Here is a 57,671-nt window from a genome sequence, read left to right as displayed (position 1 = left end):
TGTCACGGGCCCGCGCACCGGTATGGCCTTCACGGCCGTAAACAGCGACTTTGGACAGGTCGCGCCCCAGGGCATCGGCAATCGCCTCGCCCATGCGCAGCGCAGTACCCGACGGCGCATCGATCTTGTGGCGATGATGGGTCTCGATGATCTCGATATCCGCCTCATCACCCAACACGCGCGCGGCCAGGTCCAGCAACTTGAGCGACAGGTTCACGCCGACGCTGAAGTTGGCAGCGAAGACGACCGGAATATCCTTGCCCGCCTCCATCAGCAACTGTTTCTGCTCGGCATTCAAACCTGTGGTGCCGATGACCATGGCCTTGCCCGCCTTGCGGCAGAACGCCAGGTTTTTCAGCATCACTTCCGGCAAGGTGAAGTCGATCAGCACATCAAACTCGTCAGCCACCTGCTCCAGGTTGCCCGACAACGAAACACCGATGCGACCCAACGAGGCCAGCTCACCGGCGTCCGCACCGATCAGCGTGCTGCCGGGGCGAACAATCGCCGCCGTCAGCCCGGAGGCCGGCGAGCGCTGCTGCACCGCCTCGACCAGCGTCTTGCCCATGCGCCCGGCAGCGCCCATTACGGCTATACGTCGCATATTCACGTCCTTACAAGTCGCCGAAGAAGCGCTTCACACCATCGAAGAAGCCGGTGGTTTTCGGCGAATGGGAGTCATCGCCTTCCAACGAGCTGCGGAACTCTTCAAGCAGTTCGCGTTGACGGCGACCCAGATTGACCGGCGTTTCCACCGCCACACGGCACATCAAGTCGCCAGCACCGCCACCGCGCACCGGCGCAACGCCTTTGCCACGAATGCGGAACTGCTTGCCGGTCTGGGTGCCTTCCGGGATCTTGAGCTTGACCCGACCATCCAGGGTCGGAATTTCCAGCTCGCCACCCAATGCCGCGTCGACAAAGCTGATCGGCACTTCACAGAACAGGTGCTTGCCATCACGCTGGAAGATCGAGTGCTCACGCACATTGATCACCACGTACAGGTCGCCCGTCGGGCCACCTTGAGCGCCCGCCTCGCCTTCGCCCGACAGGCGAATACGGTCACCGGTATCAACACCCGCCGGCACTTTCACCGAAAGGGTTTTGTACTCTTCGACACGGCCTTCGCCATGGCAGGAGTCGCACGGGTCGGAAATGATCTTGCCCTGGCCATGGCAGCGCGGGCAGGTCTGCTGCACCGAGAAGAAGCCCTGTTGCATGCGCACCTGACCAATACCGCCACAGGTTGGGCAGGTGATCGGCGAGGAACCTTTCTTGGCCCCCGAACCGTCGCACGGCTTGCAGTTGACCAGCGTCGGCACACGGATATTGACCGTGGTACCGCGCACAGCTTCTTCCAGGTTCAGCTCCAGCGTGTAGCGCAAGTCACTGCCGCGCTGGGCACCGCCGCGCTGACCGCCACGGCCGCCGCCAAAAAAGTCACTGAACACATCGCCGAAAATATCGGAGAAGTTCTGACCACCAAAACCGGCCCCGCCGCCGCCCATGCTCGGGTCGACACCGGCATGGCCATACTGATCGTAGGCCGCGCGCTTATTGGGATCACTCAGGCATTCGTAGGCCTCATTGGCCTCCTTGAACATCTCTTCGGATTCTTTGCTATCCGGATTACGGTCCGGGTGGTGCTTCATCGCCAGGCGACGGTATGCCTTTTTCAGGTCCGCCTCGCTGGAGCTGCGCTCCACACCCAACACTTCGTAATAGTCACGCTTTGCCATAAGTCTTTGCACTCTTAAGGACGTTCAGCCCGGCCCTCCTGAGCCTTGCCAAACTCGTTGAGCCCCAATACAGGCCCGGACCCAACTCACGTCAATTCAACGATCCTGGTCATAACTACTTTTTAGCCAGTGACCCGGCCAAAAATGCGGTATTTACTGCTCGGAAAGCAGGAGCATTCCCGATCACACCGCCAGCACCCGAACCTTGTCGCATGCTGTAAAAATTCACATACCCCAGACACGCCAACGCGGGAGCAAGCTCCCGCGCGGCGACATCCTACCAGTCACCGCTTGATAGCGGTCAACCGGGCAACCAACTTACTTCTGCTCTTTGACTTCTTCGAACTCGGCATCGACAACATCGTCGTGCTTGGCTTCAGGCTCTGCTTGTGCAGCGCCTTCTGCCGGCTGGCCTTGCTCGGCGTACATTTTCTGAGCAACCGGAGCGGAGACTTTCGACAGCTCCTCAACCTTGGCTTCGATGGCAGCCTTGTCGTCACCTTTAATGGCGGTTTCCAGGGCAACCACAGCGGCTTCGATTGCAGTCTTCTCTTCGGCGGTCACTTTGTCGCCTGCTTCGGAGACCATTTTACGCGTCGAGTGAACCAGGGCATCGCCTTGGTTACGCGCACCGGCCAGCTCAGCAAACTTGGCATCCGCATCAGCGTTGGCTTCAGCATCACGAATCATCTGTTGAATTTCTTCATCAGACAGACCGGAGTTGGCCTTGATGGTGATCTTCTGCTCTTTGCCGGTCGCCTTGTCTTTGGCGCCTACGTGCAGGATACCGTTGGCATCGATGTCGAAGGTCACTTCAATTTGTGGCACGCCACGTGGTGCTGGTGGAATCTCGGCCAGGTCGAACTTGCCCAGAGACTTGTTCTGAGCGGCTTGCTTACGCTCACCTTGCAGCACGTGAATGGTCACAGCGCCCTGGTTGTCGTCGGCCGTCGAGAACACTTGCGATTTCTTGGTAGGAATCGTGGTGTTTTTCTCGATCAGCGCGGTCATCACGCCACCCATGGTTTCGATACCCAGGGTCAGCGGGCTGACGTCCAGCAGCAGCACGTCTTTTACGTCGCCGGCCAGTACCGCACCCTGGATCGCAGCACCCATGGCAACCGCTTCGTCCGGGTTCACGTCTTTACGTGCTTCTTTACCGAAGAACTCGGTGACCAGCTTCTGAACCAGTGGCATACGGGTCTGACCGCCAACCAGGATCACGTCGTTGATCGAGCCAACGTCGATACCGGAGTCTTTCAGCGCGATGCGGCAAGGCTCGATGGTGCGTTGAACCAGGTCTTCAACCAGCGCTTCCAGCTTCGAACGGGAGATCTTCACGTTCAAGTGCTTAGGACCAGTGGCGTCTGCAGTGATGTACGGCAGGTTCACGTCGGTCGACTGAGCCGAAGACAGCTCGATCTTGGCTTTTTCAGCGGCTTCTTTCAGGCGCTGCATCGCCAGCGGATCACCCTTAAGGTTCATGCCGCTTTCTTTCTTGAATTCGTCAACGAGGTAGTCGATCAGACGAATGTCAAAGTCTTCACCACCCAGGAAGGTGTCGCCGTTGGTGGCCAACACTTCGAACTGGTGCTCGCCGTCAACTTCAGCGATCTCGATGACGGAGACGTCGAAAGTACCACCGCCCAGGTCATAAACGATCACGGTGTGGTCGCCCTTGGCCTTGTCCATACCGTAGGCCAGAGCGGCTGCGGTGGGTTCGTTGATGATACGTTTTACATCCAGGCCCGCGATGCGGCCGGCGTCTTTGGTCGCCTGACGCTGGCTGTCGTTGAAGTAGGCCGGAACGGTGATCACCGCTTCAGTCACGGCTTCACCGAGGTAGTCTTCGGCGGTTTTCTTCATCTTTTTCAAGATTTCAGCCGAGATTTGCGGCGGCGACATTTTCTGGCCGTTTACTTCAACCCAGGCGTCACCGTTGTCAGCCTTGGCGATTTTGTAAGGGACCATCTTGATGTCTTTCTGTACGACTTCTTCGTCGAACTTACGACCGATCAGACGCTTAACCGCGTACAGGGTGTTGTGCGGGTTGGTCACAGCCTGACGCTTGGCCGATTGGCCGACGAGGATTTCACCGTCGTTGGCGTAAGCAATGATCGACGGCGTGGTACGCGCGCCTTCGGCGTTTTCGATAACTTTAGCAACGCCGTTTTCCAGCACGGAGACGCAGGAGTTGGTAGTCCCCAGGTCGATACCGATAATTTTGCCCATGATTTACTCTCCCGAAACTTTAATTTGGTTGCCGCAGCAGTGGTGGCTAACTGCGGTAGCACTTAAACGCTTGACTTATAGATGGGGCCGTTACGACTGATTTCAAGCCTGCTCATCAATAGAAGGTGCAACGGGTGCAGGAGCCTTGCTCACCACCACCATCGCCGGGCGCAACAAACGACCGTTGAGCTGATAACCCTTCTGGAACACTTTCAATACGCTGTTGGGCTCCAGGTCATGGCTTTCCTGCATGGCCATGGCTTGGTGATGCTCAGCATTGAACGGCTCACCGCCTTGTGGATCGATGGCTTCCAACTGATAACGCTTCAGGGTGTCCTGGAACATTTTCAGGGTCAGCTCGATCCCTTCGCGCATCGGACGGATGTTTTCGTCGTCCGGGTTGGACAACTCAAGGCCACGCTCCAGGCTGTCGATAATCGGCAGCAGGTCATTGGCGAATTTTTCCAGCGCGAATTTGTGAGCCTTTTCGACATCCTGCTCGGCACGGCGGCGGACGTTCTGCAGATCGGCGGCAACACGCAAAGATTGATCCTGCGCAGCGGCCAATTGCTCTTCGAGCACTTGCACACGAGTCGCCAGTTCATCACCGGCAGCCGAATTGGCGTCTGGAGTTTGCGTATCCTGCGTCTGTTCGTCAGCCATAGATTTCTCCTTTCAAAATCATGCGCGAACTCAACTCGCGCTTCTGTTCCGGTATATGGGGCCACAATTTCCAGGTTCAAGGGCGCAGGCGTTACCAAAAGTCTTTCAGTTGCTCTGGATCAATTCCGGCAGCGTCATTGCGCTTTGCGCTAAAAAACACGTCCATTCAAGCAAATTGAGCTAAGCATCAGGATTGTCAGCCCCAAACAAAACACTGTATAAATAACCAGACCTAAAGCCTGGGAGCGGCCGTCATGCTGGTGCACCTGTCCGTACATAACTACGCCATCGTTGAACACCTGGACCTCGAACTGGATCGCGGGATGAGCGTAATCACAGGCGAAACCGGCGCCGGCAAATCGATCATGCTCGACGCCCTGGGCCTGACCCTGGGCGACCGCGCCGACAGTGGCGTGGTACGCCCAGGCGCAGACAAGGCCGATATCCTCGCCACTTTCGACCTCGCCGATATTCCCGAAGCCGAGGCCTGGCTGGCCGAGCGCGACCTTAATAATGAAGGCCCGTGCATCCTGCGCCGCGTCATCACGGCGGAAGGTCGTTCACGCGGCTACATCAATGGCACACCCTGCCCGCTCGGCGATTTAAAGGCACTGGGCGAGTTGCTGATCGATATCCACAGCCAGCACGAACACCAGTCGCTGCTCAAAACCGACACCCATCGTCGCCTGCTCGACGAATACGCCGGCGCCACCGACCTGGCCCGCCAGGTGCAACTTGCCGCCCAGCGCTGGAGGCAAACCCGCCAGGAGCTGGAGCGACTCTCCAACTCCGGCGACGAACAACGTGCTCGCCATCAACTGCTCAGCTATCAGCTTGAAGAGCTGGAAAGCCTGGGCCTTGGCGAAACCGAGCTGGAGCAACTGGAGCAGGAACACAAGAACCTGACCAACGCCGAAACCCTGCTGGGTATCTGCCGGCAAGTGGTGGAACAATGCAGCGAAAGTGATTCGGGCAATGTACTCAATGCACTCACCGCCAGCCTCAATCGCCTATCAAGCGTGAACAGCGGGTCGGGCTCCTTGAGCGAGGCCACAACCTTGCTCACCAGTGCGCAGATCCAGGTAGAAGAAGCCGTTGGCGAACTCAATCGCTTCCTCGATCACTTCGACGCCGACCCGGCGCGTCTGCAAGAAATCGAAGAGCGCCTGGACACTATCTATACCCTGGCGCGCAAACACCGTATCCAGCCGACCGAAGTGGCGACGATGCAGCAAAAGCTGCTGGATGAAATCGAAACCCTCAACGCCAACGACGAGTCGATTGAACGGCTGGGCGATGAACTCGCCTCCTTCGCCCGCCACTACCAGGAAAAGGCCCGCGAACTCAGCGACCTGCGCCAGCAAGCCGCTACCAGCCTGGCCAGCGCCGTGGAGCAGGAAATTCAACGTCTGGGCATGCCCGGCGGGCGCTTCACCATTGAACTGCACGCCAACACCAGCAACGAGTTGCAACCCCATGGCCTGGAACAGGTGGAGCTGCTGGTCAGCGCCAACCCTGGCCAGCCGCTTAAGGCACTGGCGAAAGTGGCCTCCGGTGGTGAGCTGTCGCGGATCAGCCTGGCGATTCAGGTGATTACCGCCCAGACCTCACGGGTACCCACGTTGGTATTCGACGAAGTGGACGTGGGGATCGGCGGGCCGACGGCGGAGATTGTCGGCCAACTGCTGCGCCGCCTTGGCGAACGTGGCCAGGTGCTCACCGTGACTCACTTGCCGCAAGTGGCCGCCCAAGGGCATCAGCATTTATTTGTACACAAAGTGCGCGGCAGCGATGCGACGCATACGGCCGTGTCCAAACTGAATAAATCGGAGCGGGTAGAAGAAGTGGCGCGGATGTTGGGCGGCATCGACCTGACGAAAGAATCCCTGGCCCACGCCAAGAAAATGGTGGTGGCTGCCAAGGCCTGAATCGAGCTTTTTTCGCTCTATTTTCTCTCCTATAGAAAGCACGAAGGCGACCCTGGGGTCGCCTTCTATCGTTTCACAGAGCAAATCTGTGTCGATTTTTACTTTTTCTTACGGATGTACAGGACCAGATTATGGTCCACCAAATCGAATCCATGCTGCTCAGCGATCTGGTGCTGGAGCTTCTCGATTTCCGGGCTGGTGAACTCGATAACCTCATTGGTATCCAGGTCAACCATGTGATCGTGATGACCACCGTCAGCCAATTCGAACACTGCATGACCGCCGTCGAAATTATGACGAACCACCAGCCCTGCGGCTTCAAACTGGGTCAGCACACGGTAAACCGTGGCCAGGCCAACGTCCTCGTTAGACTCCATCAGCGCCTTGTAAACATCCTCGGCACTCATGTGGCGCTGCTCAGCAGAATCGAGCATTTGTAGAATCTTGACTCGTGGCAGAGTCACTTTAAGACCGGCTTTGCGTAGTTCGCTATTTTCAACCATGGTTAGCTTTCTCGCGGATGCTGCTTCGCAGCTTCTCTTAATACGGGTATGATCGGCGTTTACGTTGTCCCAGCCAAGATAGTGGAAGTCGCCCACCGATGCAAAACACCAAGCTCTTGCTAACCAGTTTCACCCTTGTGGGACTGCTCGCACTCGCCGGTTGTTCATTCCCCGGGGTTTACAAAATCGACATCCAGCAGGGCAATGTCGTCACGCAGGACATGATAGACCAGTTACGCCCGGGAATGACCCGACGGCAAGTACGGTTTATTATGGGTAACCCCCTGCTGACCGACACTTTTCATGCCGATCGCTGGGATTATCTCTACAGCATCCAGCCAGGTGGCGGTGAGCGCCAGCAGGAACGCGTCAGTGTCATCTTCAATGGCAATGACCAGCTTGTGAGCCTGTCCGGTGACTTCATGCCCGGCGTAAGCCGTGATGAAGCCTTGCTCGGCAAGGACAACGGCACCAATGTGACTGCGCCAGCGCAGGAAGCAGAGAAGCCGAAGTCCGAAGTGCCGGCCAAGCCTGGCTCCTTGCTGGATCAGATCCAGAAGGACGTCGACGGCGTGCAGACCGTTCCTGTCCCGACGCCACAGCCTCTGGACACCAGCCCGCAGTAATTGTGCGGCGCTCGATAAAAAGCCCGGCATGCCGGGCTTTTTATTGCCTGCCGATTGGCAGCCTTATGGGTTCTGCTGCCGCGCCAAGGCCGCCTTGGCCGCACGCAGCCTGCGCACTTCCTTGGGGTCTGCCAGCAAGGGCCGGTAAATCTCGATTCGATCACCTGGCTGCGCCACACGCACGTGCGCATCAGCGATCACTTTGCCGAATATGCCCAGCGGGCAATCCGCCAATACCAACCCTGGAAACTGCTCAGCAATCCCCGACGCCAGCACCGCGGCCTTCAGGCTAGTATCCGCAGGCACCGTCACCGTCAGCAAGACCTGGCGATCCTCGGCGGCGTACACCACTTCAATCTCAACCATGCAGTTGTTTGGCCCGCTGGCAGAATGCATCCACCAGGGTATTAGCCGCCTGGTTGAACAAAGGCCCCAAGGTCGCCCGCACAATCGGGCCGGCGTAATCAAAAGACAGGTCCAGGCTGATCTTGCAGGCCTTGTCGGTCAGCGCCTTGAATACCCATACCCCATGCAACTGGGTGAACGGCCCTTCCTGCAGGTTCATCTCAATGGATTTGCCCGGCACCAACACATTGCGCGTTACAAAATGCTGGCTAAGCCCACCCTTGGCCACCCCGACACTGGCGACCATATGCTCATCGCTGCTTTCCAGCACGTCGGCGGTTGAGCACCAAGGCAGGAACTCCGGGTAACGCGCTACGTCATTGACCAGGTCATAGAGCGCCTGCGCCGGATAAGGCAATAAAGCCGAACGTTGAATATGCGTCGTCATGTGAGCGTTACTTCCACTGCTTGAGGCAAACATCGCGAAAGAACAGCCCAATCCGCGAGAGAAAAAAACCAGAGAACTGCCGGTATTGTCCGGGATTCGTCCAACACGCTCAAGCACGCAGGTTGACCGTAGCCGACACGCTCGCAACTCCCTATAATGCCGCCCCTATGGCTAAACAAAAGAAACACCCCACAGGGACCATCGCGCAAAATAAAAAGGCGCGACATGATTACTTCATCGAACATCGGTTCGAGGCTGGTCTGGTCCTGGCCGGCTGGGAAGTAAAAAGTCTGCGCGCCAGCAAGCTGCAACTGGTCGACAGCTACGTATTGCTCAAAGATGGCGAGGCATGGCTGCTGGGCAGTCATATCACCCCGCTGACCACCGCGAGCACCCACGTGATTGCCGACCCGGTGCGCACGCGCAAGCTGTTGCTCAACGCCCGCGAACTGGAAAAGCTCGCGGCCGCCGTACAGCAGAAAGGCTATGCCTGCATCTGTCTGTCCTGGTACTGGAGCAAGCACCTGGTCAAGTGCGAGATCGCGCTGGGCAAGGGCAAGAAGGAATACGACAAGCGCGATACCGAGCGTGAGCGTGACTCCAACCGTGAGTTGCATCGCGCCGTGCGCAACAAGGGCAAGGAAGAGTAATCCTTGTAACGGTGTAGCCCCGCGCGGGCTACATCCCTTTACGTCGCTCCGCCCGAGCCACGCGCTGGACCTCCTGACGCACCTCCTCCAACACTTCCTGCACATACAGCAGGTGACGCGTTGAGACTTCCCGCGCCTGCTCGGCGCGCCCTTCGATAATCGCCAAATACAAATCCCGATGCTGACTGATCAACATGTCACGGGTTTCTGTGCGCTGCTGGTACATGCCACCGATATTGGTCACCACGTTACGCTTGAGCAAATCGAACAGGCCACGAATGGTGTGCAGCAACACGGCGTTATGGCTGGCTTCAGCGATGGCCAGGTGAAACCGTGCATCCGCCGCACCCTCTTCCAACCGGCTGACTTCATCGGCGCGGGTGTAGCAATCCTGTAGCGCCTCAAACGCTGCAGTCAGCCGCTCGCGGTCGACCTGAGTGGCACGCAATGCGGCGTAGTAAGCGCAGGACGCTTCCAGGGTCTGACGAAACTCCAGCAAATCCCGCTGAGCCTCCGGGTTATTTTCCAGCAGGTGCAGCAACGGATCACTGAAGGTCGAACCCAGTGAGTCCGCCACATAGTTACCGCCGCCCTGACGACTGACCAACAACCCCTTGGCCGCGAGCTTCTGGATCGCCTCCCGCAACGAAGGGCGCGACACGCCAAACTGTTCAGCCAAAGCGCGCTCGGCTGGCAAGCGCTCGCCCGACTTGAGCGTGCCCTCGAGGATCATGCCCTCAAGCTGCTCGACAATATCGTCAGACAAACGGCGCTGACGCACCTGATCAAACCCCATAACTCACTCTCCACAAACCCGACCACTCGCCAGGCCCTCTATTCTCGCCTATCGCCGCGCTTGCGGCACCTATCAGAACGCCTTCGATTCACCCAACCAGAACACCCCACCCACACCGCTACGACCAAAGTTTCGTGAGCGGCAAATTGACACACCCCTGCCAAGGCTTTTACTCTAGCCGACAGCGACTGTAAATTGGTATTACCAATTATCCAAGCTGACCAAACAACAACAATCAGGGGCCACCCCATTATGCAAACCTGGCAACAGCTCTACAGCCCACTCGGCAGCCTCGGCCTGTCCGCACTGGCCGCCGTTATCCCGATCGTATTTTTTTTCCTGGCACTGGCGGTGTTCCGCCTCAAAGGCCACGTGGCAGGCAGCATCACCCTGGGGCTGTCGATCCTGGTGGCTATTTTTGCCTTCCAGATGCCGGTAGACATGGCCTTGGCCGCCGCCGGTTACGGGTTTGCCTACGGCTTGTGGCCCATTGCCTGGATCATCGTCGCCGCCGTATTCCTCTACAAACTGACGGTCAAGAGCGGGCAGTTTGAAATCATCCGCAGCTCGGTCTTGTCGATTACCGATGACCAGCGCTTGCAAGTACTGTTGATTGGCTTCTGCTTCGGCGCCTTCCTCGAAGGTGCGGCCGGTTTCGGTGCACCCGTGGCGATTACTGCCGCGCTGCTGGTAGGCCTGGGTTTCAACCCGCTGTACGCCGCCGGCCTGTGCCTGATCGCCAACACCGCGCCCGTAGCATTCGGTGCGCTGGGTATTCCGATCATCGTCGCCGGGCAAGTGACCGGTATCGACTCGTTCAAGATCGGCGCCATGGCCGGCCGCCAGTTGCCGCTGCTGTCGTTGTTCGTGCCGTTCTGGCTGGTGTTCATGATGGACGGCCTGCGCGGTGTTCGCGAAATCTGGCCAGCCGCACTGGTAGCGGGCCTGAGTTTTGCCGTCACCCAATACTTCACCTCCAACTTCATCGGCCCGGAGCTGCCGGACATCACCTCGGCCCTGGCCAGCCTGGTGGCGCTGACCCTGTTCCTGAAAGTCTGGCAGCCCAAACGCAGCGCCGGCGCACAAATTGCCGGTGCCACCTCCGCCGCAGCGGTCACCGCCAGCGCAGGCGGCTTCGGCCAGCCACGCCAAACCATCGCCTCGCCTTATAGCCTGGGGCAGATTTTCAAAGCCTGGTCGCCCTTCTTGATCCTCACCGTACTGGTCACTATCTGGACGCTCAAGCCGTTCAAGGCGATGTTCGCCGCCGGCGGCGCGATGTACAGCTGGGTGTTCAACTTCGCGATCCCGCACCTGGATCAACTGGTGATCAAGGTCGCTCCGATCGTCACCAACCCCACAGCGATTCCTGCCGTGTTCAAGCTGGACCCGATTTCAGCCACCGGTACCGCAATTTTCTTCTCGGCACTGATTTCGATGCTGGTGCTGAAAATCAACCTAAAGACTGGTATTACCACTTTAAAAGAGACCTTCTACGAACTGCGCTGGCCGATCCTGTCGATTGGCATGGTGTTGGCGTTCGCTTTCGTTACCAACTACTCCGGCATGTCCTCGACCATGGCCCTGGTATTGGCCGGCACCGGCGCGGCGTTCCCGTTCTTCTCGCCGTTCCTCGGCTGGCTGGGGGTTTTCCTGACCGGCTCCGATACCTCGTCCAACGCCCTGTTCAGCTCGCTGCAAGCCACCACGGCGCATCAGATCGGCGTTAACGACACCTTGCTGGTCGCAGCGAACACCAGCGGCGGCGTGACCGGCAAGATGATCTCGCCACAGTCGATCGCCGTGGCCTGCGCCGCCACCGGCCTGGTGGGCAAAGAGTCCGACCTGTTCCGCTTTACCCTCAAGCACAGCCTGTTTTTTGCCACCATCGTCGGGCTGATCACGCTGGCGCAGGCCTACTGGTTCACCGGTATGCTGGCGCACTAAAAGCCTGCACGTAAGTAGGGTAAGAATCGACGCCGGACAACGGTTCCGGCGTCAGCTATTTCTGGAGGACCGATGAGCCTGCCTGCTGCTTTCCTGAGCGACGTCGCACAACTGATCCCGAAAGATCGTCGCTTCGACGACCCTCTTTCCACCCTCGCCTTCGGCACTGACGCCAGCTTTTACCGACTGATCCCACAGCTGGTGGTTCGCGTGGAGTCGGAAGACGAAGTCGTGGCGCTGCTGCATCTGGCCCAGCGCGACCGCATCCCCGTGACCTTCCGCGCAGCCGGCACCAGCTTGTCCGGCCAGGCCATCAGCGACTCGGTGCTGATCGTGCTGGGTGACAATTGGAACGGCCGCGAAATTCGTGGCCAAGGCACACAGATTCGCCTGCAACCCGGCGTGATCGGCGCCCAGGCCAATGCGTGGCTGGCGCCGTTCGGGCGCAAGATCGGCCCGGACCCGGCCTCGATCAACGCCTGCAAGATCGGCGGCATCGTCGCCAACAATGCCAGCGGCATGTGCTGCGGCACCGCGCAAAACACCTATCACACCCTGGCCGGCATCCGCCTGGTGCTGGCTGATGGCAGCCGCCTGGATACCGAGGACGCGGCCAGTGTCAGTGCCTTTCGCCAACAGCATGGCGAACTGCTGGAGCGCCTGGCCACGCTGGGCCGGGAGACGCGGGCAAACGTCGAACTGGCTGCAAAAATCCGCCACAAATACCGTCTGAAAAACACCACCGGCCTGTCACTCAACGCCTTGGTGGATTTCGATGAACCCCTGGATATCCTCAGCCATTTGCTGGTGGGCTCCGAAGGCACCCTCGGTTTTATCAGCGCAGTCACCTACGACACCGTGATCGACCACCCGAACAAGGCCTCAGCGCTGATTGTGTTCCCGGATGTGGAAACCTGCTGCAATGCCGTAACGGTGCTCAAAACCCAACCTGTCTCCGCCGTTGAACTGCTGGACCGGCGCAGCATGCGCTCGGTGCAGGACAAACCGGGCATGCCGGCTTTCGTACAACAGTTATCGGAAAACGCCTGCGCGCTATTGATCGAATCGCGGGCCGCGTCGCCATCACTGCTGCAGGAACAACTGGCGCTGATCATGGCCTCCCTGGCCGCTTTCCCGGTGGAAGAACAGGTCGACTTCACCCAGGACCCGCTGGAAAACGCCCGCCTGTGGGCCATCCGCAAAGACACTTTCCCAGCCGTCGGCGCCGTGCGTAAAACCGGCACCACGGTGATCATCGAAGACGTGACCTTCCCGGTCGAGCAACTGGCTATCGGTGTAAACCGCTTGATCGAGCTGTTCGACAAACATCACTACGACGAAGCCATCCTTTTCGGACACGCCCTGGAAGGCAATCTGCACTTTGTGTTCACCCAAGGCTTCAACAGCGCGGAAGAAGTCGCACGCTACCAGGCGTTCATGGACGACGTCGCACAGCTTGTGGCGGTGGAATTCGGCGGTTCGCTGAAAGCCGAACACGGCACCGGCCGCAATATGGCGCCCTTCGTCGAGCTGGAATGGGGCAGCGATGCCTACCAGTTGATGTGGCAGCTCAAACGCCTGCTCGACCCCAACGGCATTCTTAACCCTGACGTGGTGCTGAGCGAAGACCCGCAAATCCACCTCAAGCACCTTAAGCCACTGCCCGCCGCCGACGAGCTTGTGGATAAGTGCATCGAGTGTGGTTTTTGTGAACCAGTGTGCCCTTCCAAAGGCCTGACACTCAGCCCGCGCCAGCGCATCGTGATCTGGCGCGATATCCAGGCGAAGAGACGCGCAGGCGTCGACACCACCGAACTGGAAGCCGCCTACCACTACCAAGGCATCGACACCTGCGCCGCCACCGGCTTGTGCGCGCAACGCTGCCCGGTGGGAATCAATACCGGCGACCTGGTGAAAAAACTGCGCACCCGCGATGCCGACCGTACGAAAACCGCCGACTGGCTGGCCAGCCATTTCGCCACGGCCATGCAAGGTGCGCGCTTTACCCTGCATGTGGCCAATGGCGCGCGCATGCTGCTGGGCGCGCCCCGCCTGGCGAAGCTCTCGGCCAAAATCACGCAGCTGTCCAAAGGGCAGATTCCGCAGTGGACCAACGCCATGCCGCAGCCGGAAAAAGCCATCCGCTTCAGCCCGGCAGTGAATGACGAGCGCCCGCGCGTGGTTTACCTGGCCGCCTGCGTCTCACGCGCGATGGGCCCATCAGCCGACGATAAAGAGCAAATGTCGCTGTACGACAAAACCCGCGGCCTGCTGGAAAAAGCCGGTTACCAAGTCGTGTTCCCCGACAACCAGGACAGCCTGTGCTGCGGCCAGCCATTCGCCTCCAAAGGCTACGCCGAACAAGCCGAACACAAGCGCCAGGAACTGATCGGCGCCCTGCTCCACGCCAGCCGTGGCGGCCTCGACCCGATCTACTGCGACACCAGCCCCTGCACCCTGCGGCTGGTGCAAGACCTCGGCGAAACCCGCCTGGACCTCTACGACCCGGTGCGCTTTATCCGCACCCACCTGATGGACCGCCTCGACTTCACCCCACAGCAAGCCCCGATCGCCGTGCACGTCACCTGCAGCACCCAGCACCTGGGCGAAAGCCAGGCCTTGATCGACCTTGCGCGGCGCTGCTCCACCACCGTGGTGATCCCGGAAGGCATTCACTGCTGTGGCTTCGCCGGCGACAAAGGCTTCACCACCCCGGAACTCAACGCCCACTCACTGCGCTCGCTCAAGGACGCGGTGCAACATTGCAGCGAAGGCATTTCCACGAGCCGCACCTGCGAGATCGGCCTGAGCCAGCATGGCGGCATTGATTACCACGGCCTGGTGTACCTCGTGGACCGCGTCACGCAGGCCCGCGCCCATGAAACCTGCAAATAAAACAGAACCCCTGCGTGCCGGCGCAGTCATTTGAATAGGCCTCGGCGCACGAGGCTCACCCGTGACCTCGCTGGCTGCCCCGCCTCGGCGCAGCATCGAGCCTTATTTGCTCAAGGAGATACCCCATGAAGCGTACTGCTCTTGCTGGCGTGTTCATAACCGCCGCGATGTTGGCCTCGCCTGTTTTTGCTGCCGGCGAGCCGGACCTGTGCAAAATCAACCTGGATAAAATCAACAACGGCCAAGCCCTGCTCGCCACCGACACCAGTGGCAAAAAAGGCGAAATCGACACCGCCGTGTCCCAGGCCAGAGCCGCGCACGCCGCTGGCGATGACAAGAAGTGCATCGAGATCACCTCCAAGGCCCTGCAAGATCTGCAGAACGGCGACAAAGGCGGCCAATAAGCGGCTCACTCGCTGAGGGCCAACCTTCGGGTTGGCCTTCCGTGACGGTTTGGCGTACACTGCACAGGCTTGTCACTCACTAAGAAACAACGAGTTACAAGCACGGGGCCGTTTAGGATTCGACGCCGGTCGCGAAACTTTAGGTGCATGCCGAGTTGGTAACAGAACTCGTAAATCCACTGTTGCAACTTCTTATAGTTGCCAATGACGAAAACTACGGCCAGGAATTCGCTCTCGCTGCGTAAGCAGCCTTAGCCCTGAGCTTCTGGTACCTTCGGGTCCAGCAATCACCAGGGGATGTCTGTAAACCCAAAGTGATTGTCATATAGAACAGAATCGCCGTGCAGTACGTTGTGGACGAAGCGGCTAAAACTTACACAACTCGCCCAAAGCACCCTGCCCTTCGGGTCGCTGAGGGTTAACTTAATAGAAACGGCTACGCATGTAGTACCGACAGCGGAGTACTGGCGGACGGGGGTTCAAATCCCCCCGGCTCCACCACTTCATCATCTAAAGACGTCCACGGACGTCTTTTTTTGTGCCTGAAATCCAGTGAATACGGGGGTTTCAGGGCTGCGGGAGGCTTTCTAGGTCTTTTGAGTTCCACGCGTTTTGGTATTCCCAGTGGTATTCCCGGCTACCCGGCGCTAATCTTGGGAATACCAAAAGGTGTCATGGAGTACTTCTCATGTGCGCTCAAACCACCCCGCCTCTCCGACCGCCAGCTCAAGGCGGTCAAACCGAAAGACAAGGATTACGTCCTCACCGATGGCGACGGGCTCCAGCTGAGAGTCAGGGTCAATCGCTCGATGCAGTGGAGTTTCAACTACCGGCATCCCGTCACCAAAAATCGAATCAACATGGCACTCGGCTCTTATCCCGAGGTTTCTCTTGCGCAAGCGAGGAAGAAAACCGTTGAGGCCAGAGAGCTGCTTGCACAGGGCGTCGACCCAAACGCTCAGCGCAATGAGCTACAGGAAGCCAAACGAGCGGAAACGGAACACACCTTCGAGAACGTGGCCACCGCCTGGTTCGAGCTGAAGAAGGATTCCGCCACGCCGGCGTATGCCGAAGACATTTGGCGCTCCCTCACACTGCATGTTTTTCCGAGCATGAAATCAACGCCTCTCTCGGAAGTCAGCGCCCCAATGGTCATCAAGCTCCTTCGTCCGATTGAGGCCAAAGGCAGCCTCGAGACAGTTAAGCGAGTGAGCCAGCGCCTTAACGAGATCATGACCTACGGGGTCAATTCCGGAATGATCTTTGCCAACCCTCTCAGCGGCATTCGAGCGGTGTTCAAGAAACCTAAGAAAGAGAACATGGCAGCGCTACCACCAGATGAGCTTCCGGAGCTCATGATGGAAATCGCGAACGCCAACCCGCTGCCTGATCGAATGGCAGCTACACACTATGACCCGCCCTGCCGAAGCGGCGACTACCCGATGGGCAGACATCGACTTCGACAAACGCATCTGGACCATCCCTCCGGAGCGAATGAAAAAGCGTCGTCCGCACACAATCCCGCTGACCGAACATGCACTCTCGTTATTGGAGACGCTTAAGCCACATAGCGGCCACAGGGAATATGTGTTCCCGTCAGATAGAAATCCGCGCACCCACGCGAATAGCCAGACAGCCAACATGGCATTGAAACGAATGGGCTTTCAGGACCGCTTAGTCAGCCACGGCATGCGCTCCATGGCCAGCACAATCCTGAATGAGCATGGATGGGATCCGGAGCTAATCGAAGTCGCGCTGGCGCATGTCGACAAGGACGAAGTTCGAAGCGCCTACCACCAAGCCATCATCGAACGCCGGCGTCCGATGATGGCTTGGTGGAGTGAACATCTCCAGAAGGCGGCCACCGGCAGCCTTTCGGCAACCGCGATCAATTACACCAGAGACTTCAACGTCGTACCGATACGCTGAGCATCCTAGAGCTGGTGGCACCGGCGAAAAACCGTGTAACCGTATGGTGCAGTATGGGGACAGGATTCACGACTATCGCAAAACCTCCCGCACGCCTGTGCTCCTTAGTCAAAGTCCCTGAGTATGGGAAGGCTCTGCATTCCCATACTCAGGGACTCACGCTTGAATGATCTATCAGCCAACAACGACTGCGATTTTCGCACGTGATCACCCCACCGCTGAAATAGCTTGTCGTTCACCATCAAGGGAGCCGCCGAGACGAGCTTTCCAGCGCCAACTGGCGTATTTAACCTCCGATAGTCTTATTTGGATCATATAAGGCTCTTCTATGGGAACGGGGAGCGGCTGTTAGCATCGTGAAACTTTTTTCATATTCATCTAGAAAACTACCTCCCCGCTCCACCAACGCTTTTCTGGCTTTTTTTCTTTCAGCTTTTTTCTCCTAGAAAAACAGAAGCTTAAGAAAATATCGGCGTTCGAAATTAGAACTTCATCCAACTATATTGAATAGCTCCCTATCATTTTTTCGAGGCCATTTATTCCAAAAAGGTCTTTTGTCGAAAAAACGGGGGCGTGCTTTATTGCTAACAGATGTAACGAGTTGTTTCGAATTTATTGCCGCTTTTCGGTACCGACAAGGGCTTTCTGTCGGCGAACAGGTGAGTTCCGTTCGTTCTGACGCAGTGGGTTAAGCCTGGGACATTGATGATTTTGCTTGTGTCTGTTTGGCGCAATGCAAACAAGGGATTTGTACAATTATCGAGGCTTGAACCCATGAATCATGTGATCAACTCCATACTGGAAAACACGTCAACTCGCCCCTCAATCGGCCATACCAACCCCGCGTTACTGCATGACGTTCTATGGCGAGCATTGGAGCACGCACTCAAGGCAAACATGGATGATGCTTCGCAAACCCCGCACACTCGCGCCTGCCTGAGGATCTACGCCGAAATCGATACGTTGTCGTATCTGGACAAGGCTGATTCGAAACTGGCGGCGGCTCTGGGCAAGGCGTTTTTCGAATCCCGCTCCAGCAAAGACGTCGAGGCTTTCTGGAAGCTGTTGCTGATCAAGCAACTGCTGTTCGAATTGTCGGTTAGGAGTGTGGCGACCCAGATCGCTTCGCAAGCCAGCCTGCCCCGTCAGTTGCTCACGCTCGACTCGCAGTTGATTGCAGCGCCGTCGGGGGTAAATATCAGCCTGGGGCTGCTGTGCAAAGAAACCGACCAGCTCAAGCATTCCGTCGTGCTGGTCTTGCAGAAACTGGCGCAACACGTCGAAGACCGTGGCATGAAAAAACCCCAGGCCACTGCGCAGCTCCTGCTGGAGTTGTACAACGCCGTGTGGTCGGGCAGTAATGGCACCGATATCGAGTCGCAGATTTTTTACGCCGACAGTGTGTATGACGCGTTACCCGACGTGCATCACGCCCTGGGCCTGGCGCCGCAGGAAAAATGGCTGACCTTGTTTACCTGGTTATACGGCGACAAAGATGGCCGCCCCTATGACACCAACCAGCACACCGAAACCCTGGTCGTGGCGCTGGAAACCGCGCTGCGCAATCGCTACATCACTGATATCGACAGCCTGATCAAGGACGGCGGTGCACGGCATCGCCTGGAAGAGATTCGCGCACGCCTGGACAAGGATCATCCCGAGCATTTCGAGCAGCCCGCCGAGCTGATCGAAGCGCTGGGTAGCATACGTTTCACTCAGCCGGCCGCCATTGACCGCTTATTGCTGCGGGTGCATGCGTTTGGCTTTCACTACCTGGATATCGAGTTTCGTGAAAACGCTGAGATGTTCAGCAGCGTGGTCGATGAGATTCTTTCCAGTCAGTGGCTGGAAACCATCGGCCTGGGCCAGAGCCGGCACTATCATGAGCTGGATGAGCGTGCGCGCCTGGCCGCGCTTGAGGTCGCGCTGGAAGGCGACGAGTCCCAGGCTCCCGCTGCCCTGTGGCAAGACTATCTGCAACGCACCGCGTTGATTTACACCAAGAAAGCCGAGCAATACGCCGGCCAGGATTACATCGCGCTGATGGAGCAGGACCCGAGCTACATCCGCATGCACGATGCGCGCAATGCGCTCGAGCGGTTTGAAATGATCGATCGGTATCGCGACCGCATGAAAATCCACGGGATCGCCGAATACACCTCGGCCCTCAGCACGCTGGAGGTGCTGTTCCTGATGAAGGCGGCCCAGGTGCGGGACGGAATCGACATCGCCCTGCAACCCGAAGACCTTGCGGGTGCCGAGCGCACGCTGGCGACGGTGCATGAGGTGTACGAAAACCCGTGGTACCGCCAGCACCTGGCAACGCGAGGCAACCGCCAATACATCACGTTTGGCCCAAGCGACACCGGCAAACAAGGCGGCAAGGCCATGCACAAACTGAACATGGCTATTGCCAACCAGCACAAGCGGATCGCGGCCCGCTACGGTGTCGAGGTGGTTGTCCACGTAATCATGGGCGGGGAACACGCACGGTGTAACGGAGTGATCGCCGAGACCTTGCAGGAGTTCGGTGCGCTGGAGGGTCCGGAAACCCGCTTCATGCTGGCCGGGTGCGCGGAGATGCGCGCTAATCCGCTTACCCGCAACCAGTCCGTCAACTTCCTCAGCCAGTTGTACCGCATGCACGCCGAGCCCCAGCCGCAACCGTCCGAGGAGGTCGTTACGGGCAGGATTCAACGCTGGGCTGAGGTGGTGCGCCGCTACCAGGCGACATTCTTCGAGCATCCAGCCCTGCCTTCCCTGCTGCGGGACCTGGCGCGATTCGATGTGGTCAGGGCCACCGCCAAGGGCACCAGGCCGCCTTCTCGCATCTTTAACATCAAGGTTTTCGAGTCCCGGCCAGATGCCATTCGTGCGATTCCCTGGACCCGTGCGCTGTTGGCCGGTGGGTTACACAGCGAACTGATCGGCGTCGGGCAGTTTTCGCGAGAGCCGGCAGCGCAATTGTCGACGGCGTTTAACGAGGATGAGAGTTTTCATACCTACGTCAAAGGTATGGCCTATGCCATCGCGCGAACCGACCTGAAATGCGCCTGGCTGACCTTGACCGGCAGCATCCCGGAGAAGACCAACATCCTGGCGCTGGCTGAAGCCTTGAAGACTGAAGCAGTCGGAACGGCAGAACAGCTGCTGGCCAGCCTGCACCTGGAAGTGATTGAAGGTAAGCGCTTCGTGTACAGAGCCATTACCGGCACCGAGTGGGTGGATCCATGGAAAATCAAGGAAAGCAGCTTGCTCAACCCGTGGCCTAGCCTCAAGGCAGAGGTCTACCGCAAAGAAAAGAACCTGAGAATCTATCGGTTGTTTCTTATCTACGCCAAAAGCAATCCCGAGTTCATCCAGTCTTCGTCGCTGAATGATTTCTACAGCGGGTTCCTCGCGGCCGCCAGTACCGATGCAGGTCTGGTCGATCCCACCAGCGCCCAACATTTCACTTGGTGATCAGTCCCGATACCCAGGGCAACCTGGGTATCGGCAGGCGCTACCCTCCAAGAGGATCAACTGTATGGCGTTTACTACCCTGATACTCGACGCCCCCGGGCCACCGTTGCTGTTTGAAGAAGTCGATCGCTTCCTTAACCTGGGCCTGGCCGTTACCCTCAATCTGCACTATTTCGCGGACAAGGACCGCATCCGGCAGCATTACACCACGCGCATTCAGTATGCCGAGATTAACTGCCACGACGAGCCTGACTTTATTGCTGCCGTGAATCAGGCCGGGGGTTATAGCGTATTCAAGACACGCCTGAATATCCCCTTCGGCGCTAGCCTGATTCGCGCAGCCACCTCACCCGCGCTGTCTACACCACTGCGCGCCATTGCCCAGGCAGGCACCGGGGTTAACCATATTGATCGACTAGAGTGCGAGCAGTGTGGCGTGGCGATACTCAACACGCCGGGTTCCAACGCGGCCGCTGTTGCCGAATACGTCGTGGCCCAGGTGCTGTTTCTGTCTCGCGATTTGGATTACTACAACGCCGAAACCCACAACGGCCATTGGGCAAAAGGCGCCTTGGCACCTACCTCCGAATACGCCGAACTCACGCTTGGGCTGGTGGGCACCGGCAGCATTGCCCGGCAGGTAGCACGCAAGGCTACGGTGTTGGGCATCAAGGTGATCGCCACCGGGTCGGAGCGTTTCACCGAACCGGTGGCGCGCAGCCTTGAGCTTGAACGACGAGCAAACCTGGCGCAGTTACTGGCCGAGGCGCACATCGTTTCGATCCACGTCCCGCTAACCACGCTGACCCGAGGCTTGTTCGGCACTGCCGAGTTCCGGCAGATGCGCCAAGGTTCAATCCTGATCAATACCGCACGCGGCGGGATCGTTGACGAACAGCAACTGGCAGCCTTCATGCGCCAGTTTCCCAAGCATATCAAGGCGGTCGCCATCGATACCTTTGCCCTGGAAAAGGACCGGTTCGACTCTCCACTGACCGGCATTTCCCGCGCGCAATTGACGCCGCATATTGCCGGCAATACCACCACGGCAATCAGGTCGGCATCGCGCCAGATCGTCGACAAGATCCATGCATTCAGTAACGCCGCCATCGTGCGTTAACCGACCGGACACAAGGAAGGCCATATCATGCAAACCTCTATTTTTACCCGTATCAACGCCCTGAGTTGCACCGACCTCAGCGACGCGATGGACCGCCTGAAAATCGTTTGCCAGTGCACCGACATCATGCCCCTGGATCGCACGTTCAATCTCACAGGCAAAGCATGGACCCTGCGCTACGGCCCTATTGGCCTGGACGGCGGCTCGGTGGGAGATTACATCGACGACCTTGAGGCCGGCCAAGTGGTGGTGATCGACAACCAAGCGCGGCTCGACACTACAGTGTGGGGCGACTTGTTGACCTCTACCGCCGCCCGTAAGCAGTTGGCCGGGACGGTGATTGACGGTATCTGCCGCGATGTCGACCGTGCGCTGGAACTCAACTACCCGATCTTTTCCCGAGGTAACTGGATGCGCACCGGCAAGGATCGTGTGCGTGTCGAAGCGATCCAGGCGCCCGTGACGCTGGGCGGCGTGCGGGTACAGCCCGATGATTGGTTGCGCGGCGACGGTGATGGCCTCGTAGTGATTCCAGCCGGTTCACTGATCGAAGTGCTGGCGGTAGCCGAAGAAGTCCACCAAGCCGAAGAGCATATCCGTGCGGCTATCGAGGCGGGAGTGCCTTTGCGCCAGGCGCGGGCCGACTATGGTTACCACGCACTACAAACCCCACGTAGCTGACGATAGCGTTGACTGATGGCGAGCGTGCCTGATGGTGGCGCCGCCAGTGCTACCCGATATCTATCAACTATACACCGGCACTTTGCGAGACATCGGTTAATGGCGACATCTTCTGCAAAGCAAACAGCTTCAAGCACATCACGGCCGCAGAACGTCTGTAACAGGAATTGAAAAAGTCCGTATCGCTCCCCTCAGGCAACGCCGGTTTGCAAAGTTACGGATGGCGATGTGAATGAACTAGAGGAAAGCCGAGTAGATCACCGCGCGAAGCAAGGTTGTCAGATCGATTAAAAGCAGGGAGGGGGTCAATGGAATGCCATTTTGTGAGGTATTCCAATCGGTATTCCAACCAAAATACAAAACGACTATTGATACTATTAATCAATAGCATAAAAGACCGACTCAGATTACCCCAGCCCACCACTTCATCATCTAAAGACGTCCACGGACGTCTTTTTTTGTGCCTGGAATCCAGCAAACACACGGCTTTCAGGGCCATATGCGCTCGCGTAGGGGTTGTTGTCGATTATGCGTACGGGCGCAGGATGTCGGCATGATGCCTGCTTTTTTTGGCCAATTGCTGACACTCACACGTCCTCACGCATGCCGCACCGAACCACAGGATAGACGACCAATTGCATTGATTCCTTTCTTTAAACCGATGCGCTCCCGCCCCGTCTGCGTGCCGGTATTGCATAGATGAATGCAAAGGAGCCCTATCTGAAGGAGCAAAGGGGGCGGATTTATCAGGGAACGACCATCTGCTTTTCATCAAGACAGCAAGCTTGGTCAAAAATCGTCGAAATACTCATCTTCAAGCAGCATGTCTTCAAAAAACGCGCCAAAGGTGTTTTCCTGGTTGCGGATATGAATTTCCAATACCCATAGCTGACTGCTTGGGGTGAACTCAATGTCGGACATTGCGCCGCCGTAGGCCGCAGAGTGAGGGAAATCTGAAAGCCTGTGGCCATTCAGGTCCAGGTTCAGCAGCCAGCCGCGACGTTCAGTGGCATCGACCGCAAACTGATAAAGCGCTTTGCCCGTGGCTCCGGTGTTGAGCCAATGGCTGCGTACTTCATGGAAAATCGCTTTCGAATCAGCCGCGCAGCGCGCCTTTTCCGAGTCGTCGCCTGTTACAAACGTCTGACCGCCGTCGCCCTCCCACTCTTGCCAAGTCGGGCCGATATCGATGAAGAAAATATCGTCCCCACCCAGCACCCTACCGGGCTGCGAAGGCGCGCCAAAGGTTTTGGTCGTATTTGCGCCAAACCTTACAAAAACACCATGCCACCCTTTAAGCATCTCACGCTCGGCCAGCACATCCTTGGCCAGTTCCAGCGCATCCTCTTCGACCATGCCTGGTCCGATTTGACGAGCGATGTCCAAGATTGCGTTCCGGGTCATCTGCCGCACTTTCATCATGGTGCTCACATTGTAGTGTTGGCCGACGGCCTCCAGAGCGTCACGATCAGCTAAGTTCAACATGGGTATTCTCCCGCTTTAAGAGTGAGTCGTGGACTTTCGGTGAGTAAAACCTGCAGACCTTCCAAGTCAGGGCTCAGGGCGATCTGACAGGCAAGACGGTCGTGGGGGCCTGCACCTGGTAAAGCCCGCAGAAGTCGGGCTTCGGAACGCGTGGCCTGGGGCAGCGCCTCAAACCACGTTTTAGGCAGCCTCAGCCGGCAGGTGCCACATGACTGTTGGCCATTGCAGACGCCCTCGACCAACTGGACGTCGCGCAATGCCCGCATCAGAGTTCCATCGGCGCGGACCTGCACAGGCTCCGAAAATCGGCTGTCTGGACGTGTCACGTTGACTGTCAGTGTGGGGATGTCAGCCGCTTTCGAGGCACCGGCGGCGGCATGCGGCAGCGTATTCGACGCGCTGAATGGGTCGGCGTAGAACTGCGATGCCGGCAGACCGTTGCGCTCGCCAAGCAGCTTCGCGGCGGCGCTAACCATTTCCGGTTTGCCGCAGGCAACTACCCAGGCATGGGCCAGAGAAGTGTGCTGCGCTGAAGCTATGTGCTGCACATAACGCTTGTCGCCGGGGATTTCGCGGCTAAGCACCGGAACAAAGTGAAACTGTGAATACCGCTGCTCGAGCGCGGCGAATTCGTCATGCAGATAAAGATCGTCGCGCGATGGAACCCCCCAATACACACGAATATCCTTGCCCTTACCGGCTATCAGGGCATCCGTGACCAATGCTCTGATGGGCGCTATACCCGTGCCGGTCGCCAGCAGGATTGCCTGCCCCGTCTGATCAAATGAACCTGGCCAGACGCACTGACCGAACGGGCCACGCACCTTCAACAGGCCCAACGCCTGGGCTCCTTGCTTAACACGCTGCGAAAACCGCCCCCCCGTGTGCAACTGCACATGCAGTTCCAACCGGCCATCAGCCTGCATGCCAGTGGCGGGAGAATATGCCCGGAGCGTCCCGTCGTTCAGTTCGACAGTGACGTACTGCCCGGCACGGTAGCGAAGTGCGGTCAGACCTGCGGGCTCCAAATGCAACACCGCCACGCGTGCGCCGGCCCGCGTTACAGCGACTGCACGGTATGAATGCACCCCTGGACCCTGTTCAAGCACATGCATGGGGCAACCTTTCATGCAGCAAACCCAGGCGGCTCATCGGCAATGCGCCCTGATGTGCCCTAACACTTCTTCATTGTCCTCAATAAAGCCGAACGAACCACTGCGTTCCAGGAATGCCAGTTCGACGCGTGCGCGCTGGAACCCGAGTTGAAGCGCCGGATATAAGGCACGGTCAAAACGTCCGGCCAATACCTTGGTCGGCGGCACCAAGTGGTCGAGCAACGGCCTGAAATCCGGGATCTGCAGCAATTGCCCGCCAATGGTGAAATCAACATCGGCACCGCAAAACAGCGGATAAAGCTCGGTATTGCGTGAGCCTGGCTCACTGAACAATTTGCCCGCGTTAGCCGGGTCATAGAACCTGACAAGGGTGGCCGCCTGGCCGAACAGCGCTTGCATGCGCGGCGAGGTGGACACTTCGCCTTCCGCGTGCAATTGGCTTATCTGCTCCCATACATGGGGCAACTGGGTGGCAATGACCTGATTGATATTTTCATGGTTCTGCTGCCACATCTGCGGGCTATGCAGAGAGTTGCAAAGCAGCACGGATCGCACCAGGTCGGGCTGGTCCAATGCCACCTGCAGGCTGATCAGGCCCCCATAAGAAAAGCCGAACAGGTGAGTACCCTCAGGGCAAAGTTGGCTGATCAATACCGTTATATCGAGTACATCCTGCGCGAAGCTGATAGCGTCCAGATCGTCCGGTTTATCGGAGCGCCCACGGCCATACAGGTCGACATAGATGACCCGAAAATCGGCATGCAGGGCGTCAAAGTGCGGATGAAACAGGGCGTGAGAGCCGGCCGGCCCCAGCCCGGAGAGCAACATCAACGGTTGCCCGTTCCCCGCCTGCTCGACCCAAAGGCGTTTACCGCGCACCTCATGGAACGCGCCGGGCGCGTGTTGTACCGATGAAGCCGTCATGCAACCCCCTGCATATCCTGTTGAAAAACCTCGGCTTCGGCCTGCCGTACAGCCTCCACATCCTTGGCAAGTTGCTGCGGGTCGTCATTAGCCAGTACCACAAAGCCCAGTGCCAGGGTTGCGAACAGATCGCGCGTGGCCGGCACAGCCTGACCTTCCTTGACCTGAATGCTCGCATCAACATAACTGCGCAGTGCGCCAAGGGCGTGCAGTTTTTCAAGATTGCGCGCGATGCAAGGCGCCAGTGCCCGGAAAAAAACCACGTTCATATGCTTAAGCAGGGTGAAGCGCTTGGGCGGTGTGACGCCTTGGGTAAAGTACCTCACTGCCCGATGAACCTGGCTGTCGCCGGTGGCGATGACGCACAGCGCCGGGTGACCGCCACCATGGGGCCTGGCGCCCAATTCGATCAACCGTGGGCCATCTGTCGTCTGCATGATTTCGATATGGGAGTTACCCCAGGCAATGCCCAGCGCATCGAGCACCCGCTCGGCATAGTCGGCCAGGGTTTGAATGATCGGGTCGTCGTGGCTGACCCATTCCATCCGGTCATAGATGGCCATGCCATTAGCGTTGGCCAACTTGGTGTATTTGCATACGCTGCACAGCGTGTGAACCCCTGCGTAACTGAAGGTATCGACGACGTACTCGGTGCCGGCAAGGTACTCCTGAACCAGCACCCTGTCGTTGATAATGCCCAGGCGGTTGGGCTTATCGAGCAGCCGCGTGAACGCCACCTGCAAGCTTTCATCGGGGCTGACCTTGCTGACGCCATCGGTGCTCGCGCTTTTGGGTGGCTTGACCACCAGGTGCCGATGAGCCAAGCCATTGTCCACGCGCCAACGTTCCACGCTCGCAAAGTCATTGGTGCATATCTGCTTCATCATGGGTACGCCCGCCGCGGACGCCGCAGCGGCCATAAGGCCCTTGTCGCGCCGTGCGAGGGCAAGCCCCGGCGCATTGGCAGCCTGGGGCAGCAGCATGGGTGCGAGGCGTTCAGCAAGCTCCACCCCGGACTCGCAACCTGTTAACACGCAAATCGGCGAGTAATCGCGTAGCTCGTCCGCCAACGCCTTCAAATCGGCGGCAGGCGCTACATACACCTTGAAAAAATCCTGAGGTCGATACGACGCGGCATACACCTCTGGCGGTTCGGCGCACGACAGTACCGCAACCAGCCTGACACCCTCACGCGCAAACTCTTTGGCGAACTGATTGCCGGATGAATACGGATCGACAATCACCGCGTAACGCTCGATGGCCCGCGTCATGATACGGCCCTCGTCATTTCGCTGATCTTGCTGCAGTAACGCGTCCATGCATCTTCCACCGTAGGGCTGAGGGAGCGGGCGCGGATGGCGGCGTGGACCATGCCGGGCTCGATGACCAATTCCACGTCGATGCCTTGGCGCTGCAGTGCTTGCGCGTAAAGCTGCGCATCAATCGCCAGTGAATCTTTCTCCGCGCCCATTACATAGGCCTTGGGCAAACCGCTGAAATCACCCGCAACCAGGGGCGAGACGTAAGGGTGCGCGGTGGTCGAAGGGTCCGGGGTATAACAGGCCGTATAAAACTCCATCTCGCCGCCGGTCAGCAGTGGCGCATCAGCACCGCCGTTGCGCCAGCGGGTGAAATCCAAGACCGGGCTTATCAGGGCCTGGCCGGCAACCGCGGGGCCATTGCGGTCACGCGCCATCATGGCAACCACCACCGCCATATTGGCGCCTGAACTGTCGCCTGCCAGGATGATCCGGTGTGGGTCGATACCCAGAGTATCCGCGTGTGCGTGGGCGTAGAGCAGTGCGGTGTAACAGTCTTCCAGCGCCACCGGGAATGGGTGTTCCGGTGCCAGCCGGAAGTCCACGGCCATGACGTTGATACGAGACTTCGAAGCGATTTCCGCCGCGACAGAATGATGAGTGTCGAGGGACCCCATGACAAACCCGCCGCCGCGAATATAAATAACCAGACCGTCGCTCCCCGCCCGCGACGGTTCGTAGAGCCTGAACCGAAGGTGCGCATCGCCATGGGTGACGTTATGTTCCGCCCAGCGCACATCCAGCGGCAGCTCATAGGGAAACTCGACCACAAGGCTCTGGTACAGACGGCGCTGCTCCTCCATCGCATAGGTGAAGAAATCAGCAGGCATTACCGCGTTACAACGATCAACGAATTCTTCGATACCCGGTGCGTAAGTCATCGCAATGGCTCCTGTCAGCTGTGGGAAGAGTCTGTACTAAAGGGAATATTGGGTTCACGCAGATCCGCCAGTATTCCGCGGCGAATAAGCGGTAACAGACATAGCGCGGTACCCACGCCGCCCACCCAGAGTGTCCACTCGAGCCCGACGTATTTAATGATCAATGAGGTCATCACGCTGCCCAGGGGAATTGCGCCCCAGATCATGAAGCGCTGCACTGAGTTGACGCGGCCGAGCAGGGACAACGGCGTGTCGGTCTGCCTCAGGGTCAGGGACGTGGGGCCGAACACCCCCTCCCCCAACCCGTGCAATACGCTGGCGGCGATCAGGCCGGCGATCGATCCGGAGGCACCAAAAACGGCAATCAGAAACAACCCGCTGACCGACGTAGCGGCGGCAATCACCAGGGTGCGCGCCATGCCCAATTGGCTGAGCAACCGCGCGGCAATCAGGTTGGCGATCGGAAAACCAATAGCTGCTGCACCAATGACCAGGCCAATCACGTTGGGCGCCAGCAGCAGGATGTCCTTGCAATACAGCACCAGGCTGGTCTCGATAACCGTCAAAAACAGCACATACACGGCACCGCATAAAAACACCGGTTCGAGCTTGGGGTGCGAAAACACGAACTTCAGGCCGGTTTTTATATCCGCCATGATGGAGGTGCGCACTGCGGGGACATGAGTCTGCGCGGGTGCCACGGCCGTATCGCGGATAACACCCAAGGTAAGGATCGACATCAGGAACGAGCAGCCGTTAAGAAGAATCGCCATTGGCGGGCCGAATACCGTGATCAACGGGCCAGCGCCTATTGGCCCCAAGGTGCGGGCAATCGACTCGGAGAAAAACAATTTGGCATTGCCTTTCTGCAAGTCGGATGCAGCGCAATAGATTTCCGGCAAGAACGAGTTGTACGCGACCTGAAAGAACACCGTTGCAATGCCGGCAATCAGGATCAGGCCCATCAGCATCGGGAATGTCAGCAGGCCACCCATGGCCATGAGCGCGACCGTCGCGTAGACCACCATTTGCACAAGGTCCGCCAGGATCATGGTTTTTCGCTTGGGCAGCCTATCGATCAAGGCGCCAACCGGCAGGCCAAGCGCCAGGAACGGCACAAACATTAAAAATGGCAAAAGCACGGCTTGCGCCGCCGATGCGCCGACGGTTTGCACCGCCAGGAACGGCAGAGCGATCACCAGGAATTGATTGCCCAGCAGGCTCAGCGACTGCCCCGACCAGAGCAAATTAAAGTTTTTGTGGTCGGTGCGCCGTAACGGATTTTTTTGTTCAGTGTCCATACACCCTCTCCTAACTCAATAAAACCAATGTCGCTTGACACCTGCGAAACGACGCGGCCTATCAACTGGCGATATTTTCAAACAGCCGGGTGGTAAGTTGTTTTCCAAACCGAACGCCGTCACAACTCAGGTTTAACGAGATCCGGTAATCATGGGATTTTCTAACGTAAATGGGGCAGTCAAATAATTGAACGGCCTGCATCCAGTGCGAACGAACATTATGTGGATCATTGGATAAACACGTGTCTTTTTTAAGATAGAGATCAAACCAAAACACAATGCCATGCGCCAGCGCACTGGCATCGGCGGTAAATGTCAGCTCTTGGTGGGCATCAAAAACAAATTCGTTCTTGAAGTCGGCACTGTAGAACTCCAAGGTGTTACTGACCAGTCGATGCGGCCACGTCTGCAAGCGCACTGGGAAATAACCAGCGGTTTGGAAACTGTTGAATGCACTGACGTCGAGACCAAAAATATCGTCATACACACAGTTGAGGTTGGCCACTTCCTGACTTGATAATAAGCAGGCGTTCAGTTTCACCGATTCAGGAATGATAATGGCGTCGGGGCTGAGCAATTCACGTTTTGCATGAACCAGCGCGTGACCAAAACCTTCGCCGAAAAAACCGCAATCCACGGTTTCGGAAATCATAATCTCGATATTGCGTGGAATATCTTCACCCGGAATCATATCCGTTGACAATTTATTGATAACGGTAATGCGATGCTCCAAACCATTTATTCGGATGATTTCCTCTGCCTTGGCAGCCACCACTGGGTTAAGTTCACACGTGTAAACATGCCGCGCGCCCTTTCGGGCAATCAGCATCGCCAACAGGCCGGAGCCGGTACCAATATCAAGTACGGTTTTATTGGTAAAGTCGGTTGCATCAATGGCGTCAAAAAAAGCCTGATTGCGTTGCTGGTCGTTCAACATAGAAAAATGCCAGCGGGGGATGGTAGCTATCAACGGGTCATTTACATTGATGGTGGTAGCTTTAAACACAGCCTCATTGTTATGACTCAACATGCTAAATCTCCAAAGTTTGGCGATGCGTCCAGTTCAGCGGGTTTGATCAGACGTTGTAAATAAGCCTTTCGAAATCGTTAAGCCCAACCCAGACCGTGTTCGCGTTTTCCACGAAGGCTATATCCAGGTAATCAATCTTGCACTTCTTAGTCTTTTTGCCATGCCAGGGACAGATCACCGACTCATTGTCTTCAGTGCCATGGGTCAGCGGGCCGCCTCGATGCCGGCAGGTCATGTCCTTGAACTTTATCTGCCCGTCGTCGTCGCGCTGCATTTGGATATATTTACTGACCGTCTTGATAACCGGCGGTGTCTGAGATCGATCAAAGGCTATAAGTTGCATATTGGCGATAATCCCCGATAGACAGAATTCGATATTTGCAAAAGTCAGACAAGACCAGCGCACCGTGCAGCCGGTTTTTTGCGATCACCACACAGTCGCCGGGCGACAGATCACTGAAACAATCCGGGCCGTGACAAAACCGCAGCAAGCCTTCATCGACAATACAAAACTCGTCACCATCATGAACGTGCGGAACAGACAGCTCGTTCTTGGGCTCATTGAGGTAGGCGACAGGGATGTTTTCGATGTTTTTCAACACCCTCTGTTTGATATCCATCGCCAGCTGGCGATAGAGGGGGCGCTTGTTCATCCAGGTGATCTGCGCGCACAAATCATCTTCCATGATCTGCTGGAGCATGCAGGACATTTCAATACCACGCACAAACTCGGGATACACCGTCGGCCCGTAGCGTTCCGCCAGCGGCAATAAAATTTCATTCAAGGTCATGGAACCATGGAAGTCGTCGATATGCACGTGTTCGGTGTAATAGCGCGCGTCCACATCAGGAAAGTGTTGCAACAGTAAGTTCCTGACTCTGCCGCAATAAGGCCCGAACGAGTTCTCTGCATAAGTGATTGCGCCGACGTATTCAAAAAAGCATTCCGGGCTTCGCGTCAATTTATGGAAGTAGTTATTGTTGAGCAGCGAAGACGTCAGGTAGAAATTCCAATAAGCATGGGAATTATCCAGCATGCCGATAGATTTCAGCGTCGACTTGAACAGCGTACTGTGCTTTGTCGCATGTTTGCCATAACCGAACTCATCGAGTAATACGCGGAATACTGCAGATTGCGCGTCGCCATAATCGCCTTTTGCAAACCTCGCCATGTGCGAAGACTCAGGAAGGAAATCCACGGCGTGTTGCATCAGTAACAACTTCAGCATCAATTGCGGGTCATCGGCACTCTGAATCAGGCTCAAAGTATCTAATACGGCGTCGCCATGAGGTTCCAGTTTTTCTGCAAGAAAGCACTTGAACAGCTCCTTGTTCCACCCCCCACCGACTTTTACCTGAGCCTGTAGATCACCCAAAACCTTTTCCTCAAGCGGGGCAATCAGCTCATTTGCCAGCGTTCTCAGCGGAGTGCTATAGGCAGTTTTGAGGTCTTCTATAATATTGTTGGACGTAGCAGGCAGGTAGAGAAAATCTTGTTCGTACAGCGCCGTAAGCGTTCGATTCATTGTCAGGGATGAATAATTGAACAGCGTACTTTGCGTAACGCTGTCAAATGTAGTGTAGGGAAAAGCTTGCGGTCGAAGGGGGCGTTTCCAGACAGATTCACATTCTACCCAGTCTTCGCCGTCATGATATAGCTCTGTTTCACCCAAACGGTTCATAAGACGTTCAAAGTCTTCAGTTGCCTGCACATCCATTGCGCCACCCCAAATGATTAGGTTTATCGATAGAACCAAAGCATTATCGTTCGGCATATCGCATGTCGGCGATGCAATAGCCTTGCACCTCGCGTCAGCACTACACTGATTACGAGGGGCAGGGTCAAAATATTGCAAAACATTTCATGGAAAACTCTGTTTCTTGCTTTTATATTTTTAATATCTAATTTTTCACACGCCACACAGAACGCATCCCGCTGCAGGATCCGCACTATGGTTTTTTTCGCGCACAAAATTTCACATGCACGCTGTTACTTAACCGTTCGGGCCTGCCAAGTTTCGTGCTTTATCAAGTTGATAACCGCGGATACAGCGATAGTCTAAGGTTCACATTGCTTTGTTATCACCTCCCCCTTTATGAGCCCTTCAGTTGTCAGCTTCCACTCACGGTAACTGGCGGGCATGCATCGAAAGCAGGGGCGATAGCCTGCCAATCGCGCAGTCTGTTCATCGATAAAAAACACACGATCCTTCACATATCCGCCTTTGCTCAATGCCCGCAGTGCAGCCGGGCAGTCCAGGAGCCCGTAGATCTTGCTTCCTTTATGCCCGCCAAACTGACCCGGCTTGGAACTGAGGGCGGGCTTGCCGTGGGAATCTATGACTTTCCAACGCCTCATTACGCGTCCTCCCCCCGTCAAGTCCCCATCCGGCGCAGTTCATCCAGCAACTTGTGTCGCGTGCATGCTCTTCTCGCGCTCGATCAATTTGCGCTTACGCTCCACTCCCCAACGGTAGCCAGACAAGGATCCATCACTGCGCACCACGCGATGGCATGGAATCGCCACCGCGAGCTTATTGGCCCCGCATGCGTTGGCCACTGCACGGGTGGCACTGGGCATACCTATCCGCGCGGCGACCTGGGCGTAAGTCTCGGTCGTTCCTGCGGGAATGTCCCTCAGCGCCTGCCAAACCCGCTCTTGGAATACGGTGCCGCGGATGTCCAACGGCAGCGCAAGGCCTGTGCCCGGCGATTCGACAAAGCCGACGACAGTGGCCACCAGCTCCTCGAACTCGGCGTCGCCACCAATCAGGTTGGCGTTGGGGAACTGGTCCTGAAAGCTCTCCACCAACGCATTAGGGTCATCGCCCAATAAAATCGCGCAAATGCCGCGCGCGCTTCTGGCCACCAGGATCGAGCCCAGCGCGCTTTCGCCCAATGCGAATTTGATATCCACATTGGCCCCCCCTGCACGGTACTCGGTGGGTTTCATGCCGAGGATATTTTGAGACGCTTCATAGAATCGACTGTTTGAGTTAAAGCCCGCCTCATAAAGAGCGTCGGTGATGGTGCCGCTGAGCGAAAGCTGGTCTCTGACGCGCGAACGCAACGAAGCGACGCTGTAGGCTTTAGGCGTGAGGCCCGTGAGTTTCTTGAAGACTCGGTGGAAGTGGAAGCTGCTCATGCCCACCTGTTCGGCCAGATCACCCAGGTTGGGAACCATGTCCGATACGTCGATAAGCCGGCAGGCTTCGGCAACAGCCACCGCATGCTTTTGGGCGACGACCGCCGGGTTGCTGCTGTCGCGCTTGGAGGGGCGAAACCCGGCCCTTTCGGCTTCGGCTGCGGTGTCGAAAAACACGATATTTTCCGGCCGAGGCAGCTTGGTCGGACTGAAGGGTTTGCAGTAAACCCCGGTTGTCAGCACGCCGTAGACGAAATCGAGGTTTGCATCAGCCTGGCGGTTGACGAGAATACTCCAGCGCGGATCGTCCTCGGCCTTCAGCACGGGCTGGATGGTTTGGTCTTTAACGCATTCCATGGCAACACCCCACTTTCGCAATTTGCACAAGCCTATCGCTATTGAAGCGCATTAAAACTCCGAGTCTTGCTTTCAAATTCGAACGCTTGGCCGTCCATCACTGCGCATCATGAAATATTACCCCAAGGGTAAACCGGTCCCCCGCTCTGACCTCGCTCACGCCGTGGCGTGTAAATACGGAGTAGAAGCCTCTGGCCCCCTTAACGGGCCTGCGGTTGACGGCAAAAATCACTGCATCGCCCTTGCGCAACGGCACCACGCTGACCCTGGACTGCATCCGTGGCCGCTGTTCGGTAAGCACGAATTCGCCGCCGCTAAAGTCGTCATTGGGCTCAGACAGGAGGATAGCCATCTGCACGGGAAACAGAATGTCTCCATACAGGTCGCGGTGCAGGCAATTGTAATCGCCTGCACCGTAGCGCAGCAGCAGCGGCGTGGGGCGCTCTTGCCGGGCATCATGGCACTGGCTTAGAAAGTCTTCGTGGCGTTCGGGATAGGGAGGTTCAAGGCCAAGTTTAGTGTTCCAATAGTTGGCCAGTGGAACCATCTGCGGGTAAACACAGGATCTCAATGTGGCGATAATAGGCGGCAGCGGGTATGCAAAATATTTATATTGCCCTAAACCGAAGCCGTGGCTGCCCATATTGATACACGACCTAAAAATGGCCGGTTCGCAGTAGCTATCGATAAGACCCTGGCAGACGTCTGGGTCGAGCAGGTTCTCAATGACGCTAAAGCCGCTGGCGTTTACGCGATGTAGATGCTCACTCCAGTTTTCGCAAGCGAGCCTTGTTTCCAATGCCGTGTCGATCATTGCCATTCCCGTGTGGATCGCATGATTGTCAACATACCGCAGGCAATCCGTGGGAGCCTCCGGTTTATTGCTATCAAATTAATCCAGTGAACCGCCCCGGATTTCCATTTCAGATTATCCCGGCCCACCAATTCAAAGCATCGACAAAACCCGCCCAGTGCAGGTTTCGTTGTTTCTGAGGTCTGAAAACCCCAGCCAGCATGCCTTCGGATTTTTCCTTCAAGACATCGCGCCGTTGGTGAACTGTTCCCACCCCATCTACACGGCTAACCTCCTCCCGTCGCTGCAAAATCAGCGACCGGGTTTAGCAGCTCGGTTAATATCAAGGCCTGCAACGCCACCATCCGTTCAGCATCTGCTGGACTGCGTTATGGCCGCTGTGCGTGGGGCACTTTCGGGTGCGCTGGGTTCCTTGATTCCTGGTCTGCTAACCCGCGTACAGTCGCCACCCACTTCGTTTAGCAGCGATGCCTGGCGACTCCACCAATCAAGGAGTTTGCGCCATGAAAAAAATCCCCCCCAATCCCCCAGCGAGCCTTTTCACGGTCGCTCAAAACATCGACCCCGAAACCCTCCTGATTCAAGCCAGCGAAACCCTTGCCTCGCTGAACGCTATCACCACTGACCTGGCTTTCGAACTCGAAGGTGAAAACCGTCAGAAGGTTTTGGGTAGCCAACAATTAATCGTGCTCGGTGAGTTATTGATCGAGCGGGTGTTGACCCTACTGCCGCCCACAAGCTCACCGTCCCCGCAATAGCCACAGCCCAAAAAGCCGAGTCGCCATGCAGCAACTCGGCTTTAAGAATCTTCAGTGCTCAGCGTCCCTTCGCTCACTCGAAATAAACCTGCTCAACCACGCCACCCGCTCAGCTGCTGCCGATCTTAAAATTAAGGTCATGTGGATAAACGCTTGATCCAACCCTGTAGCCTTTAGCGAACGATGTTTACCACCCGCTATACGAGGAAGCGCTCATGGGTCAGTCCAGCGAAAGTCGTGTTGAGCAGCCGCAGGAGAATATCGAAGTCTCACTGGCTGCCGAAAAAGTGGAACTTGAAGCATGGCTTGATTTATTCGAAGCGGCGCCTGTCCACGTGCGTGCTGCTTTCGACTTAGCCAGTACCAGGATCGGCGCGATGGGGTTGCAGACTAGCCGAGGCATTCCAATCACCGAGTTCAATCGTGTCATGGGTGTCAACACTGCAACGCTGTCAGAGGCTGATAGCGAGTTCGAATCGTCGCGTTGGTAAACCGAACGATCAGACCGATGCTGTAAAGGCATATTGCATGCCCAAGAGTCGCCCCCTCCCCCCAAGGCCTGGATTCAAAACAGGCCAGTACAGAGTCGGGTTATTAGGCTCTGCTAAATTGCTGGGGAGGGCGTCGGCTGTTTGCGTGTTGGCAGTGTGTCGTCGGCCGCAATCAGACCGACGTGGTCTCACATCACGCTGGGCACCAAATTCTCTCCACCCGAGACTTCAATCACAGTGCCGGTCATGTAGCGATTGGTCATTAAGAACAGCGCGGCATGGGCAATATCGGCCGCCGTACCCGCGTGTCTCGCTGGAAAGTTCTGGCGAACTTTCTCACGCAAGCCTTCGCGTTGATCTGCGGGCAACACGCTCCACATATCGGTGTCGACAAAACCCGGACGAATCGTATTCACCCGAATGGGCGCGAGCTCAAGCGCCAGTGAACCGGCCAGTGCTTCTACTGCGATAAAAGCAGACGTCGGTGCGGTGAAACCGAGTTTTGGCCGAACGGCCGAGCCCCCGGTAAGAAAGGTGATCGTGCCGCCAGCCCTCAGGTGTGGCACCGCATACCGGGCGCAGGCCCAACTGCCGAGGAACTTGCCTTCGATGTAACTACGCACCCCTTGCATATCGGCATCCATAAAAGCGCCCCAAGTCCCGAAATCGGGAGCGGCCGTGATCGCGAGATGGTCGAAGGCGCCAATGCGATTGAACGCCTCGCGCACATCGGCTTCGTTTCGAATGTCCAGGCTAATCTGTTCGAAATCAGCCAGATCCGGACGCTCCTGCAGGGATGTAATGCGGCGACTGGCGACCGTTACCGACGCGCCGGCCGCATGCGCCGCCTGAGCAATGCCGAGGCCCATCCCGGTTTTGCCGCCTACAACTACCACCCTTTTGCCTCGAAGGCTCAAGGAAGGGACGGCGTTTTGGTTCTGATCAATCACTTCGCTGCTCATGATTCTGTACCTGTTCATTAGTGGATGTGTGTATGCAGTAACCGTCGCCGTGTAGCCGCTAGCCGTTAATCCGGTTACCTGACCGCGCCAGCGACCGGCGATGAATCCATATTAATTAAGTGCCCCTAAGGTGATAATCATCAAAAAACACATATGGTTTATTCATATTTAGAATGAATTGACTCATGTGTTGGAATCGCGCAGATAGCCTGGGAAATTTCAATGGACCGATTTCGTGAACTGACGGCGTTTGTAACCGTTGCTGAAATGGGCGGCTTTTCTGCTGCTGCCCGTCGACTGGGCGATTCGCAATCGGCCATCAGCAAATCCATCAGTGCCCTGGAAAAACGCCTGGGGGTGATGCTGTTCAACAGGAGCACGCGCAGCGTGGCCCTCACCGATCAAGGCCGTCGATACTATGACCGGACCAAACCGCTGCTTGAGGAGATCGATGAAGCCGACGGTGAGCTGGCCAATAGTGTCGGGGACGTCAGCGGTTTAGTTCGAATAGCGGCGCCGGCTACGTTCGGCCGGCTGCATGTGGTTGCGCTCATCCCGCAACTGCTGGCACTTCACCCGAATATCAAACTGGATGTCTGCCTGTCGGACAGTGTCCGGGATTTGGTTGATGATGGTATCGACCTCGCGATCAGAGTCAGCCCCAAGCATGATCCTGATTCGGTGGTGAAGCCCGTCGCGGCTACAACGCTGGTATGTGTCGGTTCTCGCCACTACTTTGATCGCTATGGCACGCCAGCTGTGCCCGAGGATCTGGCGCAACATAACTGCCTGATCTACAACGACATGACGCAATGGCCATTCCAGGGGCCGGATGGACCGTTCACCGTTCCCGTGCAGGGCAATCTTTCTTCCAACAGTGTAGAAACCATTTTGGCCGCGGTGCTGGCGGGTGTCGGCGTTGGAATGTTCAATAGCGCCTCGTTGGTAGGGGATCTGCAGCATCCTGATATCGTGACGGTGTTAGGCGAGTTTATGAATTCATCGAGAGAGATAAGCCTGATATGGCCCCGGCGTCGGTTCGTTCCCGCAAGAGTCAGAGCAGTTACGGACTTCTTTGCCACACAGCTCGCGTTACGCCTGTGAGTCGCGGCACTCACCGAGCAATTGGAACGTTAAGCGTTGGCGTACCGCGTATCGCCAGGCAGGCGCGCGAGCTTTCACGATAGCGTTCACGCATCAAATGCCGGGTGGGCCACCGAAGTAGGCGCCGCCGGGCGCGGGTTTATTGCGCGCATCATGGCGTGTTCCAAGCATCACGGGCCGGGGTTTCTGCGCACCGTCAGCAGAGCGATGAAAAGCGCACCGGCGACCCCCACCGATATCATCAACCCATGCCCACCCACATAAGAAACCACCACCCCCGTCGCAATCGGCCCCACCACACTCCCCAACGTATAAAACATCGCAATCGCCGTCATCGCCGTAGACACCTGATGCTCCCCCACCCGATCTCCCGCTTCGATCACCGCCAGGGTGTTCATGCCGCCAATCGCCCCACCCCAGAGGAATACGATGAGCGTCGCCAACCAGGGAAGCGGCTGGCTGAATGGAATGGCGAATGTGCCCAGCAGCAAGACTAACCCGCAAACCAATTGGCCGATTGTGTAGGAGCTGCGGTCGGCCATCCAGCCGATGGGCAGTTGCAGGAGCGTGCCGCCGATGCCGAAGACCGAGATCAGCAGGGTCGCGGCGGTGAGCAGGTAACCGGCCGAGAGGCTGTAGCCGGCCAGGAATGAAACGGATGAGGTTTCGGCAAAGCCGGCGATAAACGCGCCGCAGAGTGCGGTGGGGATGACGCTGAATAATTTGCCGTGGCGTTTTTCTGCCGGGGTTTGTGGTTGGGTGTCGTAGGGTGTGAGGGTGAGTGCCAGTAGGCCGGAGAGCAGGACGATGACGGCGCAGGCGTAGTAAGGCGCGGCGCTGCCGACGCCGAAGACCACCAGCAGCAAGGGGCCAACGGCAATGCCCAGGCCCATGAGGGTTTCGTGTACGCCAATCGCGCGGCCGCGTTCGTCTTTGGAGGCGACGGCGACGATCCAGGTGTCGCAGGCGATCCAGCGCAGGATCAGGCCGATACCGAGGACAAAATTCAGCGCAAAAATCAGCCCCAGGTGGTGGGTCAAGGTCATGCCGATCAATGCGCCCACGGTGAGCACCGCACTGAGGATGTTGGTTGTGACCAGCCCCAGGTAGGCGAGCAGGCGCGGCACCCATTTGTACAGCAGCAGGATCGCCAGCCACGAGGCGCTGACGATCACGCCGATCTTGGCCGGCTCCACGCCTTGCTGTTCCAGCGACAGCGAAAGCAGTGGCGTGACGGTGCCGATCTGCACGATCTGCGAGAGTGCCGAGAGGGTGTTGATCTTGGTTAAGGCAAACCAGCGCTGTTTGTCGGTGTATTCGATGATCGGACTTTCCATGGGTGAAAGGCCTTGGTTAAGCAGCAGTAGAACGCCCGAACTGCCAAGGGGCAAAGTAGCGATTAGTACCCTGCCAACCTGCCAGGCACCCATATTCTTAATGACTAAGGATATAAAAACCGAGAGTTACCTTATCTAAAAAGAAGGTGTTTGAATCGCCCCAGGTTTCGTAGACACCTCATTCCCATTACCCTGACGACCTTTATCAGACAACCGGAAGTCAGATACCCGTGCTCAAGCCCCTCGCCGTCATCGCCCTCGCCTTCACGCCCTTGCTCGCCAACGCCGCCGACCTTGCGGGCGTATGGCAAGGCACGCTGGGTAAATCCGCCATCACCGCCTGCTTCAACGGCGTCGACGGCGAGCAGGGCAGTTACTACTACCAGCGCATTCTCACGCCGATCCAGCTGACCCAGGCCAGCGACAACGCGCCGTGGGTCGAAGCCGGCAATACCGGTTTGTGGACGCTGGGCAAACCCCAGGGCGATACGCTCGCGGGCACCTGGAGCAAAACCAAAGACGCCAACTCGTTGCCACTGGCCTTGAAACGCATCAGCACCGACGGCTGCGGCAGCGATGCCTACAACGCGCCCATGGAAGCCGCGCCGTTGCCGGTGAAGACCGAGAAGAAAAGCTTCGAAAACCACGCGTATCTGCTCAAGGCCCAAGGCGCGCAGGTCACGATCAAGCTTGCGGGCGACAGCCCGGCGATTCAGAAGATCAACCAGCAACTCGCTGCCATGGCTGTCAGCGATGAGGAGCAGGCGGACTACTTTCAGGAGCGCCGTGAGTACCTCGGGCGAAACGGCTCGGGCTATACCAGCGAAATCGACGTGGAGCCGACCTATTGGTCGTCGCACTTCATCACCGTGAAGTTTTATCGCTGGGCGGCGGGCACTGGCGCGCGAGGCATCAGTTGGGGCTTGCACTCCTGGAACCTGCAAACCGGCGAACGTGTCGACCCGTGGACCTGGCTCGGCGGCCAACAACAAGGGTATGACGTCTACTCCGGGCACGTGAAGTTGCCTGCCAGGTTCAGCGCCTGGCTGGCCAAACAAACCACCACCGACGAAGGTTGCCCGGCAATCACCGACTACGACAGCTTCGACCTGAGCTTCAACACCCAAGGCTTGCAACTCGCCACACGTGCCACGGGCGACGGTTGCGACAACGACCTGAGCTTCACCTGGGCGCAATTGGAGCCGGTACTCACCGAGCCTGGCAAAGCGGCATTGCCCAGCTTGAAACTGCCCTGAATACGGGGCTGAGCGGGCCTTACAAAAACCCCACATTCGTTCACGAAATGTTAAGAAACGGCTACCTATACTGACCGATTAACATGGCCGCTCCCCCGAGCGGTCCCCTGCTTCGGTAGCCAGAACCATGACGCGTCCCGCTCCTCTGCTGCTCTTTCTTCTCGCTGGTCTGTTGTTCTTCTTCGCCCTCGGCGACCATGAGCTGCAAGGCTCCACTGAAGCCCGCGTCGCCGGGATCGCCATGGCCATGCACCTGGACAATGACTGGGTGATCCCGCGCCTGTTCCGCGAGCCCTTTCTGGAAAAACCACCCCTGAGCCTGTGGCTGGATGCCGGCGCCATTCGCCTGTTTGGCGGCACCACCTGGGCCGTGCGCCTGGCGTCGGCGTTTGCCGGGTTGTTCAGTGTGATGCTGTTTTACGCGATGCTGCGCAAGTTCGGGCGGCCGCAAACCCTGGCGTTCTGCGCCGCGCTGATCCTGGCGACCATGGCCAGTTACTGGGGCAATGTGCGCGGCGTGGGCGAGGACTCGTTGCTCAGCCTCGGCGTGACCACCGCGCTGCTGGGGTTCTACCAGGCCGTGCGCACTGATCGCGAAGGCTCAAGCGGTTGGGCCTGGGCGCTGTTTACCGTCGGCATGGTCATCGCCACCTTGAGCAAAGGTGTGCTCGGCCTGGCGATGCCGGGCATTGTGATTTTTGTGTATTTGCTCAGCACCAGCCTGATGGACAAACGCCTGCGCCTTGGCGACTGGCTCAAGCCGGCGCTGTTCACCTTGCTGGCGCTGGTGCCGCTATTGATCTGGCTGGGCTTCCTGTTTCAGCGCGGCGGTATGCAGTCGGTGGCGGAAGTGCTGTGGACCAACAGCGTCGGGCGCTTCAGCGGCTCCTTCGTCGAAGCCGGGCATTACGAGCCGTTCTATTACTACATCGCCAAGCTGCCCGAGGCTTTCCTGCCGTGGAATATCCTGGTGTACCTGGGCTTGTGGCACTTTCGCAAAAGCCTGGTGCGTAACCGTTACCGTCTGTTTTTCAGCGTGTGGCTGGTGGCGCAGTTCACCCTGCTGACCCTGGCGTCGAGCAAGCGTGTGGTTTACCTGATGGCACTCACGCCCGCTGCCGCCGTACTGGCGGCCGAATATGCAGGGGTGTTGCTGGAGTGGCTTAAAGCCAATAAACCGTCGATTTATCGCTACCACCGCAGGGTGATCGGCGGGGTTTTCACCCTGGCGATTGCCTGCTACCTGGCGGCGGCCTTCTGGTTTGCCCCCAAAGCCGACGTGCGCCAGTCGTTTGTGCCGGTGATCAGCCAGGTACAGGCCTACCAGGCACAAGGCAAAGACGTGGTGCTGTTCCAGCCCAACGAACGCATCGCCGGGGCCAGTGTGTTCTACCTGCAGGCCTACTTGCCGATCCTGCAAACCGAAGCCGAGCTGCGCACTTACCTCACAGCCAAACCCGGCAACGTGGCGCTGCTGGACCGTACTGAGCAACTGAGCGAGAAAGTCACGGTGATCAAGGAAATGGCGATCAACCGCCAGCCTTACTACTTCGTCGAGCAGTAAGGCCGGCGCTGCACATCAGTGCTTGGTGAGTTTGTCCAGGTAACCCATGGCAAACGCCGAGACCACGAAGGTCATGTGGATGATCACATACCACATCAAATGCTGCGGATCGACGTTCTTGGCGTCCATGAAGATCCGCAGCAGGTGGATGGACGAAATCGCCACGATGGAGGCCGCCACTTTCATCTTCAGCGACGAAGAATCCATGGTGCCCAGCCAGTTGAGCTTTTCTTTGTTCTCATCGATATCCAGCTGCGAGACGAAGTTCTCGTAGCCGGAAATCATCACCATCACCAGCAAACCGCCGACCAGGGCCATGTCGATCAACGACAGCAGCAACAGGATCACTTCCGATTCCAGCATGGTGAAGATGTTGGGCAGGACGTGGATGATTTCCTGGAAGAACTTCAGCGCCAGGATCAGCAGGCCCAGGGAAAGCCCCAGGTAGATCGGGGCCAGCAGCCAGCGCGAGGCGTACATCGTATTTTCGATAAAGCGTTCCATCAGATCTCACACAGCCAGGCTAAAAATGGCCGCGAGTATACCAGCCGCCTCCAAACAGCTGGAACCACGAGAAAACTGATCTGTACGGCATCTGTAAGAGAATTTTTCTGCTAGTGTCGAGTCCTCTCACTCGGCTTGATGATGTCGGACAGGAAGATTCAGATGACGGATGTGCGATCCCCTTTGGCCACCCTTGGCCTGTGTGCGGTGTTGCTGATGGCTGGCGGCTGCTCCCCGAAAGAAGAGCAGAAGCAGGCCACCCTCGAAGAGAAAACCGCAAAGTTCGAACAATCGCTGGACAGCATTCAAGACCCCAAACTCAGAGACGCCATCGCCGACCTCGGCGGCTCCCTGCTGTTGCTGGAACGGGCGCGGGTCAAGCTCGCCAACAAGCCTGTCGAAGCCGAATACGGCGAAGACACCCTGGCCCTGCTCACGCACTACCCCACGCCCCAGGCCCTGGTCGACACCTACATCAATGGCCTGTTCGTGCTGCGCAAAGCCTCGCACTCCGACTACCTGACCGATCTGCAGCCAGTGTTCCCGTTCAGTTTCAACAGTCCCGACCAGTTCCCCTTCCCCCACAGCCTGGAATGGCAGTCGGTGACCTTGAGCAACAATAAGGTCATCCCCTTCCAGCCGGAATGGTCGGAAACCGACCCGGGCATCCAGTTGAGCCCCAGCAGCTCCAACCTGACCAACCCCGATGACCTGACCGTCACCTACCCGTTTATCGAAGGCATCGAGACCGACAACAAGAGCCAGCCGCAACCCGTCAGCCTCAAAGGCTCGGTTGAAGTGGTTGCGCCGGGCAAGGTGCTGACCTTCGACCTGTCGAAAAAAGACGTGGGCCACAAACGCACCGAGGGCACGGTCACCCTCAACCTGCTGTTGCTGGAGAAGAACTACGCCGAGATTGAACTGACCAACAGCGCACCGCTGGCGCCGGAAGTCGGTGACGAATCGCCCAACCCTTTGCTGGTGCAGGCACGCGACAGCACCGGGCAGTACCTGACCCGCTCGGGCTCGATCAACGAAAATGCCGCGCAAGTGGCGTTCTACGAGAAACAACTGGCCGAGATGCAAAAGCAAAAGGCCTGGTCGGATGACTTTGAGAAGCAACTTACCGACGAGCAAAAAGCCTTCGAGCACAAACAGAGCAGCCACTACGCCAAGGTGTATTTCAATGGCGTAATCGACACGTTGCAGGTCGATGTCCTGGACTTCTCCACCGCCACCCTCACCCGCAAAGACCTGGACCTGCCGGTGCAGCGTTTCGACAAGAACAGCCTGCAAAGCAGCGTACAAGCGCTGCCGATGCCGGTCACCGTGTACGACGACAGCGCCGCCAGTTGGCTTAAAGACGCCGCCATGACCGAGGACCAGCTGAAAAAAAGCGTGACCATCACCCAGTCGACCGAAGACGCCAGCGCGGCGAAAATCGTGTTTGACCACCCATTCACGTTCAATGACGACCTGGTCGGCGCTGATCGCAACAACAGCGACGCGCCCATCACCTTCTTCACGGCGGACGACAAAGGCGAGCGCGGCGAGCCGATTGAACTGCCCACCGAAGCTTTCGAGCTGAACGCCGGCAGCGGCACACTCACCTACGACCTCAACCTGTTCCCGGAAACCCCGGCCTTTGTGGTGGGCTCGGTGCCGCTGTTTTTGGCCACCATCGAGAAAAACACCCTGGATACGAGCAAGCTGCCTAAAGGCTTGTCGCTCAAGGACAACGCACTGATCGTCGACCAAAAGGAATTCCCCGCCGACAGCTGGCGTTTCTACGCCAAGGACGCCAGCGGCAATTACCTCAAGGAAATCCTCGGCGTAAGCCACCGCGCCGAGGAATACGGCACGGCGCTGTTTGACGTGCACTACTTCTACGGCCAGCCCACCCGCCTGGAAAGCTACCAGCGCACCGACCTGGATACCGTGCAATACGGTTTTGAGGTCAAGCTGGATAAGCCCGAGGGCAAGTAACCGCAACGATCGTTCCCACGCTCCGCGTGGGAATGCATCCCGTGACGCTCCGCGTCACCTGCCCACGGCTTGAACCTGCGCTGGCTGCGGGACGCGGAGCGTCCGGGGCGGCATTCCCACGCAGAGCGTGGGAACGATCATCACAGCGCCAATCGCTCTCGCCCACCGTTGAGTTGGCGCAGATGGGCCTGCAGGTGCAGACACCAGATCTGCGGGTCATCGGCCAGCGCATAGCCGTGCAGGGTCAGGCTTTGCACAATCGACTCCAGAATGGTTTCTGCCACAAAAGGCCCATGGAACGGGCCTTGGGATTTGACGGTGGACGGCTGCTCGCCGGTCATGCCGGCGGCAAACAACAAGGTCCACATCCCGTTTTCCCCGGCGAGCGGGCGAATGGAGCATTCGATACGGGTGACCAGGCCCAGGCATTGGCGGGTAAGGCAAAGGCTGCGCGGCATGGCGGCGACCCTCGGTAGATCGGTGTTCAGCCCCAATCACGCGGCGAGGCTGTCTCTGTCCTGCGACTCCTGTGGATATCCCTTGAAGTGAGAATAGAAGAAAACCGGTGCAAACCAAGGTTGTAGGGACCAACGGGCGTTGGTCTTTGAGGATGGAGTCAATTTAGTGGCGAATTTACCGATATTGTAGATACACACCGCTGATCCAATGTGGGAGCGGGCTTGCTCGCGAATGCGGTCGGTCAGACACATTGATACTGACTGATCCACCGCCTTCGCGAGCAAGTCCGCTCCCACATTGACTGCACTGCGACGAAAAATCAGGTTGGCTGGGTTTGCGCCAACGCCTGCTGCGCCAGCTCCTTCTCCGCCTCCTTCAAATCATCCTCGCTGATCATCTCGGCAATCGCACGCAACCGCTCAACCACGCGCGCATTCACCGTGCCTTCGGGGAATTGCCCTTCTTCGTCCGGGTCACCGGCAGGCTCGCCCACCAACAGGCTCAGCGCCTCGTCGGCCTGACGCACGGCGTAGATATGGAACTGCCCGTCGCGCACGGCTTGCAGCACCTTCTCATCGAGCATCAGCGTGGCCACGTTGGCCTGCGGGATGATCGCGCCCTGCTCGCCGGTCAAGCCGCGGGCTTCGCAGAGGCGGAAGAAGCCTTCGATCTTCTCGTTGACCCCGCCCACCGCCTGCACTTCACCGAACTGGTTGATTGAGCCGGTGATGGCAAAGCACTGCTTGAGCGGCGTTTTCGACAAGGCCGAAATCAAGGTGCACGCCTCGCCCAGAGACGCACTGTCGCCGTCCACGTAACCGTAGGACTGCTCCAGCGCGATACTCGCCGAGATCGCCAGCGGGAATTCCTGGGCATAACGACTGCCCAGGTAACCGGTGAGGATCATCACGCCCTTGGAGTGGATCGGCTGGCCGAGGTTAACTTCGCGCTCGATGTCGACAATGCCGCTGCCGCCGGGGTACACCGTGGCGGAAATCCGCGCCGGCACGCCGAACGCCGAATCACCGACTTCCAGCACCGTCAGCCCGTTGCACTTGCCCACTGCCGCACCGGCGGTGTCGATCAGGATGACCCCGGCGAGCATGTCGTCGAGAATCCGCGCCGATACCCGCCCGGTGCGCGTGGCCTTGGCCTTGAGCGCACGTTCGATATGGCCGGCATCGGTCATTTCGTCGCCCGCCAGGTGGCGGATAAAGTCCGCCTCGCTGACCAGTTGGAACAAGTCGCCAATGCGCGCCGACAAACGGCCCTGATGCTCTGCCAACCGAGCGCTGTAAGTGGCCAGCCGGGCCACTGCGTCCGAGGTCAGCGGCGCCATGCCTTCTTCCGAGGTGCGGGTTTTGAGCAACTGGGCGAACTGTTCCAGGCTTTCGTCGACCATCGGGATGTCTTCGTCGAAGTCCACCAGCACGCGGAACATCTCCTGGAAGTCCGGGTCGGCGTCCTGCAACGCGTAGTACAGCTGGCGCGAACCAATGATGATGACCTTGACCTGCAACGGGATCATCTGCGGGTTGAGGGTCACGGTGGCCAAGCGCCCCAGCTCACCCAGCGGTGACTCCATCTTCAGCTTGCGCGACTGCAAGGAACGCTTGAGCGCGTCCCACACAAACGGCTCGCTGAGCATTTTTTCGGCTTCCAGGATCAGGAAACCGCCATTGGCACGGTGCAACGCACCTGGACGCAACTGGCGATAGGTGGTGTAGAGCGCGCCCTGGTCGGTGCTGTACTCGATACGGCCGAACAGGTTGTCGTAGGTCGGGTGCGGCTCAAACACCACCGGCGCGCCGCCGTTGACCGAGTGGCCCACCACCAGGCTTGGGCAATATTGCTCTTCGAGCAGCTTGCGCGCCTGGGCGTCGGTCTTGGCGTCGTCGACCAATTGCTCGACCACGGTTTTCAGCAGGTAAACCTGCATGGCTTGCAGGTAACCGCAAACGCCTGCGTTTTCTGCGTATTTTTCCGACAAGGGCGCCAGCAAAGGTTGCAGGGCCAGGGTGATGGTTTCTTCGTTGAATTGGCGCAGTTGGTTGTTGGACTCACGTTTCCACTGCGGCAAGCTGGCCAGCTCTTCGTTGAGGCGTTCTTCCAGCTCGGAAATATCCGTGTGGAAACGCTCGCGATCGACTTCCGGCAGTTGCGAGAACTCCGCCTCATCCAGCGCCTTGCCGTCGAGCATCGGCGTGAAAGCGATGTTGGAGCTGTCGCGGTACAGCGCCACGTCTTTTTCCAGCGCCAGGCGCTCGATCACGTCCAAGGCCTTGTCGTAACGCTGGTTGAAGGCGCGGTCGATGGCGCTTTTGCGCTGTTGATAGGTCGGGTGTTCGAACACCGCCGGGAACGTGGCGACAAGGTTGTCGACCAAGGCGTTGATATCGGCGATGAACGCCGCCGCAGCGCCGCCCGGCAATTCCAAGGCACGCGGTTCGCGCGGCTCGTCAAAATTGTTGACGTAGACCCAGTCGGCCGGGGTCTGCAGGCGTTTGCCTTCGGCTTTCAGGTAGCGTTTGACGAACGAAAAGCGGCCGGTACCGGGCTCGCCCATGACAAACACGTTGTAACCGGGGCGTGGCATCGCCACACCGAACTGCAACGCTTCTACTGCGCGTTCCTGGCCAAGCACACCGCGAAAGGGCTCCAAATCATTGGTGGTCGAGAAGCTGAACTGTTCAGCGGAGAAAGGGCGAGTCAGCGCTTCGGGCGCTAGACGCAAGCTGGCAGCAACAGGATCAGGCATCGGGCTTCCTTACATCAGGCGGGGCAGATGTCGGCATTCTGGCTCTCGCTGACGCGCTCTGGCAAGGCGAGGCTGTGGGAAAGCATAGACAGGGCATGCGTCTTACAAAAAAATCGCTGCCACGCTCGACAACCACACCGATTGTTTTATAAAAAATCACGGAACCCTGGGATCGTGCCTAAACTCCAAACTGCGCGGGTTGGACTAATAACTGGCCCCTAGGGCGCTGCGACGCGCCTGAACCCTTGTCCATTGGTTTGCACACAAAGAGAACAAAGCTATGAAACGGATCCTTCTTGGTACTCTCTTCACCGTTGTCTCCCTCAATGCAATGGCTGAATCGCCAGGTGGCCCGAACTGCGGTTGGGGCAACATGCTGTTCGAAGGCCAGCGCGGTACGCCTGCTCACTTCCTCGCTTCCACCACCAACGGCACCTCGGGTAACGCCACCTTCGGCATGACCTCGGGCACCAACGGTTGCAGCACCAACAGCGCCCTGACCTACGGCGGCAAGTCCTGGATTGCCATGAATGGCATGATGAACGAGCTGTCCGAAGACATGGCCAAAGGCAACGGCGAAGCGCTGACCACCTACGCGGTGGTACTGGGCGTTGCACCGGAAGATCGCGAGCACTTCGCGGCCGTGACCCACGAGCACTTCCAGCAGATCTTCAGCAAAGCTGACGTGACCGCCGACGACGTGCACAACAACACCCTGGCTGTACTGAAAAGCGATACCCGCCTGGCCAAATACGCTACCCAGGCTTAAGCTCGACTGGCCCGCGCCTTTCGAGGCGCGGGTTTTATTTCTGGTTTTATTTTTGGTTCTACTTTTGGGCCCGCCTCCCCTTTGGGTCTCACTACTTCCGACTTAAGTTGCCCTTATGCTCAAACGCTTTGCCTGGCTGGCACTCTTCGCCTGCGCCCCGCTGTACGCGGCGCCGCATATTGATGATCAACGTTTGCAGCAACTGGCCAATGATCCGTTCTGGCTGTCTTTGGGTCATTACGAGGCCGGCAAGCTCAAGGGCTGGCGCAGCTATGTCAGCGACAAAAAGTTCTTCCTCGCCCCCGATGGCGCCCACCACCCGGACCAGGAACTGCAGGCCACCGTGGAGGCACTGTACGCCCCGGCCAGCCTCGGCGAAAAGCACGCCCAATGCGTTTACCCCGCACGTACCCGCTGGCTCAAGAGTCAGTTGAATCTGACCGATTTGCCCGCGCTGGAGTGCAAGGAATTCACCCAATGGTTCAAGGACGTCGCGCCCCACAGCGCGGTGATGATCTTCCCGGCGGCCTACCTCAACAGCCCGTCGTCGATGTTCGGCCACACCCTGTTGCGCATCGACCAGGCTGACGTGCAGAGCAACAACACCGCGCTGCTCAGCTATGCGATCAACTTCGGCGCCTATATCGAAGGCTCCGACAACAGCATCCTCTACGCCTGGAAAGGCCTGATGGGCGGCTACCCCGGCCTGTTCGCGCTGGTGCCGTACCAGGAAAAACTCTCGGAATACCGCAGCCTCGAGAACCGCGACCTGTGGGAATACCGCCTGAACCTCACCGAAGTCGAGACCAAGCGCATGGTCGAGCACGTGTGGGAGCTCAAGCAGATCCAGTTCGACTACTTCTTCTTCGATGAAAACTGCTCCTATCGCCTGCTGGAGCTGCTGCAAGTGGCGCGCCCGAGCCTGCGCCTGACCGAGCAATTCCCGCTCACGGCGATCCCCACCGACACCGTCAAAGCCGTCAAAGAAGCGGGCCTGGTGGAAAAGATCGACTACCGCCCGTCCCGTGAACGCGAGTTGCTGGAACGCGCCAAGCCACTGGATGGCGACGAGCAGCAATGGGTGCTGAAAATCAGCGATGACCAGAAGCAGTTGCAGGAACCGGCCTTCAAAGCCCTGCCCCGCGAACGTCAGGCGCTGATTATCGACGCTGCCTATCGCCTCGGCCGCTACCGCGCCAATGGCCTGGAGCGCGACACCGAACGCTCGCAACGCAGCTTCGAACTGCTGCGCGCGATCAACCAGAACCCGGCGCCCGACCTTAAAATCGAACGCCCCGGCCTGCCCGAAGACGGCCACGAATCGCGCACCTGGCAGGCCGGCATCGGCACCCGCGGTAGCAAAACCTTTGGCGAATACGGCCTGCGCATGGCCTACCACGACCTCAACGACAACGCCGAAGGCTTCCCGCTGGGCGCGCAGATTGAAATTTTGCAGATGAAACTGCGCCAGTACGAAGGCAACCACTGGCAACTGCAGCAACTCGACCTGGCCACCATCCGCTCCCTGACCCCGCGCAACGCGCTGTTGCAGCCGTGGTCCTGGCAAGTGACCGGCGGCCTGGAGCGCGTGCCTGGCAAACACGACGACGAAACCCTGGTTGCCCACGTCAACGGCGGCGCGGGCGGCACCTGGCAACTCACCGACGACATGCTGGGCTTCGCCCTCGGCACCGTGCGTGTGGAGCATAACAACGACTTCAGCGAAGCCATCTCACCGGCTGCCGGGTTCAACACCGGCGTGCTGTGGAAAAACCCGCTGGGGAATCTGAGCCTGGAAGCCAAGGGTGATTTCTTCACCAATGGCGAAGTACGGCGCAGCATCAGCCTGAACCAACAGTGGGAATTGTCGCGCAACCTGGGCCTGCGTTTGAGTGCCCAGCGTGAGTACAGCCATTTGTCGACGCCGGTGAATGAAGTGATGCTTGAAGTGAAGTGGTATCACTACTGATCTTTGAGACCCGGCGAAGCTCCAATGTGGGAGCCGGGCTTGCTCGCGAAAGCGGTCGTCCAGGTAATGATGTATTGACTGTCCCACCGCTTTCGCGAGCAAGCCCGCTCCCACATTTTGCCAGTGCATATCCCAAATACATCGAAATCAGGAGCTCCCTCAACATGGCTGTTAACTGCACCACCCTTGAACAAGTCCGCGAAAACATCGACCGCCTCGACCAACAAATCGTCACCCTGCTGGCCGAGCGCGGCCACTACGTTTCCCAGGCTGCGCGCTTTAAGAAAGACGCCGATGGCGTCAAGGCGCCGCAACGGGTTGAACAGGTGATTGCCAAAGTGCGGGGGTTATCCGAGGAGGTGGGCGCCAACCCTGAGGTCACTGAGCAGGTGTATCGCGCCATGATTGCGGCGTTTATTCAGCAGGAACTGGCTGAACATGCCGCATTGACGACCTACCAGACGACATAACCCCTTTGTGGCGAGCAGGCTTGCCCTGCGTTGGGCTGCGCAGCAGCCCCAAAGTAGTCAACCGAGGAGTGCCAGATACGCCGCACTCCTCCTTATTGGGGCCGCTTCGCAGCCCAACGCAGGGCAAGCCTGCTCGCCACAACAAGCGTGATCGCCACTGCGATAGTGTCAGCCTTTAGGCTGCGGGGGTCATCGCTTGGGTCAGGTCGTCGACGACGGCCTTGCCCATTTCACACAGGTAATGCGCGGCCCAGGCGTATTGCTCGCCGCGCACGTCCATGGCGGCTTCCATGGCGAGTTTTTTGGAATAAAACAGCAGGGTGGAGGCGTGTTCCAGCGCTTCGTCGATCGGCATGCCGGCATTGATGCGGAACAGCGGCTTTTGGTTTTCGCCGTAGTCGCCAAAGGTGACGACGCCGAGGGTGGTGATTGAGGACAGGGGTGGATCGGGGACGACTTTAGACATGGTGTACCTGCTAAGTGAGATAAAGGACCACCAGAGCACGTCGCTAAACATGAAAGGGTGGCAGCTGTACGCAGGTTAGCGAACCGGTCACCTAGACACCCGGCAGATCCGAAGATCTCCCGCGCACAGCCGCCATAACACGATATCGACAGGTATAAAAACCGCCTGCCAAGTGTGTAAAGAGGATGAGTCTCGATGGTTCGGGTCGCTAAACCCGGCCGCTGTTTTCACAGCGGAGCCAGGAGACTAGTGCCCCAAACCCTAAGGCACAATAGGCCAGCGATTCTCTAGGAAACGTCCTGCAAGTTAAAGGGAATCGTCGTTGATGGCCCTTTAATAGATCGTTCCCACGCTCCGCGTGGGCATGCATCCTGTGACGCTCCGCGTCACGATTTCAAAGCGGACGCAGAGCGTCCTGGGCTGCATTCCCACGCAGAGCGTGGGAACGAGCGCTCGTCGTTGATGGCCCTTTAACTCAACACTTTTCTCACCGCCCTTTCACGCCTCCCCGACAATTCCCTGACTAGACTTCCCCTATCAGCCGTAAAGCGGCCAGGGAGTACGCCATGTGGCGGTCTGCGGTAATGCTGTGTGCGCTAGTGTGGTTGTCGGGTTGCCAGTCCACCCATCAGGATTTAATCGCCAAGGGTTATCCTCCGGCCTTTGCCGATGGTTTTGATGACGGTTGCAGCAGTGGTCGCCAGGCGGCGGGTGTGATCAGCGGGGAGTTTCGCAAGAACGTGCCGCGTTATCTGAAGGACCGTGAATACGCCGAGGGCTGGGAAGACGGCTTTCGCCAGTGCAAGGCGATGCGCGAGAACGAAGAGTTGCGCGACTACAAGGACAATCACTGGGATGACCGTGAACGCGCCTGGCAGCAGGAGAAGGATCGCGACGCCGCCCGCGCCTATCGCACGCAATAGGACGCTTTCCTGAAAAGCGGACGCAGAGCGTCCAGGGCTGCATGCCCACGCAGAGCGTGGGAACGATCGCGCGGCGACCATGGCCCAACCTTCATAGAAGGAGAACGTCATGAGCCGAGCTTTTGTAAATGAAGACAACGCCGCCGCCCAGGCCGACCAGCCGGTGGAGCGCCAAGTGAGTGAGCAGCCCAACCGCCTCACCGCGCAAGGGTTGGCGCAGTTGCAAGCCAAGGTTGCGCAGTTGCAGCAGGAACACAGCCTCGAATCCGCCAAGGACGATAAACAACGCCTGGCGGACCTTGAGCGCGATTTGCGCTACTTCAACCAGCGCGTGCAAAGCGCCCAAGTGGTAGCACCGGCCACTTCCACCGACAAGGTGCAGATCGGCAGCTGGGTGACTTTTGCCAACGAGCAGGACGAACACCAGCGCATTCAACTGGTCGGCGAAGACCAGGCTGACGCCCATGCCCACCTGATCAACTGGGGCTCACCGCTGGGCCGCGCATTGCTGGGTGCGCAAGTCGGCGACGAGGTGCTGTGGAAACGCCCCGTCGGCGATCAGTTGATCGAGGTGCTGCGCGTCGAGCCCGAGGTTTAGACGATGCCTTGGGCCAGCATCGCATCGGCGACTTTCACAAAGCCCGCGATGTTCGCGCCCTTCACATAGTTGACCCGGCCGTTTTCTTCGCCGTAGTGCACGCAGGCGTGGTGGATCGACTGCATGATGTTGTGCAGCTTGCTGTCGACTTCGCCTGCGGTCCACAGCAAGCGCATGGCGTTCTGCGACATTTCCAGGCCACTCACGGCCACGCCACCGGCGTTGGAAGCTTTGCCCGGCGCGAACAGAATGCCCGCCTCGATAAAGATATCCACAGCCTCCAAGGTGGTTGGCATGTTGGCGCCTTCGGCCACGCAGATACAGCCGTTGCGCAGCAGCGTGCGGGCGGCTTCGGCGTCGAGCTCGTTCTGGGTGGCGCAGGGCAAGGCGATGTCGCAGGCCAGTTCCCATGGCGTTTTACCGGCACGAAATTCCAGCCCGTAACGAGAAGCCAATTCACTGATGCGCCCGCGCTGCACGTTTTTGAGCGCCAACAGCGCCGACCATTGCTCCTCGGTCAAACCGCTTTCGGCGTACAAGGTGCCTTCGGAGTCGGACAGGGAAACCACCTTGCCGCCCAGGTCCATGACTTTGCGCGCAGCATATTGCGCGACATTACCCGAGCCGGAGACCGCCACGCGTTTACCCTCAACCCGCTGGCCGTTGCGCTTGAGCATTTCTTCAGCGAAGTACACGCAGCCAAAGCCGGTGGCTTCAGGGCGGATCAGGCTGCCGCCGTAGGCCATGCCTTTGCCGGTCAGTACTGAGGTGAACTGGTTGCTCAGGCGTTTGTACTGGCCAAACAGGAAGCCGATTTCACGCGCGCCCACACCGATATCGCCGGCCGGTACATCCACGTCGGCGCCGATGTGGCGGTACAGCTCGCTCATGAATGCCTGGCAGAAGCGCATCACTTCGGCGTCGCTCTTGCCCTTGGGGTCGAAGTCCGAGCCGCCTTTGCCGCCGCCCATGGGCAGCGAGGTCAGGGAGTTTTTGAAGGTTTGTTCGAAGGCGAGGAACTTGAGCACGCCCAGGTTCACCGACGGGTGAAAGCGCAGGCCGCCTTTGTAGGGGCCGATGGCGCTGTTCATCTGGATGCGAAACCCGCGATTGACCTGAACCTTGCCGTGATCATCCACCCACGACACCCGAAAGGTGATCGCGCGTTCCGGCTCGCAGATGCGCTCCAGAATGCCCGACGTCAGGTAGTGAGCGTTGGCCTCAAGAAACGGCCACAGGCTGCGCAGGACTTCTTCTACGGCCTGGTGGAACTCCGGCTGGTCGGGGTCGCGTTTCTTGAGGCGCGAAAGGAAGGATTCGACAGATTCGATCATGGAGAAGTCTCGGCAAATTGATTGTTTTTAAATGAGATTGAGCCGGACCTTAGCAATTCATGTTGCACCTGAAAAGCGCAAAGTGTCGCCTTTGTGAATTTAAATGGTGCTTTATATATAAATTATTGTGATTTCTTGCACCATTAAGGGGATTTCACATCAGCAAATGCACCAACAGGTAAACCGCTATCGCAGGCAAGCCACCTCCCACATTTGATCGGGTTGCCAACTTGAAAGGCGGCCAAAGGTGGGAGCTGGCTTGCCTGCGATAAATCCACCTCGGCCCTCCTGAATTACGCGCAAAAAAAAGCGGAACCCGAAGGCTCCGCTCTTTCAAACCAGCCCAACTCAGGCCAGTTTTTTGTGCCGTACACGGTGCGGCTGGGCAGCAGCATCGCCCAAACGCTTCTTACGGTCCGCTTCGTACTCGGTGTAGTTACCTTCGAAGAACACCGCTTGGGAGTCATCTTCGTAGGCCAGGATGTGCGTCGCGACGCGGTCCAGGAACCACCGATCGTGAGAAATCACAATGGCGGCGCCCGGGAAGTCCAGCAGGGCTTCTTCCAGGGAGCGCAGGGTTTCAACGTCGAGATCGTTGGACGGTTCGTCGAGCAGCAACACGTTGCCGCCTTCTTTCAAGGTGAGGGCCAGGTGCAAGCGACCGCGCTCACCACCGGACAGGTCCTTGACGAACTTCTGCTGGTCGCCGCCCTTGAAGTTGAAACGGCCGACGTAGGTGCGCGACGGGATCTCATAGTTGCCGATGCGGATCTGGTCCGAACCCTCGGAGACTTGCTGGAATACCGTTTTGCTGCCGTCGAGGTCTTCGCGGCTCTGGTCCACACAGGCCAGCTGCACGGTTTCACCGATTTCGATGCTGCCCGAATCCGGAGTTTCCTTGCCCATCAGCATGCGGAACAGTGTGGATTTACCCGCACCGTTACCCCCGATAACGCCGACGATCGCGCCTTTTGGCATGGAGAACGACAGGTTGTCGATCAGCACGCGGTCGCCATAGCCTTTGCACACGTTCTTGAATTCGATGACCTTGTCACCCAGGCGCGGGCCGGCCGGGATGTAGATCTCGTTGGTTTCGCTGCGCTTCTGGAATTCCTGCGACTGCATTTCTTCAAAGCGTTGCAGACGTGCCTTGGATTTGGACTGGCGGGCCTTGGCGCCTTTGCGCACCCACTCCAGCTCTTCCTTCATGGCTTTTTCGTGGGCCGATTGTTGCTTGGATTCGGCCGCCAGACGGTCGGACTTGGCTTCCAGCCAACCGGAGTAGTTGCCCTCGTAAGGGATACCGGCGCCACGGTCGAGCTCGAGGATCCAGCCGGCGACGTTGTCGAGGAAGTAACGGTCGTGCGTGATCGCTACCACGGTGCCCGGGAAGTCGTGCAGGAAGTGCTCCAACCAGGCGACGGAATCGGCGTCCAAGTGGTTGGTCGGTTCGTCGAGCAGCAGCATGTCGGGAGCCGACAGCAGCAGGCGGCACAGGGCCACACGGCGTTTTTCACCGCCGGAGAGGAATTCGACCTTGGCGTCCCACGCAGGCAAACGCAGCGCGTCGGCGGCGACTTCCAGCTGGCGTTCCAGGTTGTGACCGTCGCCAGCCTGCAGGATGGCTTCGAGCTTGGCCTGTTCGGCGGCCAGTTTGTCGAAGTCGGCATCTTCTTCGGCGTAGGCGGCGTACACCTCGTCCAGGCGGGCCTGGGCGTTCTTGATCACGGCCACCGCTTCTTCGACCACTTCACGCACGGTCTTGGTCGGGTCCAGGATCGGCTCTTGGGGCAGGTAGCCGATGTTCAGTTCGGGCATCGGGCGGGCTTCGCCTTCGAACTCGGTGTCGACGCCGGCCATGATTTTCAGCAGCGTGGACTTACCCGAACCGTTGAGGCCGAGCACGCCGATCTTAGCGCCGGGGAAGAAGGACAGCGAAATGTTTTTCAGGATTTCCCGCTTCGGCGGAACAACTTTTCCCAGCCGATGCATGGTGAAGACGTATTGAGCCATGGTGAACCTAGCGTCAGTGACTGATGAATTAAGCGGGCGAAGCCCGTGCAGGCCATGCGCCGCGCGGGCCGTTGACTATCATCAATGCCTGCGAGCGGAAAAAGCCTGAATGTCTGGGGCTGGAACGCCCCCGCGTAACCGGCAAAGCTACCTGAATGCGCTTGGGCAGTCCAGCCAGGCGGGGCTGGCACTTTGCCACAAGGCAAGGCATGCTAGCCGCCCTCCGGGCGTCCGGCTTATAGTGCACGTCGCGCGCCAGTCCAGCCAAACCGCAGGATCACAGCTTGTCCAAAGTCACTCCGCCCACGCCCTTGCGCGCCGCTCATATAGCGCCGGGCGCGCCCCTGCACGGCACTTTTAAAGGCGCGTTGGCGACGCTGGTGCTGATGCTTCTGGCGCTATTGTTCTGGCAACTGCTGGACCAGCTGCAGCAAAACCAGAAAAACCAGCAGCAATACACCATCGACTACAGCGCCGACCTGGCTGAACAGATCAGCCTGAACATGGCCCTGAGCGCGAAAATCGCCCTGAACCTGCTGCCGATGGTCGAGCCGCCGCGCAACGACGAACAGCAACAGGCCTTGATGCGCACCTTGCAACGTTCGCTGCCGGAGCTGCGCAGTGTCGCCCTGCTCGCCCCCAGCGGCGCGCTGATCAGTGACAGCGCCAAAGACAGCCAGGACCGCGCCTGGCTCGAGGAACTGGTGCAGCGCAGCCACTCGCAACCTTATTACCTGAGCAACAACGCCGACGGCACCCTGATCTATTTGTTGCTGCAGCAGCCCAGTGGCGGCTCGAAAATGTACTGGGCCTTGCGCCTGGCGCCCAACTACCTGAGCAACCTCACCCGCCAGGACGGCCAGGGCCAGCGCCCGATGTGGGCCATCGAGAACCGCCTGAACCACCGCGTGGTCAGCCGTGACAATGGCATGCCCGCACAGTGGGCCTCGGCGCTGACGCCGGATGAATTGAGCAAAAGCGTACTGGTCACGCCCCTGAGCAAAAGCGACTGGCAATTGCGCGGCCTGTTCGACCGCAGTGCGGTGCTGCAACAACTGCTGCCGGCGTTTATCGGTAAATGCCTGCTGGGCCTGGCGTTCTCGCTGATCCCGCTGATCGTGCTGCTGAACATGCGCCGCCGCCAGCGCCAGGTGCATGAGGGCCGCCGGCGTTACCAGGATATTTTCGAAGGGACCGGCGTGGCCCTGTGC

At 58.2% G+C, this 57,671-nt stretch carries 49 protein-coding genes, 1 other RNA gene and 1 pseudogene (2 of these 51 running past the window's edge); 23 read left to right on the top strand and 28 right to left on the bottom strand.

Annotation, left to right across the window (positions count from 1 at the left end):
* The 4 genes from dapB to grpE form a co-directional block, all read right to left on the bottom strand.
* On the bottom strand, window positions 1-604 hold the 5' portion of the coding sequence (dapB, locus tag BFP92_RS00740; RefSeq protein WP_065911177.1) for a 4-hydroxy-tetrahydrodipicolinate reductase. It extends 203 nt beyond the left edge of the window; the window shows 604 of its 807 coding nt (coding positions 1-604); its start codon is at window positions 602-604; its stop codon lies beyond the left edge, outside the window.
* Between the two features lie 10 nt (window positions 605-614).
* Window positions 615-1,739, bottom strand: a complete 1,125-nt coding sequence (gene dnaJ / locus BFP92_RS00735; RefSeq protein ID WP_056858273.1) for a molecular chaperone DnaJ — start codon at window positions 1,737-1,739, stop codon at window positions 615-617.
* Between the two features lie 318 nt (window positions 1,740-2,057).
* Window positions 2,058-3,971 (bottom strand): molecular chaperone DnaK, encoded by a 1,914-nt coding sequence (gene dnaK / locus BFP92_RS00730; protein WP_058419959.1) that lies wholly within the window; start codon window positions 3,969-3,971, stop codon window positions 2,058-2,060.
* A 102-nt stretch (window positions 3,972-4,073) separates the two neighbouring features.
* Window positions 4,074-4,634: a nucleotide exchange factor GrpE gene (gene grpE, locus BFP92_RS00725; RefSeq protein WP_017139264.1), complete on the bottom strand. Its 561-nt coding sequence runs from the start codon at window positions 4,632-4,634 to the stop codon at window positions 4,074-4,076.
* A 254-nt stretch (window positions 4,635-4,888) separates the two neighbouring features.
* Here grpE and recN point away from each other — a divergent pair, with 254 nt between their 5' ends.
* Window positions 4,889-6,562 (top strand): DNA repair protein RecN, encoded by a 1,674-nt coding sequence (gene recN, locus BFP92_RS00720; protein ID WP_017139265.1) that lies wholly within the window; start codon window positions 4,889-4,891, stop codon window positions 6,560-6,562.
* Between the two features lie 98 nt (window positions 6,563-6,660).
* On the opposite strand, the gene fur is transcribed toward recN, so the two are convergent.
* Window positions 6,661-7,065 carry a ferric iron uptake transcriptional regulator gene (gene fur, locus BFP92_RS00715; RefSeq protein ID WP_017139266.1) on the bottom strand — a complete coding sequence of 135 codons (405 nt, stop codon included), beginning with the start codon at window positions 7,063-7,065 and terminating at the stop codon, window positions 6,661-6,663.
* A gap of 98 nt (window positions 7,066-7,163) precedes the next feature.
* Here fur and BFP92_RS00710 point away from each other — a divergent pair, with 98 nt between their 5' ends.
* On the top strand, window positions 7,164-7,691 hold the full coding sequence (locus tag BFP92_RS00710; protein WP_017139267.1) for an outer membrane protein assembly factor BamE: 528 nt from the start codon (window positions 7,164-7,166) through the stop codon (window positions 7,689-7,691).
* Between the two features lie 63 nt (window positions 7,692-7,754).
* Here the strand turns inward: BFP92_RS00710 and BFP92_RS00705 are convergent, their stop codons facing one another.
* Together BFP92_RS00705 and BFP92_RS00700 are read right to left on the bottom strand one after the other, a co-directional pair.
* Window positions 7,755-8,057 (bottom strand): RnfH family protein, encoded by a 303-nt coding sequence (locus tag BFP92_RS00705; protein ID WP_065911176.1) that lies wholly within the window; start codon window positions 8,055-8,057, stop codon window positions 7,755-7,757.
* Window positions 8,050-8,484 (bottom strand): type II toxin-antitoxin system RatA family toxin, encoded by a 435-nt coding sequence (locus BFP92_RS00700; protein ID WP_056858270.1) that lies wholly within the window; start codon window positions 8,482-8,484, stop codon window positions 8,050-8,052. Before BFP92_RS00700 ends, BFP92_RS00705 begins: the two co-directional genes overlap by 8 nt.
* 167 nt (window positions 8,485-8,651) lie before the next feature.
* On the opposite strand from BFP92_RS00700, the gene smpB reads away from it, so the two are divergent.
* On the top strand, window positions 8,652-9,134 hold the full coding sequence (gene smpB, locus BFP92_RS00695) for an SsrA-binding protein SmpB (RefSeq protein WP_003176160.1): 483 nt from the start codon (window positions 8,652-8,654) through the stop codon (window positions 9,132-9,134).
* Window positions 9,135-9,162: 28 nt separating this feature from the next.
* Here smpB and BFP92_RS00690 read toward each other — a convergent pair whose 3' ends face one another.
* Complete coding sequence (locus BFP92_RS00690; RefSeq protein ID WP_065911175.1) at window positions 9,163-9,930, bottom strand: GntR family transcriptional regulator; 768 nt, start codon at window positions 9,928-9,930, stop codon at window positions 9,163-9,165.
* Window positions 9,931-10,182: 252 nt separating this feature from the next.
* On the opposite strand from BFP92_RS00690, the gene BFP92_RS00685 reads away from it, so the two are divergent.
* The 8 genes and pseudogenes from BFP92_RS00685 to BFP92_RS00650 all read left to right on the top strand — a co-directional run bounded on the left by BFP92_RS00685 (window position 10,183) and on the right by BFP92_RS00650 (window position 22,368).
* Entirely contained in the window at window positions 10,183-11,877 is a 1,695-nt protein-coding gene (locus BFP92_RS00685; protein ID WP_065911174.1) for a lactate permease LctP family transporter, read from the top strand.
* Between the two features lie 72 nt (window positions 11,878-11,949).
* Window positions 11,950-14,772, top strand: coding sequence for an FAD-binding and (Fe-S)-binding domain-containing protein (locus BFP92_RS00680; protein WP_065911173.1), 2,823 nt, complete (start codon window positions 11,950-11,952; stop codon window positions 14,770-14,772).
* Window positions 14,773-14,897: 125 nt separating this feature from the next.
* Window positions 14,898-15,176 carry a hypothetical protein gene (locus BFP92_RS00675; RefSeq protein WP_065911172.1) on the top strand — a complete coding sequence of 93 codons (279 nt, stop codon included), beginning with the start codon at window positions 14,898-14,900 and terminating at the stop codon, window positions 15,174-15,176.
* Window positions 15,177-15,280: 104 nt separating this feature from the next.
* Window positions 15,281-15,677, top strand: a transfer-messenger RNA (tmRNA) gene (ssrA, locus tag BFP92_RS00670).
* Between the two features lie 173 nt (window positions 15,678-15,850).
* Window positions 15,851-17,105: pseudogene (locus tag BFP92_RS00665) on the top strand (integrase domain-containing protein).
* Between the two features lie 774 nt (window positions 17,106-17,879).
* A complete protein-coding gene (locus BFP92_RS00660; RefSeq protein WP_065911171.1) occupies window positions 17,880-20,567 on the top strand; it encodes a phosphoenolpyruvate carboxylase in 2,688 nt (895 codons plus the stop codon).
* Window positions 20,568-20,631: 64 nt separating this feature from the next.
* A complete protein-coding gene (locus BFP92_RS00655; RefSeq protein WP_065911170.1) occupies window positions 20,632-21,687 on the top strand; it encodes an NAD(P)-dependent oxidoreductase in 1,056 nt (351 codons plus the stop codon).
* A gap of 27 nt (window positions 21,688-21,714) precedes the next feature.
* On the top strand, window positions 21,715-22,368 hold the full coding sequence (locus BFP92_RS00650; RefSeq protein ID WP_065911169.1) for an RraA family protein: 654 nt from the start codon (window positions 21,715-21,717) through the stop codon (window positions 22,366-22,368).
* Window positions 22,369-23,157: 789 nt separating this feature from the next.
* Here the strand turns inward: BFP92_RS00650 and BFP92_RS00645 are convergent.
* From BFP92_RS00645 to BFP92_RS00590, 12 genes are all read right to left on the bottom strand, one after another.
* On the bottom strand, window positions 23,158-23,853 hold the full coding sequence (locus tag BFP92_RS00645) for a M24 family metallopeptidase (protein WP_065911168.1): 696 nt from the start codon (window positions 23,851-23,853) through the stop codon (window positions 23,158-23,160).
* A complete protein-coding gene (locus tag BFP92_RS00640; protein WP_065911167.1) occupies window positions 23,847-24,968 on the bottom strand; it encodes an FAD-binding oxidoreductase in 1,122 nt (373 codons plus the stop codon). Before BFP92_RS00640 ends, BFP92_RS00645 begins: the two co-directional genes overlap by 7 nt.
* Window positions 24,969-25,001: 33 nt before the next feature.
* On the bottom strand, window positions 25,002-25,892 hold the full coding sequence (locus tag BFP92_RS00635) for an alpha/beta fold hydrolase (RefSeq protein WP_239694223.1): 891 nt from the start codon (window positions 25,890-25,892) through the stop codon (window positions 25,002-25,004).
* Window positions 25,889-27,211 (bottom strand): ATP-grasp domain-containing protein, encoded by a 1,323-nt coding sequence (locus BFP92_RS00630; RefSeq protein ID WP_239694222.1) that lies wholly within the window; start codon window positions 27,209-27,211, stop codon window positions 25,889-25,891. The genes BFP92_RS00635 and BFP92_RS00630 overlap by 4 nt, the downstream gene beginning before the upstream one ends.
* Complete coding sequence (locus BFP92_RS00625; RefSeq protein WP_065911165.1) at window positions 27,160-28,092, bottom strand: alpha/beta hydrolase; 933 nt, start codon at window positions 28,090-28,092, stop codon at window positions 27,160-27,162. Before BFP92_RS00625 ends, BFP92_RS00630 begins: the two co-directional genes overlap by 52 nt.
* Window positions 28,093-28,106: 14 nt before the next feature.
* Window positions 28,107-29,393, bottom strand: coding sequence for an MFS transporter (locus BFP92_RS00620; RefSeq protein WP_065911164.1), 1,287 nt, complete (start codon window positions 29,391-29,393; stop codon window positions 28,107-28,109).
* 61 nt (window positions 29,394-29,454) lie between these two features.
* Window positions 29,455-30,423: a class I SAM-dependent methyltransferase gene (locus tag BFP92_RS00615; protein ID WP_065911163.1), complete on the bottom strand. Its 969-nt coding sequence runs from the start codon at window positions 30,421-30,423 to the stop codon at window positions 29,455-29,457.
* A gap of 46 nt (window positions 30,424-30,469) precedes the next feature.
* Window positions 30,470-30,766, bottom strand: a complete 297-nt coding sequence (locus tag BFP92_RS00610) for a Rieske (2Fe-2S) protein (protein ID WP_083221676.1) — start codon at window positions 30,764-30,766, stop codon at window positions 30,470-30,472.
* On the bottom strand, window positions 30,747-32,198 hold the full coding sequence (locus BFP92_RS00605) for an iron-containing redox enzyme family protein (RefSeq protein WP_239694221.1): 1,452 nt from the start codon (window positions 32,196-32,198) through the stop codon (window positions 30,747-30,749). The genes BFP92_RS00610 and BFP92_RS00605 overlap by 20 nt, the downstream gene beginning before the upstream one ends.
* Before the next feature lie 284 nt (window positions 32,199-32,482).
* Complete coding sequence (locus tag BFP92_RS00600; protein ID WP_065911161.1) at window positions 32,483-32,782, bottom strand: Ada metal-binding domain-containing protein; 300 nt, start codon at window positions 32,780-32,782, stop codon at window positions 32,483-32,485.
* Between the two features lie 39 nt (window positions 32,783-32,821).
* On the bottom strand, window positions 32,822-33,925 hold the full coding sequence (gene ada / locus BFP92_RS00595) for a bifunctional DNA-binding transcriptional regulator/O6-methylguanine-DNA methyltransferase Ada (protein WP_065911160.1): 1,104 nt from the start codon (window positions 33,923-33,925) through the stop codon (window positions 32,822-32,824).
* A 97-nt stretch (window positions 33,926-34,022) separates the two neighbouring features.
* The gene (locus BFP92_RS00590; RefSeq protein ID WP_204839893.1) at window positions 34,023-34,739 is read right to left on the bottom strand and encodes a 2OG-Fe(II) oxygenase; all 717 of its coding nucleotides are present in this window, start codon (window positions 34,737-34,739) and stop codon (window positions 34,023-34,025) included.
* 503 nt (window positions 34,740-35,242) lie between these two features.
* Here BFP92_RS00590 and BFP92_RS00585 point away from each other — a divergent pair.
* Window positions 35,243-35,497, top strand: a complete 255-nt coding sequence (locus tag BFP92_RS00585; protein ID WP_065911158.1) for a DUF6124 family protein — start codon at window positions 35,243-35,245, stop codon at window positions 35,495-35,497.
* Window positions 35,498-35,712: 215 nt separating this feature from the next.
* Entirely contained in the window at window positions 35,713-35,988 is a 276-nt protein-coding gene (locus BFP92_RS00580) for a hypothetical protein (RefSeq protein ID WP_065911157.1), read from the top strand.
* Between the two features lie 188 nt (window positions 35,989-36,176).
* Here the strand turns inward: BFP92_RS00580 and BFP92_RS00575 are convergent, their stop codons facing one another.
* A complete protein-coding gene (locus BFP92_RS00575) occupies window positions 36,177-36,950 on the bottom strand; it encodes an SDR family oxidoreductase (protein WP_065911156.1) in 774 nt (257 codons plus the stop codon).
* A gap of 222 nt (window positions 36,951-37,172) precedes the next feature.
* Here BFP92_RS00575 and BFP92_RS00570 point away from each other — a divergent pair, with 222 nt between their 5' ends.
* Window positions 37,173-38,054, top strand: coding sequence for a LysR family transcriptional regulator (locus BFP92_RS00570; protein WP_065911155.1), 882 nt, complete (start codon window positions 37,173-37,175; stop codon window positions 38,052-38,054).
* Window positions 38,055-38,224: 170 nt separating this feature from the next.
* Here the strand turns inward: BFP92_RS00570 and BFP92_RS00565 are convergent, their stop codons facing one another.
* A complete protein-coding gene (locus BFP92_RS00565; protein ID WP_065911154.1) occupies window positions 38,225-39,391 on the bottom strand; it encodes an MFS transporter in 1,167 nt (388 codons plus the stop codon).
* A 230-nt stretch (window positions 39,392-39,621) separates the two neighbouring features.
* Here BFP92_RS00565 and BFP92_RS00560 point away from each other — a divergent pair, with 230 nt between their 5' ends.
* Window positions 39,622-40,647 (top strand): hypothetical protein, encoded by a 1,026-nt coding sequence (locus BFP92_RS00560; RefSeq protein WP_065911153.1) that lies wholly within the window; start codon window positions 39,622-39,624, stop codon window positions 40,645-40,647.
* A 127-nt stretch (window positions 40,648-40,774) separates the two neighbouring features.
* Window positions 40,775-42,211, top strand: a complete 1,437-nt coding sequence (locus BFP92_RS00555; RefSeq protein ID WP_065911152.1) for an ArnT family glycosyltransferase — start codon at window positions 40,775-40,777, stop codon at window positions 42,209-42,211.
* A 15-nt stretch (window positions 42,212-42,226) separates the two neighbouring features.
* Here the strand turns inward: BFP92_RS00555 and BFP92_RS00550 are convergent, their stop codons facing one another.
* On the bottom strand, window positions 42,227-42,715 hold the full coding sequence (locus BFP92_RS00550; RefSeq protein WP_017139291.1) for a TIGR00645 family protein: 489 nt from the start codon (window positions 42,713-42,715) through the stop codon (window positions 42,227-42,229).
* 162 nt (window positions 42,716-42,877) lie between these two features.
* On the opposite strand from BFP92_RS00550, the gene BFP92_RS00545 reads away from it, so the two are divergent.
* Window positions 42,878-44,701, top strand: a complete 1,824-nt coding sequence (locus BFP92_RS00545; protein WP_065911151.1) for a hypothetical protein — start codon at window positions 42,878-42,880, stop codon at window positions 44,699-44,701.
* A gap of 140 nt (window positions 44,702-44,841) precedes the next feature.
* Here BFP92_RS00545 and BFP92_RS00540 read toward each other — a convergent pair whose 3' ends face one another.
* Together BFP92_RS00540 and BFP92_RS00535 are read right to left on the bottom strand one after the other, a co-directional pair.
* Window positions 44,842-45,159: a PA4575 family protein gene (locus tag BFP92_RS00540; RefSeq protein ID WP_065911150.1), complete on the bottom strand. Its 318-nt coding sequence runs from the start codon at window positions 45,157-45,159 to the stop codon at window positions 44,842-44,844.
* Window positions 45,160-45,479: 320 nt separating this feature from the next.
* On the bottom strand, window positions 45,480-47,918 hold the full coding sequence (locus BFP92_RS00535; protein WP_065911149.1) for a Lon protease family protein: 2,439 nt from the start codon (window positions 47,916-47,918) through the stop codon (window positions 45,480-45,482).
* 280 nt (window positions 47,919-48,198) lie between these two features.
* On the opposite strand from BFP92_RS00535, the gene BFP92_RS00530 reads away from it, so the two are divergent.
* From BFP92_RS00530 to BFP92_RS00520, 3 genes are all read left to right on the top strand, one after another.
* Window positions 48,199-48,687 (top strand): DUF3015 domain-containing protein, encoded by a 489-nt coding sequence (locus tag BFP92_RS00530; protein ID WP_017139294.1) that lies wholly within the window; start codon window positions 48,199-48,201, stop codon window positions 48,685-48,687.
* A 115-nt stretch (window positions 48,688-48,802) separates the two neighbouring features.
* On the top strand, window positions 48,803-50,656 hold the full coding sequence (locus tag BFP92_RS00525; RefSeq protein WP_065911148.1) for an Lnb N-terminal periplasmic domain-containing protein: 1,854 nt from the start codon (window positions 48,803-48,805) through the stop codon (window positions 50,654-50,656).
* A 164-nt stretch (window positions 50,657-50,820) separates the two neighbouring features.
* Complete coding sequence (locus tag BFP92_RS00520) at window positions 50,821-51,126, top strand: chorismate mutase (RefSeq protein WP_065911147.1); 306 nt, start codon at window positions 50,821-50,823, stop codon at window positions 51,124-51,126.
* 175 nt (window positions 51,127-51,301) lie between these two features.
* Here the strand turns inward: BFP92_RS00520 and BFP92_RS00515 are convergent, their stop codons facing one another.
* Window positions 51,302-51,592 carry a DUF3077 domain-containing protein gene (locus BFP92_RS00515; protein WP_065911146.1) on the bottom strand — a complete coding sequence of 97 codons (291 nt, stop codon included), beginning with the start codon at window positions 51,590-51,592 and terminating at the stop codon, window positions 51,302-51,304.
* 566 nt (window positions 51,593-52,158) lie between these two features.
* Between BFP92_RS00515 and BFP92_RS00510 the strand changes: the two genes are divergently transcribed.
* A complete protein-coding gene (locus BFP92_RS00510) occupies window positions 52,159-52,515 on the top strand; it encodes a hypothetical protein (RefSeq protein ID WP_017139297.1) in 357 nt (118 codons plus the stop codon).
* Between the two features lie 109 nt (window positions 52,516-52,624).
* A complete protein-coding gene (locus tag BFP92_RS00505; protein ID WP_065911145.1) occupies window positions 52,625-53,113 on the top strand; it encodes a GreA/GreB family elongation factor in 489 nt (162 codons plus the stop codon).
* Here BFP92_RS00505 and gdhA read toward each other — a convergent pair.
* Together gdhA and ettA are read right to left on the bottom strand one after the other, a co-directional pair.
* Complete coding sequence (gene gdhA, locus BFP92_RS00500) at window positions 53,110-54,447, bottom strand: NADP-specific glutamate dehydrogenase (RefSeq protein ID WP_065911144.1); 1,338 nt, start codon at window positions 54,445-54,447, stop codon at window positions 53,110-53,112. The two genes, BFP92_RS00505 and gdhA, sit on opposite strands and share 4 nt — an antisense overlap.
* Before the next feature lie 348 nt (window positions 54,448-54,795).
* Complete coding sequence (ettA, locus tag BFP92_RS00495; protein WP_056858231.1) at window positions 54,796-56,460, bottom strand: energy-dependent translational throttle protein EttA; 1,665 nt, start codon at window positions 56,458-56,460, stop codon at window positions 54,796-54,798.
* Between the two features lie 284 nt (window positions 56,461-56,744).
* Here ettA and BFP92_RS00490 point away from each other — a divergent pair, with 284 nt between their 5' ends.
* A protein-coding gene (locus tag BFP92_RS00490) for a bifunctional diguanylate cyclase/phosphodiesterase (RefSeq protein ID WP_065911143.1) crosses the window boundary here: on the top strand, window positions 56,745-57,671 show its 5' end (the start). 2,925 nt of this gene lie beyond the right edge of the window; the window shows 927 of its 3,852 coding nt (coding positions 1-927); its start codon is at window positions 56,745-56,747; the stop codon falls past the right edge of the window.

The organism is Pseudomonas sp. 58 R 3, from assembly GCF_900006605.1.
Classification (GTDB): Bacteria; Pseudomonadota; Gammaproteobacteria; order Pseudomonadales; family Pseudomonadaceae; genus Aquipseudomonas; species Aquipseudomonas salomonii.
Note: the sequence above shows the minus strand (reverse complement) of the source record. Positions and strands in the feature narration are given on the sequence as shown.

Coding starts and splice junctions, on each gene's coding strand:
- BFP92_RS00645 (WP_065911168.1), bottom strand. CDS start 23,853: ATGTTGAACTTAGCTGATCGTGACGCTCTGGAGGCCGTCGGCCAACAC.
- BFP92_RS00660 (WP_065911171.1), top strand. CDS start 17,880: ATGAATCATGTGATCAACTCCATACTGGAAAACACGTCAACTCGCCCC.
- BFP92_RS00685 (WP_065911174.1), top strand. CDS start 10,183: ATGCAAACCTGGCAACAGCTCTACAGCCCACTCGGCAGCCTCGGCCTG.
- BFP92_RS00615 (WP_065911163.1), bottom strand. CDS start 30,423: ATGTTGAGTCATAACAATGAGGCTGTGTTTAAAGCTACCACCATCAAT.
- BFP92_RS00640 (WP_065911167.1), bottom strand. CDS start 24,968: ATGCATGTGCTTGAACAGGGTCCAGGGGTGCATTCATACCGTGCAGTC.
- BFP92_RS00545 (WP_065911151.1), top strand. CDS start 42,878: ATGACGGATGTGCGATCCCCTTTGGCCACCCTTGGCCTGTGTGCGGTG.
- BFP92_RS00505 (WP_065911145.1), top strand. CDS start 52,625: ATGAGCCGAGCTTTTGTAAATGAAGACAACGCCGCCGCCCAGGCCGAC.
- BFP92_RS00705 (WP_065911176.1), bottom strand. CDS start 8,057: ATGGTTGAGATTGAAGTGGTGTACGCCGCCGAGGATCGCCAGGTCTTG.
- BFP92_RS00710 (WP_017139267.1), top strand. CDS start 7,164: ATGCAAAACACCAAGCTCTTGCTAACCAGTTTCACCCTTGTGGGACTG.
- BFP92_RS00600 (WP_065911161.1), bottom strand. CDS start 32,782: ATGAGGCGTTGGAAAGTCATAGATTCCCACGGCAAGCCCGCCCTCAGT.
- BFP92_RS00550 (WP_017139291.1), bottom strand. CDS start 42,715: ATGGAACGCTTTATCGAAAATACGATGTACGCCTCGCGCTGGCTGCTG.
- BFP92_RS00580 (WP_065911157.1), top strand. CDS start 35,713: ATGGGTCAGTCCAGCGAAAGTCGTGTTGAGCAGCCGCAGGAGAATATC.
- BFP92_RS00680 (WP_065911173.1), top strand. CDS start 11,950: ATGAGCCTGCCTGCTGCTTTCCTGAGCGACGTCGCACAACTGATCCCG.
- BFP92_RS00515 (WP_065911146.1), bottom strand. CDS start 51,592: ATGTCTAAAGTCGTCCCCGATCCACCCCTGTCCTCAATCACCACCCTC.
- BFP92_RS00650 (WP_065911169.1), top strand. CDS start 21,715: ATGCAAACCTCTATTTTTACCCGTATCAACGCCCTGAGTTGCACCGAC.
- BFP92_RS00530 (WP_017139294.1), top strand. CDS start 48,199: ATGAAACGGATCCTTCTTGGTACTCTCTTCACCGTTGTCTCCCTCAAT.
- BFP92_RS00585 (WP_065911158.1), top strand. CDS start 35,243: ATGAAAAAAATCCCCCCCAATCCCCCAGCGAGCCTTTTCACGGTCGCT.
- dnaK (WP_058419959.1), bottom strand. CDS start 3,971: ATGGGCAAAATTATCGGTATCGACCTGGGGACTACCAACTCCTGCGTC.
- BFP92_RS00555 (WP_065911152.1), top strand. CDS start 40,775: ATGACGCGTCCCGCTCCTCTGCTGCTCTTTCTTCTCGCTGGTCTGTTG.
- BFP92_RS00625 (WP_065911165.1), bottom strand. CDS start 28,092: ATGACTTACGCACCGGGTATCGAAGAATTCGTTGATCGTTGTAACGCG.
- BFP92_RS00590 (WP_204839893.1), bottom strand. CDS start 34,739: ATGATCGACACGGCATTGGAAACAAGGCTCGCTTGCGAAAACTGGAGT.
- gdhA (WP_065911144.1), bottom strand. CDS start 54,447: ATGATCGAATCTGTCGAATCCTTCCTTTCGCGCCTCAAGAAACGCGAC.
- BFP92_RS00700 (WP_056858270.1), bottom strand. CDS start 8,484: ATGACGACGCATATTCAACGTTCGGCTTTATTGCCTTATCCGGCGCAG.
- recN (WP_017139265.1), top strand. CDS start 4,889: ATGCTGGTGCACCTGTCCGTACATAACTACGCCATCGTTGAACACCTG.
- BFP92_RS00570 (WP_065911155.1), top strand. CDS start 37,173: ATGGACCGATTTCGTGAACTGACGGCGTTTGTAACCGTTGCTGAAATG.
- dnaJ (WP_056858273.1), bottom strand. CDS start 1,739: ATGGCAAAGCGTGACTATTACGAAGTGTTGGGTGTGGAGCGCAGCTCC.
- BFP92_RS00535 (WP_065911149.1), bottom strand. CDS start 47,918: ATGCCTGATCCTGTTGCTGCCAGCTTGCGTCTAGCGCCCGAAGCGCTG.
- BFP92_RS00540 (WP_065911150.1), bottom strand. CDS start 45,159: ATGCCGCGCAGCCTTTGCCTTACCCGCCAATGCCTGGGCCTGGTCACC.
- BFP92_RS00635 (WP_239694223.1), bottom strand. CDS start 25,892: ATGACGGCTTCATCGGTACAACACGCGCCCGGCGCGTTCCATGAGGTG.
- BFP92_RS00525 (WP_065911148.1), top strand. CDS start 48,803: ATGCTCAAACGCTTTGCCTGGCTGGCACTCTTCGCCTGCGCCCCGCTG.
- BFP92_RS00520 (WP_065911147.1), top strand. CDS start 50,821: ATGGCTGTTAACTGCACCACCCTTGAACAAGTCCGCGAAAACATCGAC.
- ettA (WP_056858231.1), bottom strand. CDS start 56,460: ATGGCTCAATACGTCTTCACCATGCATCGGCTGGGAAAAGTTGTTCCG.
- BFP92_RS00605 (WP_239694221.1), bottom strand. CDS start 32,198: ATGCCGAACGATAATGCTTTGGTTCTATCGATAAACCTAATCATTTGG.
- BFP92_RS00610 (WP_083221676.1), bottom strand. CDS start 30,766: ATGCAACTTATAGCCTTTGATCGATCTCAGACACCGCCGGTTATCAAG.
- BFP92_RS00620 (WP_065911164.1), bottom strand. CDS start 29,393: ATGGACACTGAACAAAAAAATCCGTTACGGCGCACCGACCACAAAAAC.
- BFP92_RS00655 (WP_065911170.1), top strand. CDS start 20,632: ATGGCGTTTACTACCCTGATACTCGACGCCCCCGGGCCACCGTTGCTG.
- BFP92_RS00565 (WP_065911154.1), bottom strand. CDS start 39,391: ATGGAAAGTCCGATCATCGAATACACCGACAAACAGCGCTGGTTTGCC.
- BFP92_RS00510 (WP_017139297.1), top strand. CDS start 52,159: ATGTGGCGGTCTGCGGTAATGCTGTGTGCGCTAGTGTGGTTGTCGGGT.
- fur (WP_017139266.1), bottom strand. CDS start 7,065: ATGGTTGAAAATAGCGAACTACGCAAAGCCGGTCTTAAAGTGACTCTG.
- BFP92_RS00675 (WP_065911172.1), top strand. CDS start 14,898: ATGAAGCGTACTGCTCTTGCTGGCGTGTTCATAACCGCCGCGATGTTG.
- BFP92_RS00630 (WP_239694222.1), bottom strand. CDS start 27,211: ATGGACGCGTTACTGCAGCAAGATCAGCGAAATGACGAGGGCCGTATC.
- smpB (WP_003176160.1), top strand. CDS start 8,652: ATGGCTAAACAAAAGAAACACCCCACAGGGACCATCGCGCAAAATAAA.
- BFP92_RS00575 (WP_065911156.1), bottom strand. CDS start 36,950: ATGAGCAGCGAAGTGATTGATCAGAACCAAAACGCCGTCCCTTCCTTG.
- grpE (WP_017139264.1), bottom strand. CDS start 4,634: ATGGCTGACGAACAGACGCAGGATACGCAAACTCCAGACGCCAATTCG.
- BFP92_RS00690 (WP_065911175.1), bottom strand. CDS start 9,930: ATGGGGTTTGATCAGGTGCGTCAGCGCCGTTTGTCTGACGATATTGTC.
- ada (WP_065911160.1), bottom strand. CDS start 33,925: ATGGAATGCGTTAAAGACCAAACCATCCAGCCCGTGCTGAAGGCCGAG.